Below are 57,671 nucleotides of genomic sequence, written 5' to 3'. Positions count from 1 at the left end.
TATCAATTTCCGGTCTCATCCCAAAAACCCGAACACCTTGGCTAAACTTTTAGCCCCTAAAAACAGCGTGAACAATACGACCAGCCCGCCGATAATATTTTGCAGGGTCGAATTTACATAATCACCAAGTACAGTGCGTTTATTCATTACCCACAACAGAAACATTGCGATCACAGGTAATAAAATACCATTGGTGATCTGGGCAAATTTTATGATCTCAATCGACTTGATTCCACTTAAGGCCGATAGCATGCCCAGTAAAAGTATAAACATCCAGACTGCCCGGAAACGTTTGTCTTTAAGCCCGGCATCCCAGGCCAGACAATTACTCGCCACATAGGCTGCGGCCAGAGGTGCGGTAATCGCCGAAGTAATACCGGCGGCGAACAATCCCAGGGCCAGAAAATACTTGGCATAAATACCGAGCAATGGTTCAAGCCCTAGTGCCAGATCAGCTGCGTTATTAATGTCGGAAGATTGCACAGCGGCGGCGCATACAACGATCGCGATCGAAACCACGCCGCCTAAAATAATCGACACATAGGTGTCTTTGCGTGCCAAGGGAAGATCCCCGGGTGATTTCCAATGTTCCTTGACCAGGGACGCGTGTAAAAATAAATTGTAAGGAACCACGGTTGTGCCCACCAGAGCCATCACCATTAATAATTTATTTGCGTCCAGGTTCGGAACCAGCATGCCTTTGAACAAATCGGATAGATCCGGTCTGGTTAATATGGCGGTAATCAGAAATGCCAGACTCATTAGTATTACCAAACTGACCAGAGCTTTTTCGATAATGCGGTAATTGCCAATAAATAAAAGAATAAAAGCGATCAAGCCGATCAGGGATGGAAAAACATATGCACTAACATCGTAAGAAAACAAGGTTTCCAGTCCGAGTACCCCGCCACTGATGTTGCCGGCTTCATAAGCCGCATTACCAATTACGATTGCCGAAAGAATGATGAGTATGGCTGCAACCCGCAATAACGGCGTCTTTATTTCATTACGGATGGCTGTGGATAATCCGGCTTGCGAGACAATGCCGAGTCGTGCTGCCATTTCCTGAAGAATTACCGTGGCTATGATCGAGACCACTAATGCCCACAATAATTCGTAACCAAACTGCACACCGGCCAGTGTGCAAACCGTTACCGTGCCCGGACCAATGAATGCGGCAGTTACCAGTGCCCCGGGGCCGATATTCTTTAAAGGATTTTGCATACCAGACTTACAGCTGAGAACTCAGGGCATAGATCGCAAAAGAACCTAACCAGTGCCCGCCTTCGTAACTGTCACCAACAATGCCTGGCAAGGAATACTGGACATGCGCATTAGCCAAAGTATTGAGATGGGCATAGGCAGGCAATCCATCAGCGATCACAGACAATGACCAGGCACGACTAAAATTCACCCCGTCGAGGTGCACCAGTTTGCCATCCCCGCGATCTGAAACTTTGCCCACATCAAATTCGAAATCCGGATCAGCCAGTTGTGGCAGAAACTTGTCCATCCATGCCCTGAATTCTGTTGCACTCAGAACGCGCTTCATTAATGCAGCCTCTTCCAGACAGGGCGACAAAAAGTCAAAACCGCTGGGCTCGTAATTGATCGGACAATTTGTATCCACGGCAAAAAACCGCAAGGCATGCTGCTTGAGTAAAGCCTGAAACGACTGGTCTTTAACTGCAACAGCATAGTCCCAGGCAAAATTCATCCCGAAGGCGGAATTGGTATGCTCACCAACCCGGATCGGGTACAGCAATTTGGGCAAGAATTCAAAATAGCGTTGTACCAGTAGATCGGCCAATGGTGTCAAGTTGGTTTCCAGTTCACGTGCGACCGGATCATCCCAGGTATGCAATTCTTCCACCAATTTCAAATACCAGGCCCAACCGTAAGTGCGTTCCCAGGACTTGTTGTATTTACCATAAAAGAATTCAATCTCTTTTTGCATGTTATCGGCAGAGATATTATTCAGGAGTTTTTGTTTAATCTCATCGGCATTTTCAAGGTCTGGATATAGTTTTAACAACTTGACCAAAGACCAGTGCCCATGCACGGCAGAATGCCAATCAAAACAGCCATAGAATGCCGGATGCAAGACGCGTGGCGGTTTCAGGTCTGCGTCACTTCCGATCACGTCATTGAGTTTGTTCGGGTATTCGGTGTTAATACAATCCAGAGGAAGCGTTGCCAGGCGTTGAGCTTGTTCGAAATTGAGCGATACAGGCGGGATATCTACAGCGGCATCAGGACTCAAAGTATTCGGGGATGTTGCACAGGCCATGATCGAGACTAAAAAACATTGCGCTAAAACTGCATTCACATATTTCATGTCAAATCTCCTTTCAAATTGAAGCCTTCTCAACACTATTCGCAATTTTTTTCAAACAAGTCCATACGGTACAAATAATTCAAAATATCGATCCGGGTGATCAGGCCCAAAAAACGCGCGTCTTCAAATACCACTACGTACGATTCATCTTCAAGCACCGCCTGGACTTCTTCCAGAGTATTTGAGGAGGTCAGGATCGGGAAATCGGTAATATCAATGTTTGAGACCGGATCGTGCATTCGACCTGGATTGAGACTGGCATATTGCATGACCATGCTATCGGTCAGGATTCCGGCGAATTCACCGTCATCAATAACCGGCAATTGCGAAACACTGTTGTCGCGAAAACGCTTAAGTGCGGTTAACAGGCTGTCTGTAGGCGACACCACAATGGTTTGGCGACGCTCATACAAACGCCCGATAATGGCGCGCGTGGTATTTTCTTTACCGGTTTTTGGCGAACGATTGAATGGCCGGTCTTCAAAGCCCATGTCATACAGCCAACCACCATTAAAGGCCTTGGACAAATACCGGTTACCTGTGTCACAAGCAAAAGTCACCACTTTTTTGGGTTCGGTTTGCGCCCGGCAATACTCCAACGCCGCGTATAGTAAGGTGCCGGATGATGGACCTCCGAATATGCCTTCCACTTGCAACAGATCCCGTGCAGCTTTAAAGGCCTGCGCATCTGTGACAGCGTAAGCATTTTTCACTAAAGAGAGATCACAAATGTCCGGAATAAAATCTTCGCCGATGCCTTCGACCAACCAGCTGCCGGCTTCAATAAATTTACCGGTTTTAATATAAGGTGCCAAAATGGATCCTTCTGGATCGGCTAACACAATCTCGGTATCGGGCGCATGCCGTTTCAAGTAAGCACTGATCCCAGAAATAGTTCCGGATGACCCAACACCCACCACGATGGCATCTACCTCATTATCAAGTTGTGAAAAAATTTCCGGCGCGGTGGTCAGTTCGTGCGCTTTGGGGTTGTCGGGATTGGCAAATTGATTAATGAAAAACCAGCCATTCTCCTCGGCCAGACGTTTGCCCAGGTCTTGATAATATTCCGGATGCCCTTTAGCCACATCAGATCGGGTCATCAATACTTCCGCCCCCATGGCTTTAAGCATATCGACTTTTTCACGGCTCATTTTGTCGGGCATTACCAAGACCATGTTGTAGCCTTTTTGCCCTGCTACCAGCGCCAAACCAATTCCGGTATTACCCGCCGTTGCCTCGATCACGGTGTCGCCAGGTTTGAGTTCGCCGCGTTGTTCAGCGGCAGTGATCATTTGCAAACCAATACGGTCTTTAACCGATCCACCCGGATTCATGCTCTCGAGCTTGATGTAAAGTTCACAAAGCCCGGTATCCAGGGAATTGATGCGCACCATTGGCGTTTTACCAATCATGGAGATGACATCCGGATACACAGCAGCCTGCTCAGTATCTGAAGGAAGTGAATTGCTGGTATCTGGCATAAAAATATCACTGAAATTAGACCAGCGTATTGTACGCCAAGCCACTACAATAATCCCATGCATTCCTTAACAAATGATCAGAGTTTAAGCGGATCAAGTCAATGTGTTACCGACTTGCTGGAAAGTGCGTATCAACGAATTCATCAAGCCAGTCATTCGCCAAGCCTGGACGCTGATATCTTGCTCGCGCATGTGCTGGGGTGTAACCGCAGCGCACTCAAAGCCTGGCCGGACAAGATCGTTTCTACTGAGCATAAAGAGCAGTTTGATGCCCTCATCGAAAAACGTGCCACTGGCAAACCCATTGCTTATCTGTTGGGCAGCAAAGGCTTCTGGAATCTGCTTGTGGATGTAGATGAACATACTCTGGTGCCCCGACCCGAGACCGAGTTGCTGGTTGAACACGCCTTAAAGTTAATCCCGGAAAATTCCGAGCAAGTAATTGCCGATATTTGCACAGGTTCGGGAGCGATTGCCTTTGCCCTGGCCAGTGAAAGACCCGACTGTGAAGTGCATGCCTGCGATATTGACGGCATGGCCTTGCGAGTTGCCAATCGCAGTTTGGCACGCTTGCAACTGGATAATGTGGCGATGTTCAAAGGCGACTTGTTTTCCGCACTTCCAGAAGACAATTACGACCTCATCGTGAGTAACCCGCCATATATTGCTGCCGACGATCAGTATTTATTACACCCAACCATGCAACACGAACCACGTCACGCCCTGATTGCTGAGAATAACGGTTTAGCGATTATCGAGCAACTGGTGTCCGGCGCAAAAACCTATCTTAAACCCAATGGCTATTTGTTATTAGAGCACGGGCATGAACAGTCACTGGACATTCAGGAAATGGCACAACGCTTTGGACTGGATTACCAGATGTGTTTGCAAGATTTTCAAGCTCTGGACAGAGTTAGTGTATTGCAGTATCTAATCTAATGAATACCGCTTCTCAAAATTCTTCACGTCTAAAACTGGACCCCAAATGGCCGATTGGGGTTCTGGATTCGGGACTCGGGGGCCTAACCGTAGTCAAAGCCATTCAAAAGCAAATGCCCGGCGAAGATATTATCTATATTGCTGACAACAAATATTTACCCTATGGCGATCGCAGTCGTGAAGAGATCATCGATAGAGCGCATCGCTTGTGCGAGTTTTATTCTGCCTATCCGGTAAAAGCCATTGTTATGGCGTGTAACACAGCAACCGCGGCTGCCATTAAGCATTGTCGTGAACATTTTGACTTACCCATAATTGGTGTAGAACCCGGGATCAAACCGGCTTGCGAGATAACCCAAACCGGAAACATCGGCGTGCTTGCCACCGCCGGGACCTTGCGCAGTCAAAAATATGCGAATTTACGCAATCTGGTGGGAAAAGATGTAAAAGTTTTTGAACAAGCCTGTGTCGGCTTGGTGCAAGCCATTGAAGATGAATACCCGGACTTTTCAGAAACCCGCACTCTGTTACGCCTGTATCTGGATGAGTTTAAAAATAATCAGGTTGATACAGTGGTTCTGGGTTGCACCCATTACCCGTTGATCGAACAACTCATACACGAAGAATTTCATGCCGCCGTCACCATCAACACTTCCTCGGCAATCGCACGTCAATTACACCATCGTTTAGACGATCCAGGCCTGGAAAACCCAAATAACATTTCACCCTTATTACGTGTGCTCGCGAGCCAGGTAGATTCAGCCTATCAAGAAAAAGTCACTCGACTTATCAAATCCGAAAAGTCCGACGAAAACCCTGTCATACAACTACCCGCGCATTTCTGCTGATATTTTTATTCTTTTTTTAACCCCATTCCGGGATCTCTCTCGTTTCTTCTGATACTGGACGGTTTTGTCTTAAGTTCCTGAATTCAAACTGAATAATGTTTTTTTTACATTCAGTCACAATTCAGTCACTGCATGGCAATCTGTTCACGAAGCTTGAAAAAAGCAGCACATCAGTGTGTTGCAATCAAGACCATTCATCAGGAGTACGTTATGAAAACACCCAACAAAGTTAATAATTATTTTATTGTATTGCTCACCTTGATCGCCGTGTTTGCAGTACCGCAATTAATGGCGGGTCACGACAATGATCGCATCGCTTATCCACATGCCGGCAAACTGGTGGATGTGCAAGTGGTGAATGATTACGGGCGACGCTTTAAAAAATACCCGATCAATAGCGGTCAATACAGCGTGAAACGTGCTTATCTGGAAGCCAAAGACGGCAAGTCGTATGGCATCAGGGTGAAAAACAACACACGTCAGCGAATTGGCCTGGTAATTGCGGTTGACGGTCGCAATATCATCAGTGGTAAAAAGTCTAAACTCAAAGCCAAAGAACGCATGTACATTCTTAATCCTTACCAGGCGGCTACTTATGACGGCTGGAGAAGTGGCAAGAATCGAATCAACGAATTCTATTTCACCGATGTACCGGATTCGTATTCCGACCAGACCTTTGGGGATCGTTCGGCCATGGGTGTGATCGCGGTCGCTGTGTTCAAAGAGAAAAATGGTCGCTGGTATAGAGAGCCGGACTACGACGACTATGCTTATAAAGGTAGAGGTGATTCAGGATCACGCAAACAGTCGCCATCGGGTTCAGCACAGAAACGTGCACCACAATCCAAAGGTGGTTACCAGTCAGAAGCGCTGGATGAGCTGGGCACGGGTTACGGTGACAATCGCTATTCACCTTCACGTCGGGTGCATTTTAAAGCTGAAAAATACGCCGCGGTCAAACACTTTATTAAATACGAGCGTAAGGCCACTTTGTGTGAAATGGGCATCAGTCGTTGCGGATACAACAAACGTGAGCGCAACCGTTTTTGGTCAGGATCTTATGGCAACTACGGATTTGTACCGCCGCCACCCAATAGCCGTTATCGTCATTATGGGCAAGGCATTCAATAATCCCGGATATGAATAAAGTCAGTAGATTTATCTTGATCCAGAGAGCGAACTTCGGTTCGCTCTTTTTTGTTACACTGGATTAATCCGGCAAAACACCAAACAGCCATTGAGGCCATGTCACAGACCAAGAAAAAACGTATTCACGTGTGTTTGATCACTGATCAGCCCAATACCATCATCACACCTCTGTTGGATAAACGCACGCGTCCACATCAGGTCATTATTGTTGCCAGCCCTGATATCCAGGAAAAAGTGGAATGGTTAAGCACAACCCTGAAAAAACATAAAATCCCGGTTATTGATTGGCAGATACAAGACGCCTGGGATGTGCACACGATCCAGAAATCCATGCAGGAATTACTCAATACCTACAAAAACGCGGCATTAACACTAAACGCTGCTGGCGGGACCAAAGCAATGAATATTGCAGCCTGTCATGTGTTTCGCGCAGCAAATCTCCCGATATTTTATGTGCATCCTAAAACCGACACTTTGATGTGGGTGAATGACGGCAAAAGAAAAGACTTCAATTTGGCCGACAAGATCAGTATTGACGATTACATGGGGGTACGAGGGGCCGAGGTCGTAAAAACCGGCACAGTAGCCATTGACCGCAGCCCGCTGGAAGGCGAGGAGAAAAAACTGGTCTTTGCTCTGGCCCAAGCCGCACCGCAGATCAGCAACGCCTTTAATGTGTTAAACCGTTTGGCCACGCGCGCCGACCGGGAAGATCGCACGCGACTCAAACCCAATGACCTGAAGAGCAAAGGATTAAAACAGTTACTGGGTATTTATCAGCAACATAAATTTTTGCACTACACGAAAAATGAACTGGTATTTAAAAGCTATCAGGCGCGCTGGTATGCCAGTGGCGGGTGGCTGGAAGCTTATGTGTTTGATGTGATCAGTAAACTGCAACAGCACATTCCGCAGATCCAGGATGTCGCGCGCAATGTCAAAGTCCATCGGCAGACCCCGACGGGCATAATCCCGAATGAGATCGACGTGGCTTTTTTGTACAACAACTCACTGCACATAATCGAATGCAAAACCCAGCGCTTTCGCCGTAAAAAATCCTCGACCGGGCATGGTCTCAAGGCCATATACAAGCTGGACAGTTTACGTGATCTGTTGGGCGGCATTCGCGGCAAGGCCATGCTGGTTGCACTTGAAAACCTGAGTGAAGGCAATCAACGCCGTGCCGATGACCTGAATATTTTTGTGGCCGCGAACGCTGATCTCAAAAACCTGGGCACACAGATCGAAGTCTGGCTAAAAAGTGCAACCTAAATGCATATAAGTATTCGCTTAGCCACTGCAAAAGATGCGACTGAGATCTCGAAATTGGTGATTCGCAATGCCCTGCCATCGCTTCCGGAGATCGCATAGGCATTTATGATTCAACACAACACACCTGAAAAGATCAAATTGCGTTTTTCGGAAGCTTATTTATATTTTATAGCTTTACATGAGGAGCAAATAGTTGGTGTGATCGGGATTAAAGAATATAACGACGAACCCAATCATCTTTATCATTTATTTGTGGACAAAGCATACCGACGACACGGTATCGCCCGAAAAATGTGGGATTTTTATCTGGAGCAATGTTCTGAACAGGCTAAAAACCAAAGCTTTCGGGTCAACTCATCCTTAATGGCGGTGGATGTCTATAAGAATTTTGGATTTGTGGAAAACGGTGAGTATTTTGAAAAGGATCATATCCCTTGTGTGCCGATGTTGTTGAGCAAGATTGAATAACCCTTAGTTCGGATTAAAAAGCTTGATTTCCCTGATCTCGAAACTTTCCCACACTTGGCCAGAAACATAAGGGTCGGCATTCAAGATTTTTTCCAATAGTTCTTTATTGTCAATATCATAGATCAGGGACGACCCGATCATTTTTCCGTTGTCGTCCAAAAATGCTCCGGCACTCAACAAAATTCCTTGCGATAACAGCTTAGTCGCTCCTGCAAGATGCTTGTCACGCATGGCCATCCTGCGATTTATTGCATCGCTGTCTTGATAGTCGTGTGCGGTAACCAGAAATTGCATAAATGATAAGGAATTGATATAGCTATTGTTAATGCACAGTCCGATTCTCTTCCACCGAGACCGAATCAAATAGTCTATCGGCGTCCGAACGAGAATAATGATAAGCCTTATTGCAAAACTCACACCGCACTTCTACCGAACCCATTTCATCAATTATCGATAAAACTTCCGCCTGGCCCAGGGATTTGATGGTGGTTTCTATGCGTTCTGATGAACAAGAACAGGCAAAGGTGATCTGCTCGCTGGCAACAATGCCAACCTGCTCTTCATGAAACAGGCGATAGAGTAATTCCGGTGGCTCCAGAGCCAATAATTCTTCTTGCTTGACCGTGTCGGCCAAAATGCATAATCGGTTCCAGTCTTCATCGTGCATTTCTTTGTATTCAGTTTCATCAGGCAAGCGTTGCAAAAGCATTCCGGCTACTTGCTGGTCGCTCACCCCCAGCCACAGGCGGGTGGGCACTTGCACCGATGAATTAAAGTAATGTTGCAAGCATGCGGAGATAGTTTTGCCTTGCACGGGCACGATCGCCTGATACGGGTCTTTGCGATCCTGATTGGCAATGGTGATCACAATTCTGGCATCTCCCATTTTTTTATTTAGCCCACCGGTGGGAATTTCTCCATCCCAGCGAGCCAGCCCGCGTATGTATCCATCGTGCGATATCTGCACAACCACCAGACGTAATGCGCCGTCGCCTTGCATTTGAAAGGTGAGATTGCCATTGAATTTCAGGGTTGAAGACAATAAAACCGTAGCGGCGAGCGCTTCGCCCAGAATATTTTTGACCGCTTTCGGGTAAGCGTGGCGTTCCTGCATTTTTTCCCAGGTGTGTTGCAACTGCACCAGCTCACCACGCACGCTCACGCCTTCAAACAGAAAGCGAATGTGATGGTCTTGTACTGGTATTTGCGACATTGATCTATTGTGATAATTTACTTAAAAAAGACTAGCCCTTGAGTTTGTTTTTTAATAATTGATTCACCACTGCCGGATTGGCTTTGCCTTGCGTGGCTTTCATTATCTGTCCGACAAAATAACCAAATAATTTATCCTTACCACTGCGATATTGTTCCAGTTGATTTGGACTATTGCTAATCACTTCATCGATGATGGCTTCAATTGCCCCGGTGTCGGTGATCTGTTTTAAACCCTTGGCCTCGATCACGCTGTCGGCGTCACCTTCCCCGGCCCACATGGCTTCGAACACTTCCTTGGCAATTTTTCCTGAAATGGTGTTGTCTTTAATTCGCTTGAGTAACAGCGCCAACTCTTTGGACGACACCTTGCTGTTATTTAGATCCAGACCCTCCTTATTCAAGGCCGCGGAAAAATCGCCCATGACCCAGTTTGCGGCAAGTTTGGCGTCGGATTCACCGACTTCGCTGACCACTTCTTCGTAAAAAATGGATATGTCTTTACTCGCCGTGAGAATATCGGCATCGTAGTCCGATAAACCGTAATGCGATTTAAAGCGGGTGCATTTTGCATCGGGTAATTCCGGTAACTCTTTGCGTACTGCTTCAATGTAATCATCATCAATGACCAGGGGCAAAAGATCCGGACACGGGAAGTAGCGATAATCGTTGGCCTCTTCCTTGGAACGCATGGAACGAGTCTCGTCTTTGTCGGCATCATACAAACGGGTTTCTTGCACTACTGTTCCGCCCGACTCAAGCAGGTCAACCTGGCGTTCAATTTCGTGGTTAATGGCTTTTTCAATAAAGCGGAACGAGTTCAAATTTTTAATTTCGGCGCGCGTACCAAATTCTTTTTGACCGATTGGTCGTACCGACACATTGGCATCACAACGGAAAGAACCTTCTTGCATATTACCGTCGGAAATATCCAGATAACGCACCAAACTGTGGATTTTTTTCATGTAGGTAATGGCTTCTTTGGCCGAACGCATATCCGGTTCGGACACGATCTCAAGCAATGGTGTACCAGCGCGATTCAAATCGATACCAGTGGAACCGTGAAAATCCTCATGCAAGGATTTGCCCGCGTCTTCTTCCAGATGGGCACGCGTGACACCAACGGTTTTGGTGCTGCCGTCTTCCAAGGTAATATCGAGTTTACCCAGGCCTACAACCGGTAACTCGAATTGACTGATCTGATAGCCTTTTGGCAGATCGGGGTAAAAGTAATTTTTACGCGCAAAAACCGAGCGCTTGGCCACTTCGGCATCAATTGCCAGTCCAAATTTCACGGCCATGTGGACAACCTCTTTATTCAGCACCGGCAAGACACCCGGGTAACCCAGGTCAACCAAATTAGCCTGGGTATTTGGCGCAGCGCCAAACGCGGTTGACGAGCCTGAGAATATTTTGGTTTTAGTGGCGAGTTGTGCGTGAATCTCCAAGCCAATCACTGTTTCCCATCCGGCAGGTGTAGTCATCGTGATTCTCCTTATGCAAATGCGGTGGGTAGTTGTGAATGGAAATCGGTAACTTGTTGATAGCGATGAGCGGCATTCAGCAACTTGCCCTCGGCAAAATAGTTTCCGATCAGTTGCAGGCCAACAGGCAAGTCATTGCCGCCCGCGTTTTTGGCAAATCCGCAGGGAATAGACATGCCCGGCAAGCCCGCCAGATTCACACCAATGGTGTAAATGTCATTTAAATACATGGTAACCGGGTCATCCATCAGATCACCCAGGCCGAAAGCCAGATTCGGGGCGGTTGGCCCCATGATCACATCGATCTCGGTAAAGGCCTTGTCAAAATCCGCCTTGATCAATTGTCGGGCTTTTTGTGCTTGCAGATAATAGGCATCGTAATAACCGGCCGACAGCACATAGGTCCCGGTCATAATGCGGCGTTTAACTTCATCGCCAAAACCCTCACCGCGTGAACGCTTATACAGATCAACCAGGTCTTTAGGATTCTCACAGCGGTGGCCAAATCGCACACCGTCAAAGCGTGAGAGATTGGACGAACACTCGGCCGGTGCAACCACATAATAAGTTGGTACCGATAGATGCAAGTTTGGCAAACTGATCTCGATGATCTTTGCGCCCAGTTTTTCGTATTCCTGGATGGCCGCTTTGACCGGGGTGGCGATGGCATCACTCAGGTTCTGATCAAAGAACTCTACCGGCACACCAATTCGCAAACCCTCGAGGGAATCATTCAGACCCGACACATAATCGTCTTTAGGGCGTTCGATCGAAGTGGAATCCCGTTCATCAAAACCCGACATCGCATCAAGTAATAAAGCGGAGTCTTCGGCTGTGGCGGTGAGCGTACCGGCCTGATCAAGACTGGATGCAAAGGCGATCATGCCATAACGCGAGACTCGCCCGTAGGTAGGCTTGATGCCGGTCAGATTACACAAGGCCGCCGGTTGACGGATCGAGCCTCCCGTATCCGTAGCAGTTGCACCGGGTACCAGGCGTGCCGCGACGGCTGCCGCCGACCCTCCGGAGGAACCACCGGGAACTTTACTGGTGTCCCAGGGATTTTTAACCGGTCCGAAATACGAGGTTTCGTTCGAAGACCCCATGGCGAATTCATCCATATTAGTCTTACCCAACATCACCACACCCTGGGCTCGCATATTGGTCACGACCGTTGCGTCATAGGGCGAAACAAAATTGTCCAGCATTTTGGAACCACAAGTGGTTTTAATGCCTTTGGTGCAAAATATGTCTTTGTGCGCGATCGGAACGCCCGCAAGCAGTGGCGCATCCCCGGAGGCAATCTGAGCATCGCTTTGTTTAGCGTGTTGCAAGGCTTGTTCGGCCGTCACGGTAATGAACGAATTCAAACCGTCATCGTATTGCTCGATGCGCTTGAGGAAGTGTTGAGTTAATTCTTCACTGCTGTATTTTTTTGCCTTGAGATCACGACTCATTTCGGCAATGGTTTTGGTATGCATAGTAGTACGGTTCTTATTGGTAAATATTCATGCGCTGGGCAAGTTCATGGCTCTGCGATACATCACAATCGCAGCGTCTGAGCGCTTTATTACTCGATAACTTTTGGCACCAGATACAGTCCGGCTTCAGTCTGGGTGGCATTCTGTTGGTATAAGGCGCGTTGATCGGTTTCCGAGACCTCGTCCGCCCGTAAGCGTTGTGCCATATCCAGAGGATGCGCCATGGGTATGACGCCTTGGGTATCCGCGGCACTCAATTGATCGACCATATCCAGAATGGTGCTGAGTTTTTGCCGATACGCCTCGGTTTCAGACTCGCAGATCTCAAGTCTGGCCAGGTTGGCAATATGTTGTAGGTCATCAGCGGTCAGAGCCATGATGTTCTCCGTTTAATTTTTTTGGTCTAGATGTCGGTGAGATTGGAATTCACCCTGTGTGCCTTGAGTGGCTTGCGCTGCGACTCAAGGGGCGCCTATTTTACCTTGCAGCTTGCCCAAAGTCTCACCCATTGTTAGAGTGCGTGTTTAATCTATTGAATCCCTCGGAACTTTGGGACATGTCCTGAAATCTGATTCTTCCTAAACTCGCAACCAGAAGTATAAAACCATGATGAAATGGCTCAAAGGTCACATGTCCTCGGATCTCTCTATCGATCTGGGAACAGCAAATACATTAATCTACATGCGCGGAAAAGGTGTGGTTCTGGATGAACCATCGGTGGTCGCAATTCGTGATGATGGCAGTCGGGGTGGAAAAATCGTACAAGCAGTTGGCCTTGAAGCCAAAAATATGCTCGGACGAACTCCCGGAAATATCACCGCTATCCGCCCTTTGCGTGACGGTGTGATCGCGGATTTCAGTGTGACCGAGGTTATGTTGCAACATTTTATTAAAAAAGTGCACGGCAGCAGTTATTTCAACCCTAGCCCGCGAGTATTGATCTGTGTGCCATTTGGCTCTACCCAGGTAGAGCGTAAAGCCATCCGTGAATCGGCCGAAGGCGCTGGTGCGCGGAGGGTGTATTTGATCGAAGAGCCAATGGCCGCCGCGATTGGGGCCGGCATGCCGGTTTCTGAGGCTCGTGGTTCTATGGTACTGGATATTGGTGGTGGAACCTCGGAAGTCGCGGTTATTTCCCTGAACGGGATCGTCTACGCAGCCTCGGAACGCACCGGTGGTGATCGCTTTGACGACTCTATCACCAGCTATGTCAGACGCAATTACGGCATCCTGATCGGTGAAGCGACGGCCGAAAAGATCAAACACACTATTGGTTCCGCCTACCCGGGCGAAGAGATCCGTGAGATCTCGGTCAAAGGCCGCAATCTCTCGGAAGGCATACCGCGCAGCTTCACCTTAAACTCCAATGAGATCCTTGAAGCCCTGCAAGAACCGTTGCAAGCTATTGTAAGTGCTGTAAAAGCTGCTCTTGAGCAGACTCCACCGGAACTCGGTGCCGATGTGGCTGAACGCGGCATCGTATTAACCGGAGGTGGTGCATTATTGAAAGATCTGGACCGCTTGCTTATGGAAGAAACCGGTTTACCGGTCGTGGTGGCCGACGATCCGCTGACCTGCGTAGCTCGAGGTGGTGGACGCGTATTGGAAATGGTTGACGAGCACGGGCCCGCCATTTTCGGGCTGGAGTAAAACCACCCCAAAACCCCGAAATGCCGATTTCTTGAACACTTCAAGAAATAGGTGTAAGCTACGAGCTAATTCATTGAAAATAATAACAATAAATGGATTACCGGAAGCGTTTTAGGAAGGTTTCAAACAACTCATGGTTGCCTCAAGCAACAATCAGTTATCGTCACACTCCAACTCAGCTGCATTTTTACAACACCATTGAGAATTATTGAGTCAACCTTTGAACTCGTTAAATCAAACACAACGAAAAATGTTTTTGCGCGGTCCTTCGCTGGCTTCGCAATTTTTATTTTTTGCCTCACTGTGTATTGTGTTGATGGTGCTGGATTCGCGTTACCAGCAATTGGAAAAAATGCGTACCACAATTACCACTGCAATTTATCCCGTGCGCATGCTTGCCCACACCCCTTATGAGTTCACCCAGTGGTCAAAAGACGCCATGCGTTCGCGCCGCCAGTTACGCGAAGAAAATTCACACTTGCGTGTAAAGAACAAAGACGCACAATTTGAATTACAACGTTTGCAACAACTCGAAGCTGAAAATCACCGCCTGCGTGTTTTATTAAGTTCGGCACAAGCTCAAGAACTTAATTTACAAATGGCCGAGATCATGCGGGTTAGTCTTGATCCTGGTCGTCAACACATCGTTCTAAACCAAGGTGCACAATTAGGCATTAACAAAGGTCAAGTTGTAATAGACGCACAAGGACTCATGGGGCAAATTCTTCACAGTGACCCTCTACAATCCGAAGCGATTTTAATTACCGACAGCAAACACCTTACGCCGGTTGAAGTGAATCGAAATGGTTTACGCAGTATTGCCTACGGCAGTGGCGATTCAACCCGTTTACTGTTGCCCTACTTTGCCCAAAATGCCGAAATTATGGAAGGTGATCTACTCGTAACTTCCGGCCTGGGTGGCCGCTTTCCGGTCGGTATTCCGGTTGCTGAAATAGTGGAAATTATTCGTGACCCCAGTAAAACCTTCCTTGAAGTTATTGCCGAGCCAGTTGCTGCGATGGATCAAAGCCGCCAGGTAGCTGTGGTTAAAAGCGATTATTTACTTGAAAGAGCGAAAGCCAAAGCAAGCCCGACTACGCCAACAGAGCGTACTGAGTTGGCAATTATTGATAAACAAAAAAAAGATAAACTACTTGAAAATCAGGTAGATACGCCGTAATCCTGCATGAGTGAATTTAGTGTGACTGCGATTCGGATTCGTATTTTTCTAAGTGTTGTCGTTGCCTTGTTACTCACGACTATGCCGTTGCCAGAACTCGTCTCGCCCTATCGCCCACTATTTGTTCCGCTGGTAATTTTATTCTGGTCCATCTTTTTTCCATTGCGCTTCACGCTGTTTATGGCCTTACTTGCCGGCTTGGCACTGGAAGCCAGTCAAACGCTGGTTTTTGGGCAAACTGCACTCGGCCTGATCGTTATATCTGTGTTTGCCTTATCCAATCATCGCCGCATTCAACTGGCCGCACTGCCACAACAATTACTCACTGTTGCAGCCTTGTTATTTGTTTACCAGTTTTTACAGATCTGGATAGAAAGTTTGCTGGATCGCCCAACTGAATATAGCGTACGGTTTATTGCGGTAATTTTTAGTATGATATTTTGGCCTGGCGTTATTGTGTTTATGCATAAAGTTATTCTAAGAAAAAAACATCAGGCTAAATAGACCCTCTTTGAAACACAAGTCATCAAGCTCATGATCGCTCACCTTTCCATGCATCCCGGCAGGCACGCATGAAACTGATACGCACACGCAAGCAGATGAAAAACCGTCATCTGGAAAAACAGGTATTTCGTTTCAGGATCATTTTGGCCATGGTCCTGATCACCGCTTTGTTTGTATTGCTGTTTGGTCGACTGGCTTTTTTGCAAGTATTGAATTTTCAGCATTACAGTGAGTTGTCAGCCGGAAACCGAATCCGTATCGAACCTATGCCACCCAACCGCGGTTTGATCTATGACCGCTATGGAAAAAAACTTGCCGAGAACATCCCGAGTTTTGAAGTGGTTATTATTCCGGAAGAAACACCTAACGTAGATGAAACGCTGGACGCGATTGAAAAATTCATCCCATTCTCAAGTGAGCAACGCGAGCGTTTTAACACCAACCGTAAACGTTACCGATCTTTCGAACAGGTCCCATTACTGCATCACATGGACGAGCAAAGTGTGGCCGCAATAGCTGCGAACATTCCTGACCTGCCGGGTGTACATGTTCGCGCACGACTCACGCGTCATTATCCCCTGGCCGAAGAAAGTGTGCATGTAGTTGGCTACATGGGCGGGATCAATGATCGCGATCTGGAAAGAATCGACAAACGCGCCTATGCCGGTACCTCATACATTGGAAAAACCGGTATTGAACAAACCTTCGAACAATATTTGCTGGGTAAAGTTGGATATCGACAATTACTTGCCAATGCACAAGGGCGCTTGCTGGATGTGATTGAAGAACAAACCCCTGAATCGGGTTCAGATCTACAGCTGACCATTGATGCCGGACTGCAAGCGGTGGCGCTAGACGCGCTGCGAGATAAACGGGGTGCCGTGGTTGCCATCGACCCTACAAATGGCGAGATCCTCACTATGGTGAGCTCGCCCGCCTATGACGGAAACGGTTTCAGTCGGGGTCTCACCCAAGCCGAATACAATGTATTTCTGGACGATACTGACAAGCCCTTACTTAATCGGGCCATCAGTGGAAACTATCCGCCCGGTTCCACCGTAAAACCCATGATCGGCCTGGCCGGATTGCAATTGAACAAAACACATCGTGCGCACAGCACCTATTGTCCAGGTTTTTTCAAGTTGCCGGAAAATGAACGGCCTTATCGTGACTGGAAACGCGAGGGTCATGGCCGGGTGAATCTTTTTGGTGCCATCACTGAATCGTGTGATGTATATTTTTACGAGCTTGCGCTGGAATTGGGTATCGACAACATGCACGATTTCTTGCGAAATTTTAAATTAGGCGAACACATAGATCCGCAAATTCGAGGCAGCCGCAAAGGTATATTGCCTTCGCGCGCATGGAAACGAAACAATTTCAAAAATCCTGCAGACAAGGTCTGGTTCCCTGGTGAAACCGTGATTGCGGGTATTGGTCAGGGTTATATGTTGGCATCACCACTACAACTGGCCACGGCGACTGCGATCACTGCCATGCGTGGCGAATATCATCAACCGCATCTGGTCAAACGCATTGGTAGCGATTACCAGCTCGACTTTACCGATGACAGCAAACACTTTTTAAGTGTAAAAGCCGATGCCAGGCATTGGGATGAAATAATAAGCGGAATGGAATCCGTGATGCATGGTCTCAAAGGAACTGCACGGCATATCGGTAAAGATCTGGATTTTCGTATGGCGGGAAAATCGGGTACCGCGCAAGTTTTTACCCTCGCTGAAGATGCTGAGTACATCGCAGAAGAACTGGACGAGCGCTTGCGTGATCATTCATTATTTATTGCCTTTGCCCCGATTGATGACCCGAAAATTGCTGTTGCCGTCATAGTCGAGAATGGTGGTGGCGGTAGCTCGGTTGCTGCACCCATTGCGCGTGACCTTATCCTTGAACACTTGAACAAAACTAAATAAGCGATGATGCCAACATGTTAAATAAACTCATCAAACTCTTTCGCGGGCAAAAAAACCTCGGGGACGAAGGTGGTTTGGCTACACGCTTACACATTGATAGTGTGTTGCTGGCATTGATACTGTTGGTAGCTTTGTTCGGCTTTTTTGTTTTATACAGTGCCAGCAATCAATCGACGGCATTATTGACTCGACAGGTCATCCGCTTCGGAATTGCCCTGGGCGCCATGTTTGTGGTTGCCCAGATACCACCCAAATTTTTACGCATATGGGCACCCATTCTGTTCTTGATCGGACTGAGTATGTTAATTGCGGTTAAATTTGCCGGCGATGTCGGAAAAGGCGCACAACGCTGGCTGGATCTTGGACTCATTCGCTTTCAACCATCCGAGCTCATGAAACTCGCAGTACCCATGATGGTGGCCTGGTATTTGCATTTTCGCCCCTTGCCGGCGAAATTCGGGGTGAATATGTTAGCCCTTGGTATGATCATTGTGCCAACGGCACTGATCTCCATTCAGCCTGACCTGGGAACTGCCTTGCTTATCGCGGCGTCTGGAGTTTTTGTGATTTTGTTAGCCGGTTTATCACTTCGCTTCATATTGCTTAGCGGGGTTATTGCCATGATCGCCGCACCCGCCTATTGGTTCACATTAATGCAGGACTACCAGAAAACCCGGGTGTTGACCTTTCTGAATCCCGAAAGCGATCCACTTGGCTCCGGCTATCACATTATTCAATCCAAGATCGCAATTGGATCAGGAGGAATATTTGGTAAAGGCTGGTTGAATGGGACCCAGGGACAACTTGAGTTTTTACCGGAACGAACCACCGACTTCATTTTTGCAGTACTTGGTGAAGAGTTTGGACTCATGGGTTTATTGATATTACTCATCGTGTATGTATTGATTATTTTGCGCGGTTTGATAATTGCCTCACAAGCCAATGACACTTTTGAGCGTTTGCTCGCGGGCAGCATCAGTTTGACATTTTTTGTTTATATATTTGTGAATACCGGCATGGTTACAGGATTATTGCCGGTGGTTGGTGTGCCATTACCATTAATCAGTTATGGCGGCACCTCCATGGTTACCTTGATGGCGGGTTTTGGTATGTTAATGTCTATTCAAACCCACAAACGCATGTTCAGTAATTTGCAATAAGAATTTGCCATATGAATTTGCAACAAGGCATGCGTGAGTTTTTCGTTTTTCTCGTATAATGTTGCTTTAAACGCAATTTGACTTACTGGTGACCCAATGACAGCAAGAATGCTTACTTTACTGTTTTTTACTTTTTGCATAACGGCGTGCACGTCTATTGATGAATCCCAATCCCTGGTGGCTGAAAGCAATGCTCAAGCGCCTGCGAGTCAAAACGCAAAACAAGTCGAGCAAAATTCTGAATCTGTATGGCCTGCAGAAAGTGAAACAGAACTGGCCGCGCATGCTAGCGTGGAAAGCATTGATCTTGATCGCCCTTTGGTAAAAGCTTTTGTCGAAAAAATGATTAGAGAGCATGAATTCACTGCAGACGAGATCCAGTCTGTACTGGCACAAGGTAAAAACCAGACCTGGATTTTAGAATTGATCGCGCGCCCTGCAGAAAAAAGCAAAGAATGGTACGAGTACCGCAATATATTCCTGAATCAAAAACGCATCGATAATGGCAAAAAGTTTATGCAAGCCCACCAGGCCACACTGGCGGCGGCTGAAAAGAAATTTGGGGTAGCGCCGGAGATCATTACCGCGATTATTGGTGTAGAGACCCAGTACGGCGCCAATTACGGCAAAACCAAAGTATTGGATGCCCTGGTTACTCTAGGCTTTAATTACCCGCCACGGCGAAAATTATTCATCAATCAGCTTGAAGAGCTATTTTTATTAAGCCGCGAACAAGGCTTTGACCCAACCACGCTGATTGGCAGTTACGCGGGCGCCATGGGCAACGGTCAGTTCATCCCCAGCAGTTATCGTGACTTTGCCGTAGACGGCGATGGCGACAATATTGTTGACCTCTGGCAAAGCTGGCCTGACACGATATTCAGCGTGGCAAATTATTTTAATGTGCACAAATGGAAAGATGGCGAAGACGTATTAGCCTTGGCGCAAACCAGACCAGGTTGCGAAAAGAAATTCCCCGAGAGTAAAGTAAGCCTCAAAAACCACACCGTGGGCTCATTACGCAATGGTAAATGCGGTTATGAATTCAATACCACTCTTGCGGATGATGCGCCGGCCATGTTTTTGACCATGCAACAAAAAAACAGCACCGACATTGTTATTGGTTTTAATAATTTCTACAGCATCACGCGTTATAACCGTAGCCCTAAATACGCGCGTGCAGTTTTTGAATTGAGTCAGGAATTTTTGCAAACACCTGAACAAAGCGTAGCTCAATAAATCATGCAACACGGTAATATTCGATCTAGCTGGATACTGTTTGGCGTTTTCTCTCTCGTTCTAGCCTCATGCTCTCTTAACTATCCAGATAGAACCTCAGACACACCGTCTAAAAGTACACCCGCCGGCTCCCACGTGCCGATCGTAGTCAGGTCCAATGACTCGGTTCCTGAAAATGTCGATGCGCAAAATATCGAAAACTTTTATGTGCTCAATGGGCGTCGCTACGCCGTATTGAAAAGCAGTCTTGGATTTAGCGAAACCGGCATTGCTTCCTGGTATGGCGACCCTTTTCATGGACGTAAAACATCCAATGGCGAGATTTATGACATGCACGCCATGACCGCCGCCCACAAGCACTTACCATTGCCCAGTTTCGTGGAAGTGACCAATCAACTCAACGGCAAATCGGCGGTCTTGCGGGTGAATGACCGCGGGCCCTTTATCGACGACCGGGTCATTGATCTCTCCTATGCAGCCGCCCAGGCATTGGACGTGGTTCAACATGGCACGGCGCCAGTGAGCATTCGCGGCCTTGACGACCTGAACCTGGTCGAAGAGCAGCAACGCATTGCGTCACCGGAGCGCCCCGGGTTTATCCAGGTAGCCTCTTTTGGTGACCGAAATAATGCCAGCCGTTATCGCCAAAAACTGAGATCAAACGGAATTTCCCCAACCCGCATTCATTCTGTTAGAAGCGACAATGCACAGGTGGTTTACCGCGTTCAGGTTGGCCCAATCGTTAACGGTAAACAATATGATGTAGTTATATCAGAGCTGAAACGGCTCGGCATTCAGCATAGTATTCTACTTAGAGATTAACTGCAGCTAACTGGCATATCCTGTAAAATACGCACCCGTTTGAGCCTAAAGACAATTCTAAAACCAATCACTTTCGGAAATCCTGTGTCAATGAAAAGATTGTTCTTGTTATGCCTGCTTGGAATGCTGACCATATCCAGCCTGCACGCGGCAAATGTCGTCCCCCAACCACCCAATATCAATGCTGAAAATTATTTACTGATCGACGCTGCCAGTGGCCAGATCCTGGCCGAAGAAAATGTGGACGAGCGCATTAATCCAGCAAGTATTACCAAGATCATGACCAGCTATGTGGTGGCGGATTCAATTGCCAAAGGACGTATAAGTCTTGATGACGAAGTGTTCATTTCTGACAACGCTTACCAAGCCGAAGGCTCCACAACCTATCTGGAGATCAACACTCGCGTCAAACTGATAGATCTTTTGCGTGGCTTGATCATTCAATCTGGTAATGATGCAGCGATCGCTCTGGCTGAACATGTCGCCGGCAATGAGGAGGCCTTTGCCAGTCTGATGAACGAATACGCCAAGGAATTAGGGCTGAACAATACCAATTATCGCAATAGCACCGGCTATACCGATGATATGCATTACACCACCGCGCGCGACATCGCCACACTCTCAAAAGCCCTGATCAATGACTTTCCCGTGCATTATGCGATGTACAAGGAAAAAGAATTTACCTACAACAATATCAAACAAAGTAATCGCAATAATCTGTTGTGGCGGGATGACAGCATCGACGGCATAAAAACCGGACACACCGAAGCCGCGGGTTATTGCCTGGCTGCATCGGCCAAGAAAAAAGGTATGCGTTTGATCACGGTAGTACTTGGTACCAATAGCGCTAAAGCCCGGATCAATGCCAGCCAGACCTTGTTGAACTACGGCTTTAGTTTTTTTGAGGCCAAAACCCTGTACAGCCCGGGTCAAACGATCTTTGAACAACGCGTCTGGAAAGCCGAACAAGAAAATGTGGGACTTAGCAGCAAACACGCTGTGGCCGTGACCATTCCGCGTGGACGTTATCAAGATCTGAAGATTTCCAGTAATATACCTGCCCAGATCATTGCTCCATTAAGTAAGGACAGTGTGGTTGGAAATCTGGAGATCTCTCTGGACAACAAAATTATTGCCAGCGCACACCTGTACCCGGTGTCAGATATTGAACAAGCCGGCATTTTCAAACGCGCGATCGACAGCATGAAACTGTGGTTTGCTGACTAAAGATTGCAATCCATTGATTAACTTGATCCGCCTTACATTGAATTGACCGAAAACAGCACCCATATTGTTACCATGAAAGACAAATCAAACACCAATATTGAAAACCAGGAAACGCTTCTGCAATTTCCTTGCGAGTTTCCAATTAAAGTAATGGGAAAAAATCATGCGACATTTGCCAGTGACATGTGCGAATTGATCCAGACATTTGTTGATCAGGAACTGGATACAAGTAACATCAGCTCAAGACCCAGTCGTTCCGGCAAGTACTCGGCGTTAACTATTACCATTACCGCCAAAAGCAAAAACCAGCTGGACAAAATTTACCAGGCACTCTATGCGCATGAAGATGTGCATATGACCCTGTGATTGGCAGACGCATCCTATGGAAACAGTAAGCACAACTCCTGTGTACAAAGACCTTGGCCTGGTTGACTACCAGCCGACCTGGGATGCAATGCGTGAGTTAACCGAGCAACGCAATCAAGAAACCCGGGATGAACTCTGGTTTTTACAACATCCACCGGTCTTTACCCAGGGCCTGAATGGCAAAGCCGAACATATTTTATTTCCAGGCGATATTCCGGTTATCGCTATCGACCGCGGGGGTCAGATCACCTATCACGGACCAGGTCAATTGGTAGTGTATCCCTTACTAGATCTTGCACGCCTGAGGCTCAATACCCGCAGTCTGGTGTGTTTGCTTGAGACCGCCATTATTCAAACCCTGGCCGACTACGATATTGAGGCGTATGGCAAACGCGATGCTCCCGGCGTTTATGTGGACGAGCGCAAGATCGCCAGCCTGGGTTTGCGCATTAAAAAGCAGCGCAGTTATCATGGGCTTGCCTTGAATATCGACATGGACCTCGAACCGTTTGCACGCATTAACCCTTGCGGTTACCAGGGCCTGGTCATGACCGATATGCAACAGGAAGCCTCACAACATATTGAGTTCGATCAGGTCAGTAGATCGCTTAAATCCCACTTGATTGGCGCATTGGGCGAGTCACTCACTCAAGCAACACCTTAAACTGATAAAATTCACCTATGACTACTTCTGACCAAACTACTGGCGCTCGCCCGAAAAAACTCGAGGCCGGCAAAAAAATGACGGCCGCTGAAAAAATGGCCCGCATTCCTGTAAAGATTGAACCAACAATTAAGCCACTGCGTAAGCCCGACTGGATACGAGTGAAATTGCCACTGAGTAACAAGGTTGACGCACTTAAGCAAAAGCTGCGTGATAATAATCTGGTTACGGTGTGTGAAGAAGCAAGCTGCCCAAACCTGACGGAATGTTTCACCAAAGGCACAGCGACTTTTATGATCATGGGCGACATATGCACCAGGCGATGCTCTTTTTGCGATGTGGCGCATGGTCGGCCAAATGCCCTTGATGCGCATGAACCTGAAAACCTGTCCAAAACCATTCAGGACATGGATTTGCGCTATGTCGTAATTACCTCGGTAGATCGCGATGATCTACTCGATGGAGGTGCGCAACACTTTGTTGATTGCATTCAAGCTATCCGGACACGCACCCCTGAGGTGAAAATTGAAGTATTAGTACCGGATTTCAGAGGACGCCTGGATAAAGCTTTGGAAATAAGCCGCAAAGCCTTGCCCGATGTATTCAATCACAATCTGGAAACCGTTCCGCGTATTTATCGAAAAGTTCGCCCGGGTTCGGATTATCAGCATTCACTGGATCTATTGGCAAAATTTAAAGCGCAAAATCCCGAAATTACCACAAAATCCGGGATTATGGTGGGAATAGACGAGACCTATGATGAGGTTATTGAGGTTATGCAGGATTTGCGCAATCACAATGTCGATATGCTCACGGTTGGCCAATATTTACAACCCAGTCGCCACCATTTGCCGGTCACCCGCTACTGGACTCCACAAGAATTCAAACGACTGGAAGAAACCGGATATGAGCTGGGGTTCACACATGTTGCTAGTGGACCCTTGGTAAGGAGTTCATATCATGCTGATTTACAAGCAGAAAACAAATTCGGGGATCGGGCAAGCTGATTTCAGTTGTTTATTTGCAACACTGTTTAATTTTTCGTTTTTATAAATTGTGATGAGCTTCACAGAAGCGCATTTATCAGACCGGGCGAAATTGTTAAAAATCCCATAAAAATCAGTGTTGTGTGCATTTCACCCTAGAACGTAAACAACGATGAACTTATGTGGTGATTTTGTTTCAAGTACCTGTCTAATCTGTTAAAGTACACAGGCTTTATAGCTAATGGTGTGCTGTCTTTTTCATAGGCGGTGCCATTTTTTTTATTTGGGGATTTACCTTGGAGGGTAAAACAATGAAACTTCGTGCAGTCAATATCCTGCTCGTCTCTGCTGCCGCAGTCGCATTGGCTGGTTGTGCTCAGTCGAGCACTGGCTCGCAGACAGCGGCAAGTCAGTCAGCGGGATCACAATCAGCAGCAAGTCAATCAGCGAGTCAATCAGCCGGTTCACAATCTGCTAGTCAATCAGCCGGTTCACAATCTGCTGGTCAATCAGCCGGTTCACAATCCGCTGGTCAATCAGCCGGTTCACAATCCGCTGGTCAATCAGCCGGTTCACAATCTGCTGGTCAAGCTGCCGGTTCGCAACAAGCGGCTCCCGTTGCTGCAGCACCTGCTCCAGTAGATAACACTGGTCCTCTGAAAGCCGAGATCGACCGTTTACGTCGTGAATTGGCAATGGCCAAGAATGTTGAGCCAATGGTTAAGGAAGTTTGTGGTCCTAACTGTGGTAGCAACGACTTGTTCCCACCGAATGCCAAGCCAGGCGAGTGTTACGCTCGTGTGATCATTCCTGCTAACTACAATACAGTATCCGAGAAGGTAGTTCGTCGTGAAGCTTCCGAGCGCATCGAAACTATTCCTGCTACATACAAAACTGTAACCGAGCAAGTACTGGTTAAGCCTGCCTTTGAAAAACGTATTCCTATTCCAGCAGTATATGGCTCTGAGTCAGATCAAGTTCTGGTACGTGAAGCGTCAACTCGCATCGAAACCATTCCTGCTACTTACAAAACTGTAACCGAGCAAGTTCTGGTTCAACCAGCTTCAACACGCACAGAAGTTATCCCTGCCCAATACGGCAAAGGTAGTGAGCGTGTCCTGGTTCGTGCAGCATCAACTCGTATCGAAACCATTCCTGCTACTTACAAAACTGTAACCGAGCAAGTGCTGGTTCAACCGGCATCTACTCGTACTGAAGTAGTTCCTGCTCAATACGGTAGTGGTACAGAGCGTGTTTTGGTTCGTGCAGCATCTACTCGTATCGAAACTATCCCTGCAGAATATAAAACAGTAACCGAGCGTGTTCTGGTTTCTCCAGCAACAACTCGTACTGAAGTTATTCCTGCTCAATACGGTCCTGGTTCTGAGCGTGTAATGGTTCGTGCAGCCTCAACCCGTATCGAAACTATTCCTGCCGAATACCGCACCGAGTCTGAGCAAGTTATGGTTCGCCCTGCTCGTACAGAATGGAAACGCTCTACTGGTACCGGTGGTGGTTCTGGTTCTGGCGTAGGTTCAGCAGCAACTAACGTAACCGTTGGTAGTTTTGTTGAGCGTTTTGGTGGAACTGTTGTTGAAACTAAAACCAATGACACTGGTGAAGTAATGTGTTTGGTAGAAATTCCTGCCGAGTACCGTACAGTTACCCGTCAAGTTTTGGTTAAGCCTGCTTCCAGCCGTACTATCGAAATTCCTGCCGAGTATGCAAACGTTGATACCACCAAGTTGATCACACCTGAATCAACTCGTGAGATCGAAGTTCCTGCTGAGTATGCGACAGTTACTAAACAAGTATTGGTTAAGCCTGCTTCTAGCCGCACTATCGAAATTCCAGCCGAGTACGCTAACGTTGACACTACTACAGTGGTCAAACCTGCGACAACGCGTGAAATTGCAGTACCTGCGGTTTACAAAACAGTAACCAAGCAAGTGGTAGATACACCTGCGTCTTCACGCACTATCGAGATTCCTGCCGAGTATGCAAATGTTGACACCACAATTGTGGTCAAGCCTGCTTCAACTCGCGAGATCCCGGTTCCTGCGGTATACAAAACGGTAACCAAGCAAGTGGTTGATACCCCAGCTTCACAGCGTGAGATCAACATTCCTGCCGAGTACAAGTCTGTATCCCGTCGCGTTGTCACCAAACCTGCTTCATACCGTACTGAAACCGTTCCTGCGGTTTACAAAACTGTATCCAAGCAAGTCGTTGACACTCCAGCTTCAACACGCAGCATTCCTATTCCTGCGGAATACGAAACTATTACGCGTAACGTTAAAGTTTCAGACGAGCGTTCAGAATGGCGCCCGGTTCTGTGTGACGTGAACATGACCAATGCAAACATCCGTAAGCTGCAAACAGCCCTGAAAGCTGTTGGCTGCTACGAGTGCCGCATTGACGGTATCATTGGTCCATGTACCTATCGTGGTGCTAACGAATGTTACGCGCGTAAAAAAGGTCTGCCAGTCTCAACAACTTCGAAATACATCACACTGCGTGTGATCAGAGAGTTGGGTCTTGACTTAGACTAATAGCGTTAGTTAGACAAAACGCTTAAAATAGCAGCCTCGCCTAGCGGGGCTGCTTTTTTTTGTCTTGGATTTTGCCATATTAAAATTTTTTAGTAATATTTTAGCTCTTTAAAGGTTTCTACTTTCTAACCTCTTGATCCGATAACTAAACCACTAGATATAACCATGCAAAAAACTATTCTTACACGATTATTATTTCTTATCACTGCTTTCGTCCTAAGTGCTTGTGTGCCAATTCAATATGGTGATATTGAAACCGATGACACCGGTCAACTGGTTGGCTTGAATATTGAAGATACGCCTGAGCTTTATCAACAAAGAGTGGATGAAGTCTTCGAACTTGTGCTGAGCCTGGATGAAAGTATTGACCCGATAGAAGCGCGTGACCTAGCTGAAAGTTCAGTTTTCAGAGCGATGTCCTTAGCCAAGGAATTTAACCTGACTTGGCCTCCGGTTTGGCACAATGTCCTGGTCAATTATGGATATCGCCCACGAGGTCTGTGCATTCATTTCTGTTATGACCTGATCACAATGCTAAGAGAAAAAAATTATAAAACCATGCAATTCCATTGGGGTATCGCCAATGAAGGCAGCAGCTATCCCTTAGAGCACAGCTCCCCTGTGGTTACTGCGATTGGTCAAGATTTCTACGCCGGGGTGGTGCTGGATGCATGGCGCAGCTCGGGAAAGTTAACTTACACCTATGTTAAAGGCGATAAATACGAATGGCATCCTTTTGACGAGAGTCGCCTGAATGTGCCTAAAGCCAGTCGTGAAAGTGTGCCCAACAAACTCAAAGGTGGGCAACAGGCGGTTATGACTAGCGAATAAAACGCTCGATCTCGGCAATGCGTGATTCGGTTCCGGCGTCAAACCAACGCGCTGCTGTGAATTCTCCCGTGACTCGGGCACGTCGAATGGCCGCTTTCAAAAGTGGCGCCAAGGGAAATTTTCCGGGGCGCAATTCAATGAATAATTCTGGTCTGTATACGCCAATTCCGGAAAATGTATAGGATTTTTTATCTGCATGATCATGACTATCCGGCAACGCTGGATCTTTTAGAAACACCTTATTTTCCAGCATGCAAAAATCACCGCCAGGATTAAAACTTGGATTTTCTACCAGAACCAAATGAGCAAGTGTGTCAGCGTCCAGATCATGACCCAGTCCCTCGAGATCGAACTGGTGGAATATGTCTGCATTCACGACTATAAAAGGCTTATTGCCTAATAATGGCAAGGCCTGATAAATTCCACCCCCGGTTTCAAGACCGGATTCCGGCTCGATTGAATACTCGAGATTAACTTTGTAACGACTCCCGCTGCCCAAGTGGTCGATCAGTTGCTGTCCGAGCCATCCGGTATTTATCACAATGTCTTGGATACCGGCTTTGTGTAATGCTTCAATCTGATATTCGATCAAACATTTTTCTCCAACCCTGATCAAAGGCTTGGGTTTTGTATCCGTTAAGGGACTTAAACGCACTCCACGTCCTGCAGCGAGAATCATTGCACGCATAGTCATTGTAGAGCTACGCCAGAAGTCAATTCAGGAATATTTTCCAACAATATCTCAGACAGCTCGTGTAATTCAGGGTAAAGTTTTTTCAGGTCGACTATATAACTTGCAGTTCTGGGTATATCATGCAAATACTGCGCTTTGCCATCACGATAATTCAAGCGGCAAAAGATTCCGATAGCTTTTAAATGCCTTTGCACTCCCATCAAATCCAGTTCATAAGTAAATTGCTGAATAGTTTGCCCCTTTAAAATACCCCTCTGGTTTGCCTTTTCCCAGTAATATGCCAACAATTCTTTGCGAAATTCAGGCTCGAGCTTGATATAACAATCTTTTAACAAGGAAACCAGGTCGTAGCTCACTGGACCAATTACCGCATCTTGAAAATCGATCACACCAAGTTGCCCCGCATTCATCATCAAATTCCTGGAATGATAATCGCGATGCACTAAAAGATGTTTTTGCGCGAGTGCATTTTTTCGCAATTTGGCGAATAGACTGTGTAAATAATTCAATCTATCTTTAAGCGGTTTTTTCTGACAGTGTTTTGCCAGAAACCAGTCTGTAAACAAATGCATTTCTGTATTTAAGAGTGTTTCCGAATACTCTGGAAGGGAAAATTGTGCCTGATACGCCTGGATCTTGAGTAATTCATCAATGGCTAACTTATACAGATCAGTGCGATTTGCTGCGTTCAGATTATCCAAAAACGTTTCACTGCCGAGGTCTTGCATCAAGATGAAGCCATTCGACTCAGACACCTTGTAAAGATCTGGCACGCCGATCTTGCCACGCGCCCAGTCACTGGCGATATCAATAAAAGGACTTAATGGCTCCTTATTTGGCGGCGCATCCATCACAATCATGTTTTTCCCCGACTCCAGGGTCAGTCTGAAATAGCGACGGAAACTCGCGTCAGCAGACGCTGGTCGCAAAGTGAAATCTGCATAGCCAAGCTCACCCAACCAACCCATCAATTGCTTAATGCGCGGGTCTTCAGACATATGTGAAGTTGTATTTTCTGATGCGATGAAAGTTCTCATTTAAATTGAAATTAAAGCTTACGCGGTCTAAAAAGATTATAATTACTCAACTGTTTGCATACGTATTCCGGAACCAAGCAATATTATAAATGGTCTGACCTACCACTGGTCAGATTGGACAAAAATATTACCTAACAATGCCAAAAAAATTCTTCCTACTAAGCATTTACTTAATCCTGGCTTCATTCAGTTATGCAAATGAATGTGTGATAGCAGAGGTACAAGATTCAGAATCAGTGGCCTCTGAAGCGAAACCGGAAAAAATCCTGGTATATGCCCGTGAAGTAGATGGCACGAAAAACCGCTTTAGTCTGAAAAAAGAAGTTGAATTGCATTATCAAGGGCAAACCATACATACCGATATTGCCGAATATAACTCCCAAACCGGAAAATTCACAACGCCGGGTCAAGTATCACTCTCGAGTGAAAGCGGCTCGATCAATGGATTAACAGCAGATTTTGATCTCAAAAAGCGAACCGCCAATTTTAAAAATGCAGAATTCGAGTTCAAGGACGGTACGCGTGGCGCTGCAAAAGAACTGAATTTACAAGAAAATGGTGTTCAAACCCTCAAAGGTGTTAGTTACAGCTCATGTCCCAAAGACCACAGTGGCTGGCAACTGATCGGAGAAGAGATCACGCTCGACCAGAATAAGCAACGAGGAACGGCACGTGGTGTACGCCTAGAGTTTGCCGATATCCCGTTGATGTATCTTCCGTATTTTACCTTCCCGATCAACAACCAGAGAAAGTCCGGCTTTCTTATTCCCAATATAGGCAATTCTGGCAAGAGTGGCTTAGAGATTGGAATTCCTTACTACTGGAATATTCGCCCCAATATGGACATGACCAGCACCACCCGACTATTAGGTGATCGCGGTATTCAACTGGGCAATGAGTTTCGCTATATTAACAATTTTTCGAATGGCATCATCGAATTCGATTACCTGGCTTCCGATTCTAAACGCAATATTGACAGGAATAAATTTACCTGGAATAACGATTTTCGTTACGGACCGAATTGGGATGCGGCTATTAATATTCAAAACGTTTCAGACAATAATTACTTTATTGATTTCGGCGGTGACCTTAGCACAACAACTATCACCAACTTGAATCGCGAAATTTCGCTTGACTATTATGGCAAACGTTGGACCGTGAATTCCCTGATCCAGGATTATCAGGTCATCAATCCCAGCATTGATAATTTTCAAGAGCCTTACCAACGTTTACCGCAAATTTCCACACATGCAAAATGGCAAAATCTGGGTCTGGAAGGTTTGAGTTTTATACTCGACAATGAACTGGTCAATTTTCAACGCGATATTGGAGTCGAGGGTTCACGATTTCATATTTACCCCCAACTGCAATATGAATGGTCAAATAGCGCGGTTAGTCTGAATGGCTTAGTCGGTATGAATTTAACCCAATACAATTTGCAACATACTGCACAAGACCTAGACGCAAAACCTGGGCGTGCCTTGCCCATTGTTAATCTGGATGCACGTCTGCATCTGGAACGCGAGATTGCTGGCAGTACATTGCCGCAGACTCTGGAGCCCCGGGTGCAATACACATACATTCCCTACAGGAACCAAAGTGCATTACCCATTTTTGACACTGGACTGCCCGACCTCAACCAGAATCAGTTATTTAACCCACGACGCTTTAACGGGCTTGATCGAATTGGCGATACACATCAAGTTGCACTTGGATTAAGTTCACGCTTATTGGAAAACCCAAACGGGCAAAGTTTGCGTTTTGATGTGGGCCAAGTATTATTTTTTAAGGATCGTGAAGTCAATCTTAATCCAGCCACGGGGCCGCAAAAATCTTCATCATTATTAATTGCAGAAACGTATTGGCGCCTGAATAAAAAGTGGGCTATGCGTAGTGGCTTGAGCTGGGATGGTTTCGAAGACCAGCACGAAAAACGAAACCTGGCTTTCAGTTATAGCCCCGACCAAAGAAGCATGTTCTCTGCCGGCTACCGCTCAGTACGTGACCGCGTTGATCAGACCGACATAGCCTTTCGTTACCCCGTGAACCAACGCTTGAATCTGGTTGGGCGCTGGAATTATGATCGTTTGAACAAGGTAACACTGGATCGCTACTGGGGCCTTGAATACGACACCTGTTGTTGGGGTCTCAGAGCCATCTCGAGGCGGTATATATCAGACCGTGACGGTAACTCAGACAATGCATTCCTGTTACAATTGGAACTCAAAGGCCTCTCAAGTGTCGGAGCACGTGCAGATCAATTACTCCGGGACAATATTTTTATTGACGAATTTTAAACTTATCAATTAACACCCTTTCAACATGCTACAAATATTATTTATGAAATTTATCAAAACAATCAGCTTATTAATTACTAGTTTTCTGTTGTGTATAACAGCTCAGGCAGAGTTACTGGATCGCATTGTCGCCGTAGTAAACGATGACATCATTCTGCAATCCGAATATGAAACCGAATTAAGGGTTGTAATTGCACGCTTGCAAGCAACTCAACAACAGTTGCCGTCACGTGCACAAGTGGCCAAACAAGTTCTCGAGCAATTAATTGTTAAAAAGATCCAGACGCAAAGAGCACGCAATGCTGGTTTACGTATCCCGGATGAAATGATTAACCAGGCTTTAGCCACAATCGCACAACGCAATGGCACCAGCCTGAGCCAGTTACCCGCTGCATTGGCGGCTGATGGAGTCGATTACGCCACTTTCCGTGAAGAAATTCGTCAGGAAATTACAATCCAGCAATTAACCCAACGCGAATTGAGTGGAAATATTCGGGTTTCTGATGCAGAAGTTGAACGTTTAATTTCCCAAGGTAATGCCGATCAGGAATATTTGATCAAACACATTCTGTTGACTCTTGATGAAGATGCACCCGAGGAATTACGCGAGAAAAAATTCAATCTTATCAATACGCTTAAACAGCGAATAGCAGACGGAGAGAATTTTTCTAAATTGGCTATTGCCTATTCGAACGGGGCCAAATCTCTGGAAGGCGGAAATCTTGGCTGGAGAAATTTAGCCCAGGTACCGAGTATATTCAGTGACATGATCAGAAGCTTGGAGGTTAATCAGGTGTCTGATGTCATTCGCAGTCCAAGTGGTTTTCACCTGATCATGATCGAAGATACGCGCGGTAATGAATTACCTGAGCAGATCATTGAACAATACAAGGTCAGACACATTCTTATTAGCGACTCTGATCTTGGCACAGACGAAGAAAACAAAGAGAAACTCCTCAAACTGAAACAAGACATTGAGTCAGGTACGGATTTTTCCGAACTTGCTCGCTTGCACTCACAAGACCCGGGTTCAGCAACCAAAGGTGGTGAACTTGGTTGGTCTGTGACCGATGTTTATGACCCAAGCTTTGCCGGTGTTATCAAAACCACGCCTATCGGAGAGGTGAGTGAACCTTTTAGAAGCCAATTTGGTTGGCATATTCTCGAAGTTCAGGATAAACGGGAAAAAGATATGGCTGAGGATTTATTGCGTAATCGCGCCCGAAATGCTCTGCGTGAACAAAAATTTGAAGAAGAGTCCTTGCTCTGGATGCAGCGTCTACGCGATGAAGCTTATGTGGAATATCGACTCTAAGAACATGAGCCATACTAAATAGCCTGATAATTAACCAGACATGAGTCTTTTCCTGCCAAAAATTGTTGTCACCTCGGGTGAACCATCCGGCGCAGGGCCTGACGTCTGTCTGCATCTGCTCAAAGCAAAATTACCTGCTCGTATTAGCATTATCGGCGACTCTGTTGTGTTTGGTCAGCGCGCTAAACAACTTGGCCTTGAAGATGCCCTGAAACATCTGGATCTTATAAGTGTACCAACTGCACTACCAGTGGTCGCCGGTCGCCTTGATAGCAAAAACGTCCCAATGGTTCTTGAGCAACTCGACATTGCGATTCAAGGATGCGTACGTAAACAGTTTCATGCCATGGTCACGGCCCCGGTACATAAAGGGATAATCAATGAGGCTGGGTATGCCTTCAGTGGACATACAGAGTATCTGGCACAAAAAACCCTGGTCGACAAACCGGTCATGATGCTGGCTTGTGATGAAATGCGTGTCGCGCTGGCTACAACCCACTTGCCTTTGAGTAAAGTGCCCGCCGCCATCACACAAGATGCCTTGATCAATGTTCTGGAAGTTTTGTATAACGACCTCAAGCTACATTTTGGAATTCAATCTCCAAGAATAGCTGTGTGCGGATTGAACCCGCATGCTGGCGAACAGGGGCACCTGGGTCGTGAGGATATTGATACTATTGAACCAACATTGAACCTGGCCCGAAACTCCGGAATGGATCTGATTGGTCCATTACCTGCTGACACGGTTTTTACTCCTAAAATATTGCATGATGTTGATGCAATTCTTTGCATGTATCACGACCAGGGCTTACCGGTATTAAAATATGCCAGTTTTGGCAAAGGGGTGAATATTACCCTTGGTTTACCAATTATCCGAACTTCTGTGGATCACGGCACTGCATTGGATCTGGCGGGCACTGGCCGCGTTTCACCCGACAGCATGATTGCAGCTGTTGAAACCGCTATTGAAATGGCAACAGTGGCATACCAACGTAAAAAACGTAAAAAACAGAATTCACTTGCGGCAAGTCAGGAAATTGCACAACTTCATCAACCTGCTCAAACTTCATTTGCACAAGCGCATAAAGCCGAAAATCAGGAACTTCGCAACAAAGGCGCAGTCCCGGAAAGTGCCGAATTAAGTGATGACGATATTCACGAAATGTTTAATATTCTTGAAGAGGACCATTCTCTGCAACGTAAGCAGATACTTCCGGCCGAAGAAATTCCAGAAGAAGAACTGGTTATTGAAAAAGCACTTGAAAAAGAAATTGATCTTGAATCCACGATTACATCCAGTATTGAAAAAACCATTCGAAGTATGAATGATATTATTAAATAATACTGATAAAAAACTGAATGCCTGACGCACATATGTCTCACCCGGTACGTAAACGTTTTGGTCAGCATTTTTTACACGATGCGCATGTAATACAACGCATAGCAGAAGCCATTGACCTGAAACACAATGACCATGTCATTGAAATTGGCCCGGGATTAGGCGCATTGACCCTTCCCCTGCTTGAACGCTACCCGTATCAACAATACCTGGCTTTGGAAATAGACCGCGACGCCATAAAAAGCTTGTCCAATGCCACACAAAAACATACCGATTTCTTCATACAAGAAGCTGATGCCTTACGCACCGATTTTGCTGCATTGCTTCCTGAGGCCGAGAATATCAGGCTAATTGGCAATCTCCCGTACAACATTTCTACCCCTCTAATTTTTCATTTGATAAATTTCAAGCATCGTATTATTGATATGCATTTTATGTTGCAAAAAGAGGTGGTTGATCGCATGGTTGCTATGCCAGGGAGTAAAACCTATGGCCGACTCTCGGTTATGGTTCAGGCTCACTGGAATGCGGAGAAGCTTTTTGAGGTAGGCCCGGGTGCCTTTAAGCCACCGCCTAAAGTTGACTCGGCAATTATCTGCTTGACCCCAAAATCAATCTCGCATGCAAATGAATACCACATCAAAGATCCGGCAATATTTGCTGATGTTGTGCGTCAGGCTTTCAGCCAAAGACGCAAAACCATTCGAAATAGCCTTAAATCGTTTCTAAGCCCCGAAAATTTTGATCAACTGGGCCTGGACCCTCAATTACGCGCTGAAAGATTGTCTGTTCTGGATTTCATTAGCATAAGTAATTATTTGAGTTCTAAAAACCAATGAGTCAGGACAGCATTAATGTGAGCGTTCAAACTGAATACATCGAGGCTCAGTCCGATGCACTCAATGGCGTGTTCACTTTTGCCTATCATGTTGAGATCAGCAACAATTCCAGTGAAACCGTACAATTAATAACGCGTAAATGGATCATTACCGACGCCAATGGCATTACCAAAGAAGTAAGCGGAGAAGGAGTTGTTGGATTGCAACCTGTTTTGCAACCGGGACAAGTGCATCGTTATACAAGTGGAGCGGTATTGAAAACCCCAATAGGCTGTATGTATGGACATTATGGTATGCGCACTATGCAAGGAGATACTTTTAATGCCAATATTCCGGTTTTTAGTCTTGCAGTTCCAGGCCTGGTCAATTAAATTTGATAAATAATAAAACACAGGGATTCTAATGGCTATTTATGCGGTTGGCGATGTTCAGGGTTGCTATCAAGACCTGAGAAACAAACTGGATGAGGTTGAGTTTGACCCGAAAAAGGATACACTTTGGCTAAGTGGAGATCTGGTAGCCCGTGGTCCCAAATCATTAAAAACTTTGCGTTATCTGTTTTCCATTCGTGACTCCATCGTCACGGTGCTTGGCAACCACGACCTTCACCTCTTGGCACTTGCGTATCACAAGCCTTTACAAGCAAATTACAGCATTGGCAAAGACCTGAAACCTATTTTCAAGGCCAAAGACAAGATCGATCTGCTGGAATGGTTGAGCCATCAACCTCTGGTGCATTACGAACTGGAACTGAATACCCTCTTGGCACATGCCGGTATCTACCCTCTCTGGAGCATGGGAAAAACCTTGAAACTGGCGCGTGAAGTGGAAGAGGTACTGGTAGATGAAAAACAGCGAAGTAAATTTTTCAAAAACATGCATGGCAACCAGCCAAGTCTTTGGTCAAAAAACCTGATTGGCTACGAACGCCTGAGATTCATTACAAACGCTTTTACCCGGATGCGCTATGTAACCAAACGCTGTCGACTTAACCTGCAGAATAAAAGTCAGTTAAAACAAAAACCCAAAACCCTTATCCCCTGGTTTAAATACCCCGGTCGAAAACTTAAAAAAACCCCGATTGTATTTGGCCATTGGGCAGCGCTTGGTTACTATAAACGTAAAAATATACTGTGCCTGGATAGCGGCTGCGTGTGGGGCAATGAACTGACTCTGGTCACCATCAAAGAATAAGCGCTGTGAAAGCAAACCAGATTCTCGGTGAGATAAAGGCGCTTGCTAACCCTGAAATTGCAAAACATTCGCAAGGCTTTTTCAAAACCGGTGATGGTCAGTATGGCGAAGGTGATATTTTCCTGGGCATCAGGGTGCCGGTTTTACGCAAAGTTACGCAATAGAAAAATTTCCACCGACGCGGCGTAAAAATTTTTAGCCGGTGCGATCTAGGACCCGGATTTCTTCCTTTGCTTCCACTTTCTCTGCAGTCCGATTCTGTACTCGCGATTAAAATGTGAGAAAAAAGAATTCAACAAACCCAACTGGGGGTTGATTGGCTTATTCTTTGCCAATTTCAGAATTTGGTGATAATACCAGGCCACATCACCAAAAATATTCACCATGCGAAAAACTTTGGATTTGCTGGCCGGACCAAAAGCACCAGACCATAGCTTGGGCTCATATTGTTGAGCTTTCTCTTCGGTACCGTCAATGAGTTTTTGCGAAATTGCCGGGTCCACACAAAGTGGCCGTGCGATCCCAACAACATCCAGTTCATGATTGGCCAGTGTTTCAAGCATGGTATTACGCGAACGGAATCCACCGGTGACAAGTAATGGAATATTTATTGATGATTGTATAGTCTGGGCATATTCAAGAAAATAGGCTTCACGTTTACGCGTACTTTCACGTGTGTTTTCGTCGACTTCCGGATTCTCTATATCCGAAACTTCACCGGTGTGTCCAAGCAATTTGATCTGTTCATAAGTTCCACCAGAAATCTCCAACAGGTCGATTCTTTCATCACTCAGCCATTTAGCCACCTGGGCACTCTCTTCCAGGGTGAAACCGCCTTTTTGGAAATCGGCCGAATTGAGTTTAACAGACAGCGGATAATCCATACCCAATGTTTCACGACACTTGCGTACGATCTTTAACAGAAAATAGGCTCGATTTTCCAGATTGCCGCCCCACTCGTCAGTACGGCGATTGGTAACTGGGGACAGGAATTGACTGATCAAATACCCGTGCGCTCCATGAATTTGGATGCCGGTAAATCCGGCCTCTTTTAGGATGACGGCTGTATTCACATAACGGTCTATCGCCTCTTCAATGTCTTCGACAGTCATGGGATTCGGTTTGGCAAATGAACCTAGCATTTTTAATTGCACATCCGACGGAGACAATGGACGCATGGATGAGATTCGGGCACACTGACGACCCGGATGTGAAACTTGTGCCCAAAACTGATTGCCGTTAACTGTAGCTGCTTCAACCCAGGATTGTAATTGGGCAAATCCGGAATGGTTTTCGACAACCACATTGCCGGGGCGTTCCAAATAGCGCTTGTCGACCATAATATTGCCCGATATCAACAAGCCAGTACCGCCTTCAGACCAGCTGCGGTAAAGATTCTGGTGACCATGGGTTGCGTGGTCATAGGCGTCTGCGAGCCCTTCGGTCATAGCCGACTTACACAGTCGGTTAGGCAAAACAACGCCACACGGTAATTTAAGCTCGGATGCAAGTGTGACTGTCATGTTCTGGTCTCGTAGTATGGGTTGCTAAGTCGCAAATAATTGCTTGCTTATATTTTTAAAGGCTTTGAATTCCAAGGCGTTGCCTGATGGATCACAAAAAAACATCGTGGCTTGTTCTCCCGGCTCACCCGGGAAACGAATATAAGGTTCGATAATAAACGCTACTTTCCCTTTTAATGACTCGGCAAGCGTGCGCCAGACAGGCATTTCCAGTACCACGCCACAATGCGGTATAGGAACCCCATGCCCATCCACCGGATTGATGTGCTGTTTGACCTTGCCTTGTTTGCCCAGCTCCGGATCGAGGTGGCATGTCAGCTGATGCCCGAAAAAATCCAGATCGACCCAGTCAATATCACTACGACCCATAGAACACCCCAATGTTTGTGTATAAAAATCACGTGCTTCATTAATGTCGCGAACAGTCAGGGCAAGATGAAATGGAGTCATATTATTGAATCAATAAATAATGCAATTTTTTATTCTGTGGCAAATAAATGTTTTTCTATGTCACTTAATGTTTTAAATTCCAAAGCATTACCACTTGGATCGTAAAACAACATACTCGCTTGTTCTCCCGGTTCACCCTCAAGGCGTACAGCGGGAGACAGTATAAACTCGACTTTGTCGGTTAGCTCAACGGATAATGCCAGCCATTTTTCCATCTCCAGCACCACCCCGTAATGTGGAACCGGGATCACACCATGCCCATGCTTTGGAAATACGTGGTGTTGAATGCGACCCTGTGAACCAAGCTCCGTATCCAAATGACAAACCAGTTGATGACCATATAAATTCAGGTCGACCCAGTCACTACTGCTGCGCCCGACTTCACAATGCAAAACATTCGTATAAAAATCTCGCGCTTCATCGATGTCTCTGACCGGAATGGCTAAATGAAACGGCGTTATAGTCTTCATTCAGGCACACCCGCTGTCAAGAAAATCACAGATCACCGGTCTGAATCGATCCATGTCCACTAGAAATGAATCATGGCCCTGGATCGAGTCCAGCTGCACAAATTCCACATTGTCACAGACCGCTCCCAGAGCCTCTGCAAGCTCTTGCTGCTGATGCAAAGGAAATAAAAAATCAGAGCTAACGCCGATCACCAGGGATCTCTCTATGTCGATCTCTTTTAAAGCCGCAGCAATCGATCCGCCATGTTCGGCAACATCGAACAGATCCAGGGCACGCGACAGATACAGATAGCAATTGGCGTCGAACTGGCCGGTAAATTTTTTGGCATGCGCCTCAAGATACGATTCCACATCAAACTCAATGCCAAATGCTCCACCACCACGTTCGCTGGCCCGCTCTCGTCCAAACCGTTGGCGCCATTCGGTCGCAGAACGATAGGTGATCATGCCCAGTTTACGCGCCATTTGCATACCCGCAACGGGTTGCTCGTCATCGGCGTATTGACCTTCATTCCAGACAGCATCATTACGAATCAATTCGCGCTGCAAGGAACGTAATGCGATAGCAAACGGTTCGGCGCGTAAAGCCGAGGAAATACTTATGAATGCCCGGGTTTTTTTGGGATGCTGGATCAGATAGGCCAAGGCCGACATCCCTCCCATGGAAGCACCAACCACGGCAGCCAGTTTTTCTATCCCGAATGACTTAACGACTTCATCGGTGCTGGCAGCAATATCTTCGAGGGTTAAAACCGGGAAATCCAGGGCATAGCGCATCCCGGTGTCAGGATGCAAAGACGCCGGCCCGGTACTGCCGTAACAACTACCCAGGGAATTGACACAAATAATGAAATATTTATCCGAGTCCAGTGGACAATTTGAGCCCAACATGTCTTCCCACCAACCCGGACTCTGGTCTTCTGGAGAAGATGAGGCATGCGCGGACGGAGATAAACCTGTGAACAATAATATCGCATTATCCTTACCCGGATTCAGTTCTCCCCAAGTCTCATAAGCAAGTTGATACTCGGGAATTTGACCGCCCTTGCGAAACTTGAAGGGTGTTTTTAATTGTAGATATTTAGTGGCTGGCATTGCTTGGCTATTTGAAAATTTCATGCATTATAAACTAAAGCGGCATCACAACTGGGCATGAAAAAACCCGGAACAGGTCCGGGTTTAGAATTGATCACAACGAGTAAAAAGCTAAAGCATTTTTTTCGCCATATTGAATATATCATCCATGGTCTTGCCATCACCATCCAGGTCCAGCATTTTACCCAACACCGAACGGGTTTGTTGCTGAACTTGAGGCGGTAGTTCTTGTGCCGATTTACCACCAAGTATGCCGCCCAAAATGCCACCAAGATCCGGCATTTTGGGTTGTGGTGGAGGTGGCGGGGCTTTTTTGCGGCCAAATATACTGCCTAACAATCCACCTAAACCGCCACGTTTGGGGGGCGGTGCCGCTTGTGGGGCTTGTCCACCCAGAACCTGGCCAAGAATATTGCCTAGTCCGCCATCATTGCCACCGGACTGCTGACTGGCTTTGGTCAAGGCCTCGATCAAACTTCCCGAGTCGCGAGAATTCACTCGCTTACTCATACCACCCATACTTGCGCCGGCCACTTGCGGCAGAATTTTTTTAAGGATCTCGTAATCGATCCCGGTTGCCTGTGAGGCCTGACGTGCTACTTCGCGGCTGCGGTCCTTGCTGCCTAGAATATGGCCTAAAATGCTATTGCCGTCATCAATCGCTTGCGGGGTGGTAATGGCGCGCGGATCCTCTATGTACTTTTGATGCTTGCCTTTATTGAGAGCGTCCAGCAAGTTGCCCAAACCGCCCTCTTTCTGGATATTCTGATTCATACCTTTAGTCAAGCTCGGTAACAAATTTCGGATTGCATCAAAGGCCTGATTCGGTTCAAGTCCGTGTTGATTGCCGATCTGTTTAACCAGATCGCCGTTTTGCGATTTGAGTATCATTTCCAAGAGGCTGGCCATGCTGTATCTCCTTTATTCCAGACAGTCTGTGTACAAATATTGGTCACACAGTATACTCCCTAAAAAGCCGCAAAGCAGTAAGGCAAGTGTTAAAAATAACGAACTTTAGCCGTTTGGAAGCTGGTTTTGAAAAGCTTATTTTTTCTTTTTGACGTGTCTACGCAAACGTTCACGTTTTTTGATCTGTCGGTCAGTGAGTTTATTCTTGCGTCCGGCAAACGGGTTTTTCGAGGACTTGAGCTCCAGTCGTAATGGCGTGCCTTGTAAGGAAAATGCCTTGCGAAAGGTATTGATCAAATAGCGTCGATAGTCACCCGGCAATTTAGCGGTCTGATTCCCGTGAATCACCAGGATAGGCGGATTACGACCACCTTGATGCACGTAGCGTAGTCTTATGCGCCGGCCACGTACCAAGGGCGGTTGATGTTGTACCACGGCCTGTTCAAGAACCCGCGTCAATTCGGCTGTGGTCAGGGTTTTCATCGCGGCTTGATAGGCATTTTGGATGGATTCGAATAGATCACCTACCCCGGTACCGTGCAAGGCAGAAATAAAATGCAGGTCGGCGAATTTCATAAATTCGATTTTGAGATCGATCTGCCGTTGAATGGTTTGACGCTGATCGGCACTTAAATGATCCCACTTGTTCACCGCAACCACCATGGCACGACCACGGTGTACTGCCAGGCCCATCAAACTGGCATCTTGATCGGTAATGGCTTCACTGGCATCAAGTACCGCGATCACCACGTTGGCCTGATCAATGGCCTGAAGCGTTTTAATGATCGAGAATTTTTCAATACCCTCTTCCACTCTTGATTTACGCCGCACCCCGGCGGTATCGATCATGATGTAGTCTTGTTGTTCCCGGGTAAAAGGTACGGCAATACTGTCACGCGTGGTACCCGGCATGTCATAGGCGACCAGGCGCTCCTCACCCAACATGCGGTTGATCAAGGTCGATTTGCCCACATTGGGTCTGCCAATTACTGCCACTTTTATGGGTTTTTGAGCATCACTTTGCTCATCCGGTTCAACATCTTGTGCAACTGCGCTTGGCGGTATCAATTCTTCCAGCAAATACTCCATCATCGGCCCAATACGATGACCATGCGCCGCGGATACCGGAACCAGATGTTCAAATCCCAGTTGATGAAAATCCATGCTGGCGCGATCCGAGTCCAGACCTTCAGTCTTATTGATCACGGCCATGACCGGCTTACCCAAACGCCGCAACTGTCGTGCGATCGTTTCGTCGGCAGCAGTCAAACCGTCTTTGGCGTCGAGCAAGAAGATCACGTAATCGGCTTCGGCAATGGCAAACTGCACCTGTTTTTCCATCAAGGTATCCAGTTTTTCCGGATCACCACTGAGACCACCGGTATCCACCACGATGTATTCACGCGGCCCAACTTTGCCGTAGCCATATTGGCGGTCCCGGGTAAGTCCGGGAAAGTCCGCCACCAAGGCATCACGGGTGCGCGTCAGGTAATTGAATAAAGTGGACTTGCCAACATTGGGTCGACCGACCAAGGCAATAACCGGGAGCAAGTTGTCGTCTGTTTTCGTGTGCATTGTCATTCCACCAGACGTTCCCGAATGATTATTCAGGAGTGTTGGACTAGCGCTTACTGAGTTACCTGAAAAGCAACCAGCTTGCCATCATCGGCAAATACATAGACCCGGTTATCCTGGGTAAGAGGCGGCATGCGTATAGCCGCCTTGCTGATCTTTTGTCGTGCAATGGTACTGCCGTCTTGTGGCGACAAAAAATGCACAAAACCAGCCAGGTCACCCAGCACAAGTGCCTTTGCTGTTACACCTGGTGCACTGAGTTGACGATATTTATATTCTTGGCTTTTCCATTGCTGCGAGCCAACTTCCTGATCATAAGCAAGGACGTTTCCATCAACATCACTCAAATAAACATTTTTAAAATCTACATTGACCCCGGTATTGCTGGAATGATCATGCGCCCAAATAATGTTTCCGGTTCGTGCGTCAATTTTTGCCAGTCTGGAGTTATAGCCAACCACGAAAAGATTGGCATCATTCAAGGCCAACTTGCCATCGATATCAATTATGCGATCCAACTCTGTGCTGCCCCTTGGCAAGCCGATTAGACGCTCCCAAACAACCGCACCGTCTAAAGCTCGAAAAGAAGAAACCTTACCGCCGTCACTTGCGGTAATAACCACGCCACTTGTTACTATTGGTGAGGAGTACCCTCGTAAACTTAGACGCGGAACTTCTTGTACGTCTTTCCATAGCTCATTGCCATTATTAGAATTAAAAACACTGAGTGTGCCATTCGCCGAACGCACAGCAACTTCACTAGTACCAACAGCTGGCGCTGCTAAAATCTCACCTTTTACCTTGGTACGCCAAAGCTCTGCGCCATCCGTTGCATCCAAAGCAATCACATCACCATTATTACTGCCAACCACAACTCGTCCGGATCCTGCCCCGGGTCCGGCAGCAAGAGCAACGCGTGTTGGCGTAGACCATAGTTGTTTACCAGTGATCGCGTTCAGGGCTGTAACTACGCCGTTGTTACTGGCGACATAGACAATTTCATTGCTGATCGCCGGAGTTAAGCCATAACCAAGACCTTGTGCATAATCTCCTACGCTGGTACTCCAGATCTGTTTAACACCGAGTGACGGGGTAATATCTTTCAGCTCGGCTGGCACCCGGGTTTCTTCAGAGCTTTGATTAAAAATGTTCAAAACACTACAGGCTGAAAGCATGATAGCCATTAGCATTAGACTGAGCAAACGTGTAGCGCGAGACAATGTATTGTATTTTTCTGAGTAATGCATATTACTTCCTGGTGTTTTTATTTTTTACCGAGATCAGACAATTTCATTTGCAAGAGGTTCGGGTCACCGATTGGAGTTTCCAACATCGCAGTTTGAGCCTTTTCATACGCAAACCGCGCATCATTTATATTGCCTTGGGCGCGAAAAATGTCGCCACGTAGCTCTTCGACCAGTGGTATGTAAGATTCGCTTTTAACTTTTGCGATAGTGGTAAGCGCAGCATCAAAATTCTGTTGGGCCAAATAGACCTTGGCTAAACGAAAATTCGCAAGCTCTGTGAGCTCGGCATCTTTGCTGGTGCTGATCGCTTGCTCCAAAGCCGTTGCTGCGTCAGCCAAATTTCCAGACTCCAATGCGACTTTGGCCATGAGCATCTGGGCGTGGGGATAATACGCCGTACTTTTGTATTTATCAGTCAGAGTCGACAAGTGATTCTTTGCCGTATCACTCTCGCCTTCATTAACCGCCGTGACCATATCTTCGAAAACAATGGAAGCCGCACCCGCTTGTTTATCGAGATAAGCCGTCCAGCCACGCCATGCGAATATAGCAACAAGTCCAAGCCCAACCCCGGTAACAATAAATTTACCGTTCTCATTCCACCAATCTACTATTTGCTGTTTTTGTTCAGCATCACTCAAATATTCGCTCATGATTATCCTGTTTGCACCTAAAGAATTGTTCTGTTAATTTTTCTATTGTAATTACTGCTGGTTAGAATCCTGTTCAGCTTTGCGATTCAAGTCGTTTGCACAATTCGCTAATAATGTCATTAAAAGCAAGCGATTCTTGTTCACTGCGAACCCTCAAATTTTTAAGGCTTATGCAATTTTTGGCCAATTCATCTTGGCCCAGTATCAATGCAAATTGCGCACCGCTTTTATCTGCCTGCTTTAATTGCGACTTAAACCCTGCATGACCGCAGTAAACCTCTAATTTTACCCCATTTAACCCGTCACGTATCTTTTCGGCCAATTGAAAACCAGCCCTTTTGACTTCTGCAGCAGCATCCAAAACCAGGTACAGCTCGGGATGTGTATCTGGAATCTGAATATTTGCTTGTTTTAAAAGCAACACAACCCTTTCAATGCCCATGGCCCAGCCAACCGCTTTGCAAGGTTTTCCACCTAATTGCTCAACCAGGCCGTCGTATCGCCCGCCTGAACATATGGCATTCTGAGCACCTAACTGATCAGTGATCCATTCAAAAACCGTGAGTGAATAATAGTCCAGTCCACGCACCAGTCTGGGGTTGACCCGATAAGTGATCCCGGCATCATCAAGCAAATTTTGCAAACCCAGGAAGTGGTCTTGCTCTTCCTGGTTTAGAAACGCGGATAACACAGGTGCATTTTTAACCAGTTCCTGCGTCTGGGGAATTTTGCTGTCCAAAATGCGCATCGGATTTCGCTCCAGGCGTCTTAAACTATCTTCATCCAGCAAGTCCCGATGAGAGGTAAAATACCCAACCAGCGCTGTACGGTATTGCACACGGGTTTCCGAGCTTCCAATTGAATTTATTTCAAGCATTGGGGATAAACCGAGCTTTTTCCAAAGTCTGGCTGTGAGCATGATCAGTTCAGCGTCCACTTCGGGTCCGGCAAAACCAAACGCTTCTGCACCTATCTGGTGAAATTGACGATAACGCCCTTCTTGCGGCTTCTCATGCCGAAACATTGGTCCCATGTACCACAACTTCTGTGTTTGGTTATACAGCAAGCCGTTGCTAATACCGGCACGCACACAGCCTGCCGTACCTTCCGGCCGCAGGGAATATTTTTTGTGATCGTCGCCACCGAATGAATACATTTCTTTTTCAACAATATCGGTCACTTCACCAATAGAACGCTTAAACAACTCGGTGTGCTCGACTACCGGGAATCTAATTTCACGGTATGCATAGGATGAAAGTATTTCGCGCACTGTGTTTTCCAGAAACTGCCAGTGGGGTGTCTCGTTTGGCAGAATATCGTTCATACCACGTAGTGATTGGATTATTTTAGACACTGAAATCTCTCATTTCGCTTTGTGCGTGAATGGGTAAAATCGAAAACGATCAGAAATATTTGTAACAAATCAAGCCAAATTCAGGACACCGACAGACTTATTGGCCGGGCTCTAATACAAAGCGCGCAGTACGGCCTGCTCTGGCATTGGCAGGTATATCATAAAAACTGCCATTCAGTAAAATACGCGTACCTTGCGCATTGCCCAAAAATATTTCTGTTGGACCATTTATATTGATATCGCGTACAGTGCCTTGATTTGCCATGCCATAGATCAAGCGCTGTCCATTTTCAGCAATAACTTCAATCCAGGAACTTTCCAAAAAATTAAACTGCAGTACATTATTGCTGGCATTATTATTTGATGCCACATTTAGAAGACTTTTGGGTTCATTGTTCTGAGCGATGGAATCTAGCGGTTCTTGATTAACTTGTTGCGGGACATCTTCTTGTGCAGGTAGATCTGTTTCCTCGTTATTCAGTGCTACGGCTAAATTAGTCGATTGCTCTGACATGGCATTCGACAAATCTTGCGCTTGTGCTGTTATCTCATCTGATGCTTGCGGCAAAGCGAGCCTCAGAGACTTCTCATTGTTTGCTGAACTGCTAGAGGTCTGATCTTCTGACAGGGATGAATCTGATTGAATAGCTGCAGAATTAACCGGAACCGGGATTACAGAATCATTGCCCGAATTTTCCTGTGCGTCCTTTAACCATAACTGTACCAATATAACAGCTGCATACACCAGAGCTGCAACGGTTAGCAAGGCCAGAAAGCGCATAAACCATTTACTAAATTTTGCATGAGATTTTCGGTTTTTGGTGCTACTCAGGTTCTGTTTAATTACCGGTGTGGTTTCTTTGGGTTGGGCAACCTGATAATAGGCAAACAAAACATCGTCCGGATTTAATCCGAGATGCTGGGCGTAATGTTTAAGGTGGCCTTTGGCAAAGACCTGGGCGCCAAAACGGTTAAATTCATCGGCTTCAATCGCGGTTAACATCCAGGTGTCGAGATTCAATTCGCGGGCAATATCCTTTAATTCCAGACCCAGGGCATCACGTTTATTGCGTAGCATGCTGCCCGGCGATAAAACGTTTCGCACCGATTGTTCGCCTGAGTTGATATCTTTATCCAGATTTTCTGCTTCAGTCATAATTCAGAACCGGTCTTTAGCGATCAAGCAACTGCTTGGCTTGTTTTGAAGACGGATATTTTTGTTGTAATTGCACAGAGTAATAACCGGCCTTATCGTAATTCCTGGCCGCACGCTCAATACGGAAACCCAACCACAAATAATCGGCAGACTGGCTGCTTTCCGGTGTGTATTTAGTCAAGCTTTTCAAAAACTCGCGTGCCGCATCAGGCTTGCCTTGTTCCAGACTAAGGTCAGCCAAATGGTAATAAGCCGGAGTGTATTTCGGATTCACCCCGATCGCTTTACGAAAATATTTATTTGCCGCAACCAGGTCAGGAATTTTTCGCGCACATACTCCGGCATTGGCATAGGCCGCGTCCGGTGTTTGATAGAGACGGTTTTCAGCCGCTTTTTCAAAATACACCAAAGACTCGCGAACATCATTCTGGCGACATAAAAAAGTGCCGTAATTATTCAATGCCACCGGGTCACTTGGATCAAGTTTTATCGCGCGTGCGTAGTGAATTTTAGCCTTGGGCAGATCACCTATTTGTTCATGCGCGAAGCCAAGATAAGCATGTGCCAGGGCGAGATTAGGTTGCTGGGTAACCGCTTTGTTAAGTTTGTTTATCGCCTGTTCGAGGTCATTTTGTTTTAGATATTGTGCACCCAGGGTCATGTTAAAGCGTGCTGCTTCTTCCAAAGAAACTTTTGATTCAGTGTTACGCTTGCTCTGTTGTGGCAATTTATTTGTATTTGCGGTAGTTGCTGGTTGCCCGGTGTTAATTGAGACACATGCGCTGGTAAAAATTAGCGGGAACAAACCAAGTACTAACATCAGGCGAATTGAACACTTGCGTGTTGAACGATTGAACATTACTGAATTTCGCATAGATTATTTACCTGTTACTGTGTATCCGAGTCTAAGTATAGCGATTTTTCAGGCCTCAGATGTATTACTAAAGCGTTTATTTCCCATTCGTTTTTTAACCCGGTTGGCTACTTTTCCGGCCAATTGGCCACAAGCCGCGTCAATGTCATCGCCCCGGGTACGCCGGGTGGTTGCAATAACACCTTTTGATGCCAAAATTTTCCGGAAGCGTTCGATCCGGTTTCCACTCGAGCGTTGGTACTCCGTTCCCGGGAACGGGTTAAACGGAATTAGATTGACTTTAGCCGCGTAAGTTTTGTTTTTCAGTAAATCGGCTAATGCATGTGCCTGTTCAGGATGATCATTCACTTCTTGCAACATCACGTATTCAAACGTCACATTTCGCCCTTTGGTTTTTTGCAAATAATCCCAACAGGCCGGCAGTAATTCTTCAATCGGATGTTTGCGATTGATAGGAACCAGTTCATTACGTAGATCATTGCTTGGAGCGTGCAAGGAAACTGCCAGGGCAACATCTACTTCTGCCGCGAGTTTATTCAATTGCGGGACTAATCCGGAAGTACTCAGGGTGACACGACGACGCGACAGATCAAAGCCAATATCATCCCGCAAGATCTGCATGGCCGGTACCACTTCACGATAATTGGCCAATGGCTCTCCCATCCCCATAAAAACAACATTGGTGATAATGCGTTCCGGGGTGGTCGAATTCAATAGATCGATACCACGTTCAAGTGCCAGTTCGCGTTGCGCCAGCCATACTTGACCGACAATTTCGGCTGCACTCAGATTGCGGTTAAACCCTTGTTGCGCCGTAGAACAAAACGAACAATCCAGCGCACAACCCACTTGTGAGGATACACACAGGGTACCGCGTGCACCATCGGGAATAAATACCGTCTCGATCCCCTGACTTGAATCCATGCGCAGTAACCATTTACGCGTGCCATCCGCAGAGTGTTGCGTGGTCATAATCTCGGGCACCGTCAAATTGGCTTCCGCAAGGAGTTTCTCACGAAGTTTTTTAGACAGGTCGGTCATTTGTGAAAAATCTGCCGCACCTTTTTTGTAGATCCATTTCATGATCTGACGGGCACGAAATGGTTTCTCACCCAGACCTGCAAAAAACTTTTCCAGTCCCGTACGCGTCATGCCCAACAAATTCTGTTGCGACTTGTTCTCAGTAATCGGTGGATTACTTTCAACCTGGATTGGAATATCTATACTCATAAGACTTGGTGTGAATAGACCTGGAAGAGTTCAGTTTGGCTTTACAGTACTTGAATTAACGTGGGCACAATTCTGTAACCGGGAAAAAGTACGCGGTTTCGATTGCAGCATTTTCCAGACTGTCCGAACCGTGTACGGCGTTGGCATCAATGCTTTCGGCAAAATCGGCCCGAATGGTACCGGCATCGGCTTCTTGCGGATTAGTGGCACCCATGAGTTCGCGATTTTTTGCGACCGCATTCTTACCTTCCAGGACCTGAACCATAACGGGACCCGAGGTCATGAACGCCACCAGATCATTGAAAAACGGACGCTCTTTATGCACCGCATAAAAACCTTCCGCTTCAGATTTGCTCAAATGCTTCATTTTGGCCGCAACGATCTTAAGACCGGCGTTCTCAAAACGGGAATAGATCTGGCCAATTACGTTTTTGGCTACGGCATCGGGTTTGATAATAGAAATAGTGCGTTCAACAGACATGGGGGCTCCAATCTTGGGTATTAATTAAATAAAATGGCTAGCTCGGTCGAGTAATTTCGATCAAATAATGAGCAAATAAAGGGCGATATTTTACCCTGAAATGAGGTCGCACATTGAAGAACTTGGATCTGGCTGCTGCTCACACCAATCTCTACGTATATCGAGTGTGAATATCTCAGCCCTATCCTTATTAGTAGGGAAAGTGAATTATCCACTCACCCGGGCATTTGCCATCGAACCGAATTTTCCATCCGTGACAGTAAACCCGTGACACCAGTTATATTGGGTCACTCTTATTCTCTTAAAAAATGAGGATTACGTGAATAATCGCAACAAGGATTATTTCTGAGTTAAATACTGAAACTCTCGCCACAGCCGCATTCGCCGGTGACCTTGGGATTGCGGAATTGAAAAGCTTCGTTCAAACCCTGTTTGACGAAATCGATCTGGGTGCCAGCGAGAAACGGCAGGCTTTCGGCGTCAACAATGATCTTGATACCCTGATCTTCGAACACCGTGTCATTAGCCGCAATGTCTTGCGCCATATTAATGACATAGGCGTAACCGTTACAGCCGGTCTTTTTAACCCCGAAACGTAAGCCGAGGCTGTTCTTTTCTTGCTGGATAAAGCCTGCTACCCGCTCTGCGGCGGCCTGCGTGAGGGTGATCTTTTGTGCTTGGTTCATGGCTCTATTCTAACATTTTAGAGAGGTATGTATTTGTGAACGAGTGTGCATTTTGAAACAAATTATTGGGGCTGTAGGGCATTCCAGGCATCTTCCAGACTCAGCAATATGTGCAAATAAGGATATGGCATATCCAGCAACTCGCGTAAATTTTCCAGATCAAGTTTTTGTCCGATTTCTATGGATTTTGCGGAAACTTCGCGCGCCAGATATTCGGCGGCTGCAATCGCATACGGATTGCCATACACTTTGTAGTAGAGTCGGTGATTAGGCTGGTCGAAGATCAACTTGAACCATACACCCTGCTCACGTGCCCCGGCCGAACTCTGCTCGGTACGCGATAGCTCCACCTGCTCGTCAAATAAATGACGCGGATTGCTGAAGGCCTCGGAGACAAATGTATTATATTGCATACTCATGCGGCAAATGCCCGTATACGTCTGACCTGGGTTTGTATGACCTCGATGGCGCGCTCGATATCTGCGTCGGTGGTAAAGCGCCCGATACTGAAACGGATCGAACTTTGTGCAGATTGGTCATCACGACCCAGGGCACGTAACACATAGGATGGTTCCGCACTGGCCGAAGTACACGCCGAACCACTGGACACGGCCAATTCACACAAGGCGTACAACAAACTTTCACCTTCGATTCCATCAAAACTGACGTTCAAAATACCTGGCAATTGTTGCAGCTTGCCTTGCTCATCAAAACAGTTTTCAAAACCGTTGATCGTGATCCCGCCCAGCACTTTGATGCCGTGCAAAAGTTTTTGTCGTAATTTCAAAATATGCTGATTATCGTTTTCCAACTCTTGCCTGGCCAAGGCAAAGGCCTCGCCCATACCAACGATCTGGTGGGTTGCTAAAGTGCCTGAACGCAATCCGGCCTCATGCCCTCCACCGTGGATGAGGGGCTCAACTTGCACGCGCTGGGCGGCCCTGACATATAAAGCCCCTATGCCTTTCGGGCCGTATATTTTGTGTGCCGAGAAAGACAACAGGTCGACCGGGATCTTTTCTACATCCAGTACAATTTTCCCGGCACTTTGAGCGGCATCCACGTGGAATACGATCCCGCGCGTCTGACAGATCTCGGCAATTGCCTCAATATCCTGAATTACACCAATCTCGTTATTCACATGCATGATAGAAACCAGCACAGTATCTTCACGCAAAGCTTCGCGGAACTGTTGCAGGCACACACGACCATTGCATTCAGGCTTCAAATAGGTAACCGCATACCCTTCCGACTCGAGGTATTTGCAAGTATCCAATACGGCCTTGTGCTCGGTTCGGCAAGTCACAATGTGTTTACGCTTAATGGCTTGTTTATTATTATGATCAATTTCGGTGTGGTAATAGGCAACACCTTTTAAGGCCAGATTGTCCGACTCGGTTGCGCCGGACGTCCAGATTATGTCTTCGGCTTGTGCATTGATTAAACTGGCAACCTGACGTCTGGCCATTTCAATCTTGCCACGTGCCTGTCGGCCCAAATGATGACTGCTGGAGGCAGGATTCGCAAAACAACCATCAAGCGTCAGACAATGCATCATTTTTTCTGCCACGCGCGGATCAACCGGAGTTGTTGCCGCGTAATCCAGATAAATGGTTTTATTGTGACGACAATCGTCGGAAGTCGATGATTTTTTTGGCGATGAGCTCATGCAAAGGTATTAGTGTGATCTTTAGTTATCTGGCTGCTTATTATTCTGATTCAGTCGTGTTTTGACTCAGTTGTGTTTCCAGTTTATTTATCTTGTTCTCAATCGAAGTCAATATCCCTTGGACAATATTAACCTCTTTGTGTTCCAGTTCAGCACGGTAGATCATTCGTTTGATCTTGCGCACCATGTATTGCGGGTCTTGCTGAAACAGGAAGTCCACTTTATCCAGGAGCTTTTCCAAACGCGTGAATAAAAAGTTCAACTCACCGGCAGTCGCCGGCACGTCGTCCGGATGCATTGTATCGGTTTCAGGAGATTGCAACACTCTGCTCTTCACTGAATTCAAAAACTGCATACGCAGGGTATAGGCGTACACCTGCACGGCCATGGCCAAATTCAATGAGCTGTATTCCGGATTTGCGTTTATGTGGGTCAAATATTGGCAATGATCCAGTTCATCATTGCTCAGGCCACTCCGCTCACGCCCAAAAACCAGCGCAACTGGTTGATTTTCCGAGTATTCCAGCAATTTCTCAGCCGCTTCCACCGGATCCAGTTGAGGCCATCTGGACGCGCGTAAACGAGCACTCGCCCCAATCACCACACCACAGTCCGAGATTGCCGAGGCCAGGTCCGTATGCCGTTGCGCCCCTGACAATACATCCAGAGCGCCCGAAGCCAAGGCATGGGCATCACCATTGCGCGCCGAAAATTTACAGGGATTAACCACATGCAGGTCGGATAATCCCATGGTTTTCATGGCTCGCGCACTGGACCCTATGTTTCCGGAGTGAGTTGTGCCCACCAGAACGATGCGTACATTTTCAAGTGCTTGTGTAATCGCGTTATCAGTCAATTTGATCTGCTGCCTGGGATAGAAATACGGGTATAATTTTTAGTTAAACAAAGCGCATAAAAGCCGGATTAGTCAGGACTTTTTTGGTATTCTACTCGCCGCCCGACAACAAGTCAGCCGCAAGTGGAGATTAAACCCGATACTTCGGCTGAAAATAGCATCAGGCGTGTTCTTTTACAGTCTTTCCACTTACCCATGATCGCCCAGATTATGAACCCGGAGTAGCGCATGAGTACCAGCCTGAATATTGGCACCTTGAATGTAGCAGTACAGGCCGCCCGCAAAGCTGGCCAAGTGATCTACCGCTTCAGTAAAAAACTCGACCGCCTCAAAATATCAGACAAAGGCATTAATGAATTTGTTAGTGAGGCCGATCTGCAAGCCGAGAATGCCATTATCGAGATCATTCAACAGCATTTTCCCGATCATGCGATCCTGGCTGAAGAAAGTGGTGAAACACAAAAACCGGCAAGTGCCGATGGAAAATCCTATCGCTGGATCATCGACCCGCTGGATGGCACAACAAATTTTTTACACAACATTCCTCAATACGCTGTATCCATCGCACTCGAGGTGGATGGAAAACTTCAAGACGGGGTTATCTACAATCCGGTCAACGAAGAACTATTCACCGCTTCCCGAGGGCAAGGCGCGTTTTTGAATGACCGGCGCATTCGGGTCAGCCAAAACAAACAACTGGCTTTGTCTTTAATAGGTACCGGTTTCCCGTTTCATGCCAATCGCATTCAAATGGACACTTATGTAGAAATGTTCAAAGCCGTTATGGCAAAAACCTCGGGTATTCGCAGACCCGGAGCTGCGGCTTTGGATCTGGCGTATGTCGCTTGTGGCCGATTTGAAGGATTTTTTGAGATCGGTTTGAAGCCCTGGGATATTGCGGCTGGTGCTTTACTGATCCAGGAAGCGGGTGGCATGGTTACCGACTTGTCTGGCCGTGACACATACATGCAAAGCGGAAACATCCTAGCGGGTGGCATCAAAATTCACGCGCAACTGGAACGTCTGCTATCGCCCTACGCGCTTGGATTAAAAAAGAGTTAATTCAGCATGCGTTTGGCCACACTTGTCCATCAAACTCGCCAAACGGCAGCTCGCGTGGTGGACGATCACGCTTATTTGGCAACTGGTGATGCTTACCGGTCTGTGCTTGATATTATTGATGCGGGCCCTGTAGGTTTGGATGCATTCTCCGATCTCGACCGGCTAATCCAGGTTGAACTTAAAGAATGCAAGTTACTTGCGCCTATTCCGCGTCCGCGTTCCAACATTATGTGTCTGGGGCTGAATTACCTCGAACACGTGAATGAAAATTCTCGCATTATGGGACGCAAGGTGAATGCCCCGGAACACCCGATCGTTTTCACCAAAGCGCCTGGCAGTGTGAATTCACCCCAGGGAGATATCGTACTGGATACCAATGTCACTCGAAAACTGGATTGGGAAGTGGAACTGGCGGTGGTCATAGGTAAAGGCGGTAAAGGCATTCTTGCCAGTAACGCCATGCAGCACGTTTTTGGCTACACCGTTTTGAACGATGTCACCGCGCGTGACTTGCAACGTCAGCACAAACAGTTCTTTATTGGTAAAAGCCTGGATGGTGCTTGTCCAATGGGTCCTTTGATCGTTACCGCTGATGAGATCGGTGATCCACATGAACTGGACATTTGCAGTCGGGTCAATGATCAGATTCAACAAACAGCCAATACCCGCCAAATGATGTTTAAAGTTCCAGAGATCATCGAAATTTTATCTCGCACTCGTACTCTGGAAGCCGGTGACATCATCGCCACAGGCACCCCCAGTGGTGTGGGGGTTGCGCAAGACCCACCAAGATTTTTACAAGCCGGTGATATTCTGGAAAGCGAAATATCGGGTATTGGTTGTTTACGCAATCAGATTATTGCCGAATAATACATCCTCGATTGATTCACACTTAAGGCGAGTAATAAAACACTTTCCCTGCAAATGCTCTACTGATAATATGATTAGTCATACAAATTTGAAACTGCGCAAATTTTTACAATAATAATCCATTGAGTAGGCTGCTTGAATCACGCTGTTTACAACCCGCAACGCAAGATTGCAACCATCATGGCTGCCGACATTGTGTCGTACAGCAGCTTGATGCGTGACAATGAAGAAAACACCCTCAAAGAACTCAAGCTACGCCGCGCTATTTTCGAACATCTGGTGAGCGAATTTGGAGGTCGTAGTTTTGGCACGGTTGGCGACAGTTTCATGGCCGAATTTCCCAGTGTTTTGAATGCCGTGCATTGCGCAGTAAATTTGCAAGAAACCATGCGCCGGTTAAATACTGATCTCCCTGCTAACAAGCACATGCATATCCGGGTAGGCCTGAACCTTGGTGATGTGATCCAGCAAGGCGCCGACCTGTATGGCGATGGCGTAAACATTGCGGCTCGTCTTGAACCTCTGGCTGATCCAGGCGGGATCTGCATTGCCGGAAATGTCTATGAACAAGTACATCGTAAACTGAATTTGCATTACCACTTTTTAGGTTCGCAGTCTGTCAAAAATATCGATATGCCGATCACCGCTTTTAAAGTTCAAGGTACAGATTCTGTTAATAGTTCCAGTTGGTCCGACTGGTTACGTACACTTCGCATCAATCACGGCTTTCGTTATCAATCCTTACTAGTGATCGTCATGCTGTTGGCCATCCTGTTTTTTGCTCAAGAGTTTATAAACGACAAAGCAGTCCTTATTGCCACTAGCGCTACTGCAATAACCGGCGCCTTGATCTATATTTATTCCCGCTTTAAAAAGATTCGTACGCCTGCATCCAATTTATCCACGCTGGATGTGATCAATTCCGAATTGATTGAAGAAACCATCAAAATCGTGCAAACCCGGCTGGCCTACAATGGCTCGGAGCATGATATTGAAGCGAAGAATCAACGCAGTATTCCAGCAGTTGCCGTATTACGTTTTGCGGATCTTAGCCCCGAACACGATCAAGCTTATTTTTCCGATGGTCTGACTGAAGAACTGATCAATGTATTATCAAAAACCAATATGTTGAATGTCAGTTCACGTACATCATCGTTTGCTTTTAATCCGCAAGAGTATGACGCCAAATCTTTTGCCAAAAAACTGAATGTGGATTATTTTGTTGAAGGCAGTGTACGTAAAGTTCTCAACCGTGTGCGCATCAGTACACAACTGATCGAAATAAAAACCAATACAACCCTGTGGTCCGAAACTTACGATCGCGTGATCAAGGATATATTCGAAATTCAGGACGACATCGCCGGCAAGATCGCGGATGCCTTGCACATTAAGCTCAATCCCGAGATTGACAAAGAGTCCTTGACGGATAACTCCAGGGCCTATGATTTCTATTTACGCGGTCGGGCATTTTTCGGCTACAAAGGTATTGAAAATATCCGTTACGCCATTCAGATGTACACCATGGCGGCAAAGATCGACCCCAATTTTATACGCGCCTGGACAGACCTTGCCGAGACTTATGCGATCCAGGCCATTTTCTATGACGGTGGGGAATTATCCAAGCAAAAGGCCAAAGAGATCGCGGGTAAAGTGTTGCTCCTCGCGCCTGACCGGGCAGAAACCTACGTTGCTTTAGGCATGGCACATCTGGCCAAAGAAGAATACGCTTTGGCAGCCGGACGCTTTGAAAAAGCCATTGCAATCAATCCAAGCCTATACGAGGCCTATCATAATTACGCGCGCACCCATTACCATCAAGGCAATCTCAAAGAAGCCATTCGCTACTTTGAAAAAGCTGCCGAAGTCGAACCCGGTGATTATGAAAGCTACTCCCTGGCAGCACCCTTATACACTGCTCTCGACGATCAGTCGGCTGCACTGGAAACCTATCAAAAGGCCTATGCGCGTGTCGCAGCCCACATCAAAGATTACCCGGAAAATCAACGTGCCTACCAGTTAGGCGCCATCTGTTTATTAAAGCTTGGTGAACACGCAAAAGCCAATCAATGGGCGGAGCAAGCCGTAAATTTGGCACCCAATGACCCCGCCACGCGGTACAACACAGCCTGTTTTTATTCACTGGCGGGTGACCTGGACAAGGCCTTCAAGTATTTAAAAGACTCCATCTCGTCGCGCAGCTGGATCGAGAACGACCCCGAATTGGACGTCTTACGTGAAGACCCACGCTATACCGAAATAATAGACAGTCTGGATGCAAACCCTTAGTTTTCACAAATTTTCTTTAACGCATTTTTTCAATACCCTTACTCAAACTTCATGCTATATTTCAATATCTGGTATTAATTATTAATACCAATGAAGGAGTTTAGAGATGGGACAAACCACTGCACTGGTACAAACCCTGAAGCGCTGCCTGAAAGAACAAGGCATCACTTACGCGCAATTGTGCAAACCGCTCGATCTCAGTGAAGCGAGCGTGAAACGCCTGTTTGCCGAGGAAAGTTTTTCCATAAAACGTCTGGATAAGATTTGTGGTTACCTGGGAATGACGCTGGGTGATCTGATCACCAAAATGGAGCTACAACAAGAATATTTGAGTGAATTAACCGAAGCACAGGAACATGCCTTGGTAAAAGATGAGCGTCTGATATTGGTGATGCAACTGGTATTCAGTGACTGGACTTATAAGGACATCCTGCGAATTTTCACCCTGAGTGAACCCGAACTGATCCAATATCTGGTACAACTCGACAAACTTGGCTTGATTGAACTACTCCCCAAAAACCGCATTAAGCTTTTAACCGCACACAATTTCACATGGCGCAAACACGGCCCCGTACAATCGTTTTTTCGCCAGAATCTGCAAAGCGACTATTTCGATTCCAACTTTGACCAGGACGGCTCTAACTTAACCATGCTAACCGGCATGCTCAGCGCTGATGCCAGAGCCGAGTTTGATAAAAAGCTAAATGAATTTGCCAAAGAATT

The 57,671-nt window shown here is 46.6% G+C and carries 57 protein-coding genes (1 of these 57 running past the window's edge); 29 read left to right on the top strand and 28 right to left on the bottom strand.

Annotated elements, in window-relative coordinates; genetic code table 11:
- The 4 genes in view from pxpA to HKN88_02445 are tightly spaced (at most 35 nt apart) and all read right to left on the bottom strand, a layout consistent with a single transcriptional unit that may run on beyond the window.
- Nucleotides 1-19: the 5' portion of a 5-oxoprolinase subunit PxpA gene (pxpA, locus tag HKN88_02460; GenBank protein ID NNC96915.1), read on the bottom strand. 716 nt of this gene lie to the left of the window's left edge; only the first 19 of its 735 coding nucleotides appear in the window; the start codon lies at nucleotides 17-19; the stop codon falls past the left edge of the window.
- On the bottom strand, nucleotides 16-1,224 hold the full coding sequence (locus tag HKN88_02455; GenBank protein NNC96914.1) for an Nramp family divalent metal transporter: 1,209 nt from the start codon (nucleotides 1,222-1,224) through the stop codon (nucleotides 16-18). Before HKN88_02455 ends, pxpA begins: the two co-directional genes overlap by 4 nt.
- 7 nt (nucleotides 1,225-1,231) lie before the next feature.
- The gene (locus HKN88_02450) at nucleotides 1,232-2,338 is read right to left on the bottom strand and encodes a DUF2891 domain-containing protein (protein NNC96913.1); all 1,107 of its coding nucleotides are present in this window, start codon (nucleotides 2,336-2,338) and stop codon (nucleotides 1,232-1,234) included.
- Between the two features lie 35 nt (nucleotides 2,339-2,373).
- A complete protein-coding gene (locus HKN88_02445; GenBank protein ID NNC96912.1) occupies nucleotides 2,374-3,822 on the bottom strand; it encodes a pyridoxal-phosphate dependent enzyme in 1,449 nt (482 codons plus the stop codon).
- Between the two features lie 57 nt (nucleotides 3,823-3,879).
- Here HKN88_02445 and prmC point away from each other — a divergent pair, with 57 nt between their 5' ends.
- The 5 genes from prmC to HKN88_02420 all read left to right on the top strand — a co-directional run bounded on the left by prmC (nucleotide 3,880) and on the right by HKN88_02420 (nucleotide 8,498).
- On the top strand, nucleotides 3,880-4,761 hold the full coding sequence (gene prmC / locus HKN88_02440; protein ID NNC96911.1) for a peptide chain release factor N(5)-glutamine methyltransferase: 882 nt from the start codon (nucleotides 3,880-3,882) through the stop codon (nucleotides 4,759-4,761).
- Nucleotides 4,761-5,609: a glutamate racemase gene (murI, locus tag HKN88_02435; GenBank protein NNC96910.1), complete on the top strand. Its 849-nt coding sequence runs from the start codon at nucleotides 4,761-4,763 to the stop codon at nucleotides 5,607-5,609. The genes prmC and murI overlap by 1 nt, the downstream gene beginning before the upstream one ends.
- A 210-nt stretch (nucleotides 5,610-5,819) precedes the next feature.
- Nucleotides 5,820-6,740, top strand: coding sequence for a hypothetical protein (locus HKN88_02430; protein ID NNC96909.1), 921 nt, complete (start codon nucleotides 5,820-5,822; stop codon nucleotides 6,738-6,740).
- Between the two features lie 114 nt (nucleotides 6,741-6,854).
- Complete coding sequence (locus HKN88_02425) at nucleotides 6,855-8,030, top strand: DUF1887 family protein (protein ID NNC96908.1); 1,176 nt, start codon at nucleotides 6,855-6,857, stop codon at nucleotides 8,028-8,030.
- Nucleotides 8,031-8,135: 105 nt separating this feature from the next.
- Nucleotides 8,136-8,498, top strand: a complete 363-nt coding sequence (locus tag HKN88_02420) for a GNAT family N-acetyltransferase (protein NNC96907.1) — start codon at nucleotides 8,136-8,138, stop codon at nucleotides 8,496-8,498.
- A 3-nt stretch (nucleotides 8,499-8,501) separates the two neighbouring features.
- On the opposite strand, the gene HKN88_02415 is transcribed toward HKN88_02420, so the two are convergent.
- The 5 genes from HKN88_02415 to gatC all read right to left on the bottom strand — a co-directional run bounded on the left by HKN88_02415 (nucleotide 8,502) and on the right by gatC (nucleotide 13,052).
- The gene (locus HKN88_02415; GenBank protein ID NNC96906.1) at nucleotides 8,502-8,792 is read right to left on the bottom strand and encodes a hypothetical protein; all 291 of its coding nucleotides are present in this window, start codon (nucleotides 8,790-8,792) and stop codon (nucleotides 8,502-8,504) included.
- Between the two features lie 28 nt (nucleotides 8,793-8,820).
- Nucleotides 8,821-9,711, bottom strand: coding sequence for an Hsp33 family molecular chaperone HslO (gene hslO / locus HKN88_02410; GenBank protein ID NNC96905.1), 891 nt, complete (start codon nucleotides 9,709-9,711; stop codon nucleotides 8,821-8,823).
- Nucleotides 9,712-9,742: 31 nt separating this feature from the next.
- Nucleotides 9,743-11,194 carry an Asp-tRNA(Asn)/Glu-tRNA(Gln) amidotransferase subunit GatB gene (gatB, locus tag HKN88_02405; protein ID NNC96904.1) on the bottom strand — a complete coding sequence of 484 codons (1,452 nt, stop codon included), beginning with the start codon at nucleotides 11,192-11,194 and terminating at the stop codon, nucleotides 9,743-9,745.
- 11 nt (nucleotides 11,195-11,205) lie between these two features.
- The gene (gene gatA, locus HKN88_02400; protein ID NNC96903.1) at nucleotides 11,206-12,675 is read right to left on the bottom strand and encodes an Asp-tRNA(Asn)/Glu-tRNA(Gln) amidotransferase subunit GatA; all 1,470 of its coding nucleotides are present in this window, start codon (nucleotides 12,673-12,675) and stop codon (nucleotides 11,206-11,208) included.
- A gap of 89 nt (nucleotides 12,676-12,764) precedes the next feature.
- Nucleotides 12,765-13,052: an Asp-tRNA(Asn)/Glu-tRNA(Gln) amidotransferase subunit GatC gene (gene gatC, locus HKN88_02395; GenBank protein ID NNC96902.1), complete on the bottom strand. Its 288-nt coding sequence runs from the start codon at nucleotides 13,050-13,052 to the stop codon at nucleotides 12,765-12,767.
- Nucleotides 13,053-13,281: 229 nt separating this feature from the next.
- On the opposite strand from gatC, the gene HKN88_02390 reads away from it, so the two are divergent.
- The 13 genes from HKN88_02390 (at nucleotide 13,282) to HKN88_02330 (ending at nucleotide 27,787) form a co-directional block, all read left to right on the top strand.
- Nucleotides 13,282-14,325 carry a rod shape-determining protein gene (locus tag HKN88_02390; GenBank protein NNC96901.1) on the top strand — a complete coding sequence of 348 codons (1,044 nt, stop codon included), beginning with the start codon at nucleotides 13,282-13,284 and terminating at the stop codon, nucleotides 14,323-14,325.
- 220 nt (nucleotides 14,326-14,545) lie between these two features.
- Nucleotides 14,546-15,505, top strand: a complete 960-nt coding sequence (mreC, locus tag HKN88_02385; protein ID NNC96900.1) for a rod shape-determining protein MreC — start codon at nucleotides 14,546-14,548, stop codon at nucleotides 15,503-15,505.
- A gap of 6 nt (nucleotides 15,506-15,511) precedes the next feature.
- Nucleotides 15,512-16,009, top strand: a complete 498-nt coding sequence (gene mreD, locus HKN88_02380; GenBank protein ID NNC96899.1) for a rod shape-determining protein MreD — start codon at nucleotides 15,512-15,514, stop codon at nucleotides 16,007-16,009.
- A gap of 68 nt (nucleotides 16,010-16,077) precedes the next feature.
- Nucleotides 16,078-17,940, top strand: a complete 1,863-nt coding sequence (gene mrdA / locus HKN88_02375; protein NNC96898.1) for a penicillin-binding protein 2 — start codon at nucleotides 16,078-16,080, stop codon at nucleotides 17,938-17,940.
- A gap of 14 nt (nucleotides 17,941-17,954) precedes the next feature.
- Nucleotides 17,955-19,100 (top strand): rod shape-determining protein RodA, encoded by a 1,146-nt coding sequence (gene rodA / locus HKN88_02370; protein ID NNC96897.1) that lies wholly within the window; start codon nucleotides 17,955-17,957, stop codon nucleotides 19,098-19,100.
- A gap of 96 nt (nucleotides 19,101-19,196) precedes the next feature.
- On the top strand, nucleotides 19,197-20,339 hold the full coding sequence (gene mltB / locus HKN88_02365) for a lytic murein transglycosylase B (GenBank protein NNC96896.1): 1,143 nt from the start codon (nucleotides 19,197-19,199) through the stop codon (nucleotides 20,337-20,339).
- Nucleotides 20,340-20,474: 135 nt separating this feature from the next.
- Nucleotides 20,475-21,161: a septal ring lytic transglycosylase RlpA family protein gene (locus HKN88_02360; protein NNC96895.1), complete on the top strand. Its 687-nt coding sequence runs from the start codon at nucleotides 20,475-20,477 to the stop codon at nucleotides 21,159-21,161.
- A gap of 90 nt (nucleotides 21,162-21,251) precedes the next feature.
- A complete protein-coding gene (locus tag HKN88_02355; GenBank protein NNC96894.1) occupies nucleotides 21,252-22,388 on the top strand; it encodes a D-alanyl-D-alanine carboxypeptidase in 1,137 nt (378 codons plus the stop codon).
- 72 nt (nucleotides 22,389-22,460) lie between these two features.
- Entirely contained in the window at nucleotides 22,461-22,754 is a 294-nt protein-coding gene (locus tag HKN88_02350; protein ID NNC96893.1) for a DUF493 domain-containing protein, read from the top strand.
- A gap of 16 nt (nucleotides 22,755-22,770) precedes the next feature.
- Nucleotides 22,771-23,418 (top strand): lipoyl(octanoyl) transferase LipB, encoded by a 648-nt coding sequence (gene lipB / locus HKN88_02345; protein NNC96892.1) that lies wholly within the window; start codon nucleotides 22,771-22,773, stop codon nucleotides 23,416-23,418.
- Between the two features lie 17 nt (nucleotides 23,419-23,435).
- Complete coding sequence (gene lipA / locus HKN88_02340) at nucleotides 23,436-24,425, top strand: lipoyl synthase (GenBank protein ID NNC96891.1); 990 nt, start codon at nucleotides 23,436-23,438, stop codon at nucleotides 24,423-24,425.
- Nucleotides 24,426-24,715: 290 nt separating this feature from the next.
- A complete protein-coding gene (locus tag HKN88_02335; protein NNC96890.1) occupies nucleotides 24,716-26,956 on the top strand; it encodes a hypothetical protein in 2,241 nt (746 codons plus the stop codon).
- A 228-nt stretch (nucleotides 26,957-27,184) separates the two neighbouring features.
- Nucleotides 27,185-27,787 carry a hypothetical protein gene (locus HKN88_02330; GenBank protein ID NNC96889.1) on the top strand — a complete coding sequence of 201 codons (603 nt, stop codon included), beginning with the start codon at nucleotides 27,185-27,187 and terminating at the stop codon, nucleotides 27,785-27,787.
- On the opposite strand, the gene HKN88_02325 is transcribed toward HKN88_02330, so the two are convergent.
- Together HKN88_02325 and HKN88_02320 are read right to left on the bottom strand one after the other, a co-directional pair.
- Nucleotides 27,777-28,475 carry a nucleotidyltransferase family protein gene (locus tag HKN88_02325; protein ID NNC96888.1) on the bottom strand — a complete coding sequence of 233 codons (699 nt, stop codon included), beginning with the start codon at nucleotides 28,473-28,475 and terminating at the stop codon, nucleotides 27,777-27,779. The two genes, HKN88_02330 and HKN88_02325, sit on opposite strands and share 11 nt — an antisense overlap.
- A gap of 2 nt (nucleotides 28,476-28,477) precedes the next feature.
- A complete protein-coding gene (locus tag HKN88_02320) occupies nucleotides 28,478-29,449 on the bottom strand; it encodes a phosphotransferase (protein NNC96887.1) in 972 nt (323 codons plus the stop codon).
- Nucleotides 29,450-29,754: 305 nt separating this feature from the next.
- Between HKN88_02320 and HKN88_02315 the strand changes: the two genes are divergently transcribed.
- The 7 genes from HKN88_02315 to HKN88_02285 all read left to right on the top strand — a co-directional run bounded on the left by HKN88_02315 (nucleotide 29,755) and on the right by HKN88_02285 (nucleotide 36,666).
- Nucleotides 29,755-31,815, top strand: coding sequence for an LPS-assembly protein LptD (locus HKN88_02315; GenBank protein ID NNC96886.1), 2,061 nt, complete (start codon nucleotides 29,755-29,757; stop codon nucleotides 31,813-31,815).
- Between the two features lie 88 nt (nucleotides 31,816-31,903).
- Nucleotides 31,904-33,130, top strand: a complete 1,227-nt coding sequence (locus HKN88_02310) for a molecular chaperone SurA (GenBank protein ID NNC96885.1) — start codon at nucleotides 31,904-31,906, stop codon at nucleotides 33,128-33,130.
- A 40-nt stretch (nucleotides 33,131-33,170) separates the two neighbouring features.
- Complete coding sequence (pdxA, locus tag HKN88_02305; GenBank protein ID NNC96884.1) at nucleotides 33,171-34,472, top strand: 4-hydroxythreonine-4-phosphate dehydrogenase PdxA; 1,302 nt, start codon at nucleotides 33,171-33,173, stop codon at nucleotides 34,470-34,472.
- Nucleotides 34,473-34,504: 32 nt separating this feature from the next.
- Nucleotides 34,505-35,308, top strand: coding sequence for a 16S rRNA (adenine(1518)-N(6)/adenine(1519)-N(6))-dimethyltransferase RsmA (rsmA, locus tag HKN88_02300; GenBank protein ID NNC96883.1), 804 nt, complete (start codon nucleotides 34,505-34,507; stop codon nucleotides 35,306-35,308).
- Nucleotides 35,305-35,679: a Co2+/Mg2+ efflux protein ApaG gene (gene apaG, locus HKN88_02295; GenBank protein NNC96882.1), complete on the top strand. Its 375-nt coding sequence runs from the start codon at nucleotides 35,305-35,307 to the stop codon at nucleotides 35,677-35,679. The genes rsmA and apaG overlap by 4 nt, the downstream gene beginning before the upstream one ends.
- A gap of 31 nt (nucleotides 35,680-35,710) precedes the next feature.
- Complete coding sequence (locus tag HKN88_02290) at nucleotides 35,711-36,502, top strand: symmetrical bis(5'-nucleosyl)-tetraphosphatase (GenBank protein NNC96881.1); 792 nt, start codon at nucleotides 35,711-35,713, stop codon at nucleotides 36,500-36,502.
- A 5-nt stretch (nucleotides 36,503-36,507) separates the two neighbouring features.
- The gene (locus tag HKN88_02285) at nucleotides 36,508-36,666 is read left to right on the top strand and encodes a hypothetical protein (protein ID NNC96880.1); all 159 of its coding nucleotides are present in this window, start codon (nucleotides 36,508-36,510) and stop codon (nucleotides 36,664-36,666) included.
- 45 nt (nucleotides 36,667-36,711) lie between these two features.
- Here HKN88_02285 and HKN88_02280 read toward each other — a convergent pair whose 3' ends face one another.
- From HKN88_02280 to HKN88_02200, 17 genes are all read right to left on the bottom strand, one after another.
- On the bottom strand, nucleotides 36,712-38,025 hold the full coding sequence (locus HKN88_02280) for an NADH:flavin oxidoreductase/NADH oxidase family protein (protein NNC96879.1): 1,314 nt from the start codon (nucleotides 38,023-38,025) through the stop codon (nucleotides 36,712-36,714).
- A 24-nt stretch (nucleotides 38,026-38,049) separates the two neighbouring features.
- Complete coding sequence (locus tag HKN88_02275; GenBank protein ID NNC96878.1) at nucleotides 38,050-38,475, bottom strand: VOC family protein; 426 nt, start codon at nucleotides 38,473-38,475, stop codon at nucleotides 38,050-38,052.
- Between the two features lie 29 nt (nucleotides 38,476-38,504).
- Entirely contained in the window at nucleotides 38,505-38,945 is a 441-nt protein-coding gene (locus HKN88_02270; protein ID NNC96877.1) for a glyoxalase, read from the bottom strand.
- A complete protein-coding gene (locus HKN88_02265; protein ID NNC96876.1) occupies nucleotides 38,946-40,064 on the bottom strand; it encodes a homoserine O-acetyltransferase in 1,119 nt (372 codons plus the stop codon).
- Between the two features lie 87 nt (nucleotides 40,065-40,151).
- A complete protein-coding gene (locus HKN88_02260; protein NNC96875.1) occupies nucleotides 40,152-40,949 on the bottom strand; it encodes a DUF937 domain-containing protein in 798 nt (265 codons plus the stop codon).
- A gap of 135 nt (nucleotides 40,950-41,084) precedes the next feature.
- A complete protein-coding gene (der, locus tag HKN88_02255) occupies nucleotides 41,085-42,500 on the bottom strand; it encodes a ribosome biogenesis GTPase Der (GenBank protein ID NNC96874.1) in 1,416 nt (471 codons plus the stop codon).
- A 77-nt stretch (nucleotides 42,501-42,577) separates the two neighbouring features.
- Nucleotides 42,578-43,771 (bottom strand): outer membrane protein assembly factor BamB, encoded by a 1,194-nt coding sequence (gene bamB / locus HKN88_02250; protein NNC96873.1) that lies wholly within the window; start codon nucleotides 43,769-43,771, stop codon nucleotides 42,578-42,580.
- Nucleotides 43,772-43,788: 17 nt separating this feature from the next.
- A complete protein-coding gene (locus tag HKN88_02245; protein NNC96872.1) occupies nucleotides 43,789-44,424 on the bottom strand; it encodes a tetratricopeptide repeat protein in 636 nt (211 codons plus the stop codon).
- A gap of 73 nt (nucleotides 44,425-44,497) precedes the next feature.
- A complete protein-coding gene (hisS, locus tag HKN88_02240) occupies nucleotides 44,498-45,778 on the bottom strand; it encodes a histidine--tRNA ligase (protein ID NNC96871.1) in 1,281 nt (426 codons plus the stop codon).
- A gap of 97 nt (nucleotides 45,779-45,875) precedes the next feature.
- Nucleotides 45,876-46,934, bottom strand: coding sequence for a helix-turn-helix domain-containing protein (locus HKN88_02235; GenBank protein NNC96870.1), 1,059 nt, complete (start codon nucleotides 46,932-46,934; stop codon nucleotides 45,876-45,878).
- Nucleotides 46,935-46,950: 16 nt separating this feature from the next.
- Nucleotides 46,951-47,808, bottom strand: coding sequence for a type IV pilus biogenesis/stability protein PilW (gene pilW, locus HKN88_02230; GenBank protein ID NNC96869.1), 858 nt, complete (start codon nucleotides 47,806-47,808; stop codon nucleotides 46,951-46,953).
- A 48-nt stretch (nucleotides 47,809-47,856) separates the two neighbouring features.
- A complete protein-coding gene (rlmN, locus tag HKN88_02225) occupies nucleotides 47,857-49,038 on the bottom strand; it encodes a 23S rRNA (adenine(2503)-C(2))-methyltransferase RlmN (GenBank protein ID NNC96868.1) in 1,182 nt (393 codons plus the stop codon).
- A gap of 55 nt (nucleotides 49,039-49,093) precedes the next feature.
- Nucleotides 49,094-49,519, bottom strand: coding sequence for a nucleoside-diphosphate kinase (gene ndk, locus HKN88_02220; protein NNC96867.1), 426 nt, complete (start codon nucleotides 49,517-49,519; stop codon nucleotides 49,094-49,096).
- Between the two features lie 350 nt (nucleotides 49,520-49,869).
- Nucleotides 49,870-50,205 carry an iron-sulfur cluster assembly accessory protein gene (locus HKN88_02215; GenBank protein ID NNC96866.1) on the bottom strand — a complete coding sequence of 112 codons (336 nt, stop codon included), beginning with the start codon at nucleotides 50,203-50,205 and terminating at the stop codon, nucleotides 49,870-49,872.
- Between the two features lie 62 nt (nucleotides 50,206-50,267).
- The gene (locus HKN88_02210; protein ID NNC96865.1) at nucleotides 50,268-50,624 is read right to left on the bottom strand and encodes a hypothetical protein; all 357 of its coding nucleotides are present in this window, start codon (nucleotides 50,622-50,624) and stop codon (nucleotides 50,268-50,270) included.
- The gene (locus tag HKN88_02205; GenBank protein NNC96864.1) at nucleotides 50,621-51,874 is read right to left on the bottom strand and encodes an IscS subfamily cysteine desulfurase; all 1,254 of its coding nucleotides are present in this window, start codon (nucleotides 51,872-51,874) and stop codon (nucleotides 50,621-50,623) included. The genes HKN88_02210 and HKN88_02205 overlap by 4 nt, the downstream gene beginning before the upstream one ends.
- 40 nt (nucleotides 51,875-51,914) lie before the next feature.
- Complete coding sequence (locus tag HKN88_02200) at nucleotides 51,915-52,715, bottom strand: RNA methyltransferase (GenBank protein ID NNC96863.1); 801 nt, start codon at nucleotides 52,713-52,715, stop codon at nucleotides 51,915-51,917.
- Nucleotides 52,716-52,958: 243 nt separating this feature from the next.
- Here HKN88_02200 and HKN88_02195 point away from each other — a divergent pair, with 243 nt between their 5' ends.
- The 4 genes from HKN88_02195 to HKN88_02180 form a co-directional block, all read left to right on the top strand.
- A complete protein-coding gene (locus HKN88_02195) occupies nucleotides 52,959-53,792 on the top strand; it encodes an inositol monophosphatase (GenBank protein NNC96862.1) in 834 nt (277 codons plus the stop codon).
- A 6-nt stretch (nucleotides 53,793-53,798) separates the two neighbouring features.
- A complete protein-coding gene (locus HKN88_02190; GenBank protein ID NNC96861.1) occupies nucleotides 53,799-54,662 on the top strand; it encodes a fumarylacetoacetate hydrolase family protein in 864 nt (287 codons plus the stop codon).
- 135 nt (nucleotides 54,663-54,797) lie between these two features.
- Complete coding sequence (locus HKN88_02185) at nucleotides 54,798-56,948, top strand: tetratricopeptide repeat protein (GenBank protein NNC96860.1); 2,151 nt, start codon at nucleotides 54,798-54,800, stop codon at nucleotides 56,946-56,948.
- Between the two features lie 106 nt (nucleotides 56,949-57,054).
- Nucleotides 57,055-57,671, top strand: a 617-nt coding sequence (locus HKN88_02180) for a helix-turn-helix transcriptional regulator (GenBank protein ID NNC96859.1), incomplete at its 3' end; no start/stop codon positions are given.

The sequence above is a fragment of the Gammaproteobacteria bacterium genome, assembly GCA_013001575.1.
Classification (GTDB): Bacteria; Pseudomonadota; Gammaproteobacteria; order Steroidobacterales; family JABDMI01; genus JABDMI01.
The sequence above is the reverse complement of the archived record's forward strand: the minus strand, read 5'-3'. Positions and strand labels throughout refer to the sequence as shown.

Coding starts and splice junctions, on each gene's coding strand:
- HKN88_02455 (NNC96914.1), bottom strand. CDS start 1,224: ATGCAAAATCCTTTAAAGAATATCGGCCCCGGGGCACTGGTAACTGCC.
- HKN88_02450 (NNC96913.1), bottom strand. CDS start 2,338: ATGAAATATGTGAATGCAGTTTTAGCGCAATGTTTTTTAGTCTCGATC.
- HKN88_02445 (NNC96912.1), bottom strand. CDS start 3,822: ATGCCAGATACCAGCAATTCACTTCCTTCAGATACTGAGCAGGCTGCT.
- prmC (NNC96911.1), top strand. CDS start 3,880: ATGCATTCCTTAACAAATGATCAGAGTTTAAGCGGATCAAGTCAATGT.
- murI (NNC96910.1), top strand. CDS start 4,761: ATGAATACCGCTTCTCAAAATTCTTCACGTCTAAAACTGGACCCCAAA.
- HKN88_02430 (NNC96909.1), top strand. CDS start 5,820: ATGAAAACACCCAACAAAGTTAATAATTATTTTATTGTATTGCTCACC.
- HKN88_02425 (NNC96908.1), top strand. CDS start 6,855: ATGTCACAGACCAAGAAAAAACGTATTCACGTGTGTTTGATCACTGAT.
- HKN88_02420 (NNC96907.1), top strand. CDS start 8,136: ATGATTCAACACAACACACCTGAAAAGATCAAATTGCGTTTTTCGGAA.
- HKN88_02415 (NNC96906.1), bottom strand. CDS start 8,792: ATGCAATTTCTGGTTACCGCACACGACTATCAAGACAGCGATGCAATA.
- hslO (NNC96905.1), bottom strand. CDS start 9,711: ATGTCGCAAATACCAGTACAAGACCATCACATTCGCTTTCTGTTTGAA.
- gatB (NNC96904.1), bottom strand. CDS start 11,194: ATGACTACACCTGCCGGATGGGAAACAGTGATTGGCTTGGAGATTCAC.
- gatA (NNC96903.1), bottom strand. CDS start 12,675: ATGCATACCAAAACCATTGCCGAAATGAGTCGTGATCTCAAGGCAAAA.
- gatC (NNC96902.1), bottom strand. CDS start 13,052: ATGGCTCTGACCGCTGATGACCTACAACATATTGCCAACCTGGCCAGA.
- HKN88_02390 (NNC96901.1), top strand. CDS start 13,282: ATGATGAAATGGCTCAAAGGTCACATGTCCTCGGATCTCTCTATCGAT.
- mreD (NNC96899.1), top strand. CDS start 15,512: ATGAGTGAATTTAGTGTGACTGCGATTCGGATTCGTATTTTTCTAAGT.
- mrdA (NNC96898.1), top strand. CDS start 16,078: ATGAAACTGATACGCACACGCAAGCAGATGAAAAACCGTCATCTGGAA.
- rodA (NNC96897.1), top strand. CDS start 17,955: ATGTTAAATAAACTCATCAAACTCTTTCGCGGGCAAAAAAACCTCGGG.
- mltB (NNC96896.1), top strand. CDS start 19,197: ATGACAGCAAGAATGCTTACTTTACTGTTTTTTACTTTTTGCATAACG.
- HKN88_02355 (NNC96894.1), top strand. CDS start 21,252: ATGAAAAGATTGTTCTTGTTATGCCTGCTTGGAATGCTGACCATATCC.
- HKN88_02350 (NNC96893.1), top strand. CDS start 22,461: ATGAAAGACAAATCAAACACCAATATTGAAAACCAGGAAACGCTTCTG.
- lipB (NNC96892.1), top strand. CDS start 22,771: ATGGAAACAGTAAGCACAACTCCTGTGTACAAAGACCTTGGCCTGGTT.
- lipA (NNC96891.1), top strand. CDS start 23,436: ATGACTACTTCTGACCAAACTACTGGCGCTCGCCCGAAAAAACTCGAG.
- HKN88_02335 (NNC96890.1), top strand. CDS start 24,716: ATGAAACTTCGTGCAGTCAATATCCTGCTCGTCTCTGCTGCCGCAGTC.
- HKN88_02325 (NNC96888.1), bottom strand. CDS start 28,475: ATGCGTGCAATGATTCTCGCTGCAGGACGTGGAGTGCGTTTAAGTCCC.
- HKN88_02320 (NNC96887.1), bottom strand. CDS start 29,449: ATGGGTTGGTTGGGTGAGCTTGGCTATGCAGATTTCACTTTGCGACCA.
- pdxA (NNC96884.1), top strand. CDS start 33,171: ATGAGTCTTTTCCTGCCAAAAATTGTTGTCACCTCGGGTGAACCATCC.
- rsmA (NNC96883.1), top strand. CDS start 34,505: ATGTCTCACCCGGTACGTAAACGTTTTGGTCAGCATTTTTTACACGAT.
- apaG (NNC96882.1), top strand. CDS start 35,305: ATGAGTCAGGACAGCATTAATGTGAGCGTTCAAACTGAATACATCGAG.
- HKN88_02290 (NNC96881.1), top strand. CDS start 35,711: ATGGCTATTTATGCGGTTGGCGATGTTCAGGGTTGCTATCAAGACCTG.
- HKN88_02280 (NNC96879.1), bottom strand. CDS start 38,025: ATGACAGTCACACTTGCATCCGAGCTTAAATTACCGTGTGGCGTTGTT.
- HKN88_02275 (NNC96878.1), bottom strand. CDS start 38,475: ATGACTCCATTTCATCTTGCCCTGACTGTTCGCGACATTAATGAAGCA.
- HKN88_02270 (NNC96877.1), bottom strand. CDS start 38,945: ATGAAGACTATAACGCCGTTTCATTTAGCCATTCCGGTCAGAGACATC.
- HKN88_02265 (NNC96876.1), bottom strand. CDS start 40,064: ATGAAATTTTCAAATAGCCAAGCAATGCCAGCCACTAAATATCTACAA.
- HKN88_02260 (NNC96875.1), bottom strand. CDS start 40,949: ATGGCCAGCCTCTTGGAAATGATACTCAAATCGCAAAACGGCGATCTG.
- bamB (NNC96873.1), bottom strand. CDS start 43,771: ATGCATTACTCAGAAAAATACAATACATTGTCTCGCGCTACACGTTTG.
- HKN88_02245 (NNC96872.1), bottom strand. CDS start 44,424: ATGAGCGAATATTTGAGTGATGCTGAACAAAAACAGCAAATAGTAGAT.
- HKN88_02235 (NNC96870.1), bottom strand. CDS start 46,934: ATGACTGAAGCAGAAAATCTGGATAAAGATATCAACTCAGGCGAACAA.
- pilW (NNC96869.1), bottom strand. CDS start 47,808: ATGCGAAATTCAGTAATGTTCAATCGTTCAACACGCAAGTGTTCAATT.
- rlmN (NNC96868.1), bottom strand. CDS start 49,038: ATGAGTATAGATATTCCAATCCAGGTTGAAAGTAATCCACCGATTACT.
- ndk (NNC96867.1), bottom strand. CDS start 49,519: ATGTCTGTTGAACGCACTATTTCTATTATCAAACCCGATGCCGTAGCC.
- HKN88_02215 (NNC96866.1), bottom strand. CDS start 50,205: ATGAACCAAGCACAAAAGATCACCCTCACGCAGGCCGCCGCAGAGCGG.
- HKN88_02210 (NNC96865.1), bottom strand. CDS start 50,624: ATGAGTATGCAATATAATACATTTGTCTCCGAGGCCTTCAGCAATCCG.
- HKN88_02205 (NNC96864.1), bottom strand. CDS start 51,874: ATGAGCTCATCGCCAAAAAAATCATCGACTTCCGACGATTGTCGTCAC.
- HKN88_02195 (NNC96862.1), top strand. CDS start 52,959: ATGAGTACCAGCCTGAATATTGGCACCTTGAATGTAGCAGTACAGGCC.
- HKN88_02190 (NNC96861.1), top strand. CDS start 53,799: ATGCGTTTGGCCACACTTGTCCATCAAACTCGCCAAACGGCAGCTCGC.